The 57671-nt window shown below is 71.3% G+C and carries 52 protein-coding genes, 1 CRISPR repeat array and 1 riboswitch (2 of these 54 cut by a window edge); of the genes, 36 read left to right on the top strand and 16 right to left on the bottom strand.

Annotated features, from left to right (window positions below):
• A CRISPR array of direct repeats spans nt 1-233; the repeat unit is 36 nt; unit sequence GTTTCAATCCGGCGCGGTTTTCCTGTGCTCGGGGAC (it extends 95 nt beyond the left edge of the window).
• A 425-nt stretch (nt 234-658) separates the two neighbouring features.
• A complete protein-coding gene (locus ACN27J_RS11400) occupies nt 659-1225 on the top strand; it encodes a GNAT family N-acetyltransferase (protein WP_421365824.1) in 567 nt (188 codons plus the stop codon).
• Here the strand turns inward: ACN27J_RS11400 and ACN27J_RS11395 are convergent.
• The gene (locus tag ACN27J_RS11395; RefSeq protein WP_421365821.1) at nt 1208-2845 is read right to left on the bottom strand and encodes a helix-turn-helix transcriptional regulator; all 1638 of its coding nucleotides are present in this window, start codon (nt 2843-2845) and stop codon (nt 1208-1210) included. The genes ACN27J_RS11400 and ACN27J_RS11395 overlap by 18 nt on opposite strands.
• A 334-nt stretch (nt 2846-3179) precedes the next feature.
• Here ACN27J_RS11395 and ACN27J_RS11390 point away from each other — a divergent pair, with 334 nt between their 5' ends.
• Nucleotides 3180-3566 (top strand): hypothetical protein, encoded by a 387-nt coding sequence (locus ACN27J_RS11390; RefSeq protein ID WP_421365818.1) that lies wholly within the window; start codon nt 3180-3182, stop codon nt 3564-3566.
• Nucleotides 3566-3841, top strand: coding sequence for a hypothetical protein (locus ACN27J_RS11385; protein WP_421365815.1), 276 nt, complete (start codon nt 3566-3568; stop codon nt 3839-3841). Before ACN27J_RS11390 ends, ACN27J_RS11385 begins: the two co-directional genes overlap by 1 nt.
• Before the next feature lie 304 nt (nt 3842-4145).
• Here ACN27J_RS11385 and ACN27J_RS11380 read toward each other — a convergent pair whose 3' ends face one another.
• The 5 genes from ACN27J_RS11380 to ACN27J_RS11360 form a co-directional block, all read right to left on the bottom strand.
• On the bottom strand, nt 4146-4655 hold the full coding sequence (locus ACN27J_RS11380; RefSeq protein WP_421365813.1) for a hypothetical protein: 510 nt from the start codon (nt 4653-4655) through the stop codon (nt 4146-4148).
• 23 nt (nt 4656-4678) lie between these two features.
• Nucleotides 4679-6394: a PHP domain-containing protein gene (locus ACN27J_RS11375; RefSeq protein ID WP_421365810.1), complete on the bottom strand. Its 1716-nt coding sequence runs from the start codon at nt 6392-6394 to the stop codon at nt 4679-4681.
• Nucleotides 6395-6571: 177 nt separating this feature from the next.
• Entirely contained in the window at nt 6572-7369 is a 798-nt protein-coding gene (locus ACN27J_RS11370; RefSeq protein ID WP_421372201.1) for an energy-coupling factor transporter transmembrane component T family protein, read from the bottom strand.
• 44 nt (nt 7370-7413) lie between these two features.
• Nucleotides 7414-8835 (bottom strand): ABC transporter ATP-binding protein, encoded by a 1422-nt coding sequence (locus tag ACN27J_RS11365; protein WP_421365807.1) that lies wholly within the window; start codon nt 8833-8835, stop codon nt 7414-7416.
• Nucleotides 8836-8887: 52 nt separating this feature from the next.
• A complete protein-coding gene (locus ACN27J_RS11360) occupies nt 8888-9487 on the bottom strand; it encodes an ECF transporter S component (RefSeq protein WP_421365804.1) in 600 nt (199 codons plus the stop codon).
• A riboswitch (TPP riboswitch) is annotated at nt 9484-9589 on the bottom strand. It overlaps the preceding gene by 4 nt.
• A gap of 211 nt (nt 9590-9800) precedes the next feature.
• Here ACN27J_RS11360 and ACN27J_RS11355 point away from each other — a divergent pair.
• From ACN27J_RS11355 to ACN27J_RS11345, 3 genes are all read left to right on the top strand, one after another.
• A complete protein-coding gene (locus ACN27J_RS11355) occupies nt 9801-10817 on the top strand; it encodes a permease (RefSeq protein WP_421372200.1) in 1017 nt (338 codons plus the stop codon).
• On the top strand, nt 10814-11593 hold the full coding sequence (locus tag ACN27J_RS11350) for a TIGR03943 family putative permease subunit (RefSeq protein WP_421365801.1): 780 nt from the start codon (nt 10814-10816) through the stop codon (nt 11591-11593). The genes ACN27J_RS11355 and ACN27J_RS11350 overlap by 4 nt, the downstream gene beginning before the upstream one ends.
• Before the next feature lie 79 nt (nt 11594-11672).
• Nucleotides 11673-12203: a DUF6328 family protein gene (locus ACN27J_RS11345; protein WP_421365798.1), complete on the top strand. Its 531-nt coding sequence runs from the start codon at nt 11673-11675 to the stop codon at nt 12201-12203.
• On the opposite strand, the gene ACN27J_RS11340 is transcribed toward ACN27J_RS11345, so the two are convergent.
• The 7 genes from ACN27J_RS11340 to ACN27J_RS11310 all read right to left on the bottom strand — a co-directional run bounded on the left by ACN27J_RS11340 (nt 12186) and on the right by ACN27J_RS11310 (nt 16757).
• The gene (locus tag ACN27J_RS11340) at nt 12186-12791 is read right to left on the bottom strand and encodes a hypothetical protein (protein ID WP_421365795.1); all 606 of its coding nucleotides are present in this window, start codon (nt 12789-12791) and stop codon (nt 12186-12188) included. The genes ACN27J_RS11345 and ACN27J_RS11340 overlap by 18 nt on opposite strands.
• A 43-nt stretch (nt 12792-12834) precedes the next feature.
• A complete protein-coding gene (locus ACN27J_RS11335) occupies nt 12835-13275 on the bottom strand; it encodes a Fur family transcriptional regulator (RefSeq protein ID WP_278170627.1) in 441 nt (146 codons plus the stop codon).
• 46 nt (nt 13276-13321) lie between these two features.
• Entirely contained in the window at nt 13322-13615 is a 294-nt protein-coding gene (locus ACN27J_RS11330) for an ArsR/SmtB family transcription factor (protein WP_370461550.1), read from the bottom strand.
• A gap of 107 nt (nt 13616-13722) precedes the next feature.
• Nucleotides 13723-14640 carry a metal ABC transporter permease gene (locus ACN27J_RS11325; RefSeq protein ID WP_421365792.1) on the bottom strand — a complete coding sequence of 306 codons (918 nt, stop codon included), beginning with the start codon at nt 14638-14640 and terminating at the stop codon, nt 13723-13725.
• The gene (locus tag ACN27J_RS11320; protein WP_421365790.1) at nt 14637-15398 is read right to left on the bottom strand and encodes a metal ABC transporter ATP-binding protein; all 762 of its coding nucleotides are present in this window, start codon (nt 15396-15398) and stop codon (nt 14637-14639) included. Before ACN27J_RS11320 ends, ACN27J_RS11325 begins: the two co-directional genes overlap by 4 nt.
• Nucleotides 15395-16411 carry a metal ABC transporter substrate-binding protein gene (locus ACN27J_RS11315; protein ID WP_421365788.1) on the bottom strand — a complete coding sequence of 339 codons (1017 nt, stop codon included), beginning with the start codon at nt 16409-16411 and terminating at the stop codon, nt 15395-15397. The genes ACN27J_RS11320 and ACN27J_RS11315 overlap by 4 nt, the downstream gene beginning before the upstream one ends.
• An 88-nt stretch (nt 16412-16499) precedes the next feature.
• Nucleotides 16500-16757, bottom strand: a complete 258-nt coding sequence (locus tag ACN27J_RS11310; RefSeq protein WP_421365786.1) for a DUF6703 family protein — start codon at nt 16755-16757, stop codon at nt 16500-16502.
• A gap of 31 nt (nt 16758-16788) precedes the next feature.
• On the opposite strand from ACN27J_RS11310, the gene ACN27J_RS11305 reads away from it, so the two are divergent.
• The 5 genes from ACN27J_RS11305 to ppdK all read left to right on the top strand — a co-directional run bounded on the left by ACN27J_RS11305 (nt 16789) and on the right by ppdK (nt 23546).
• Nucleotides 16789-17130, top strand: a complete 342-nt coding sequence (locus ACN27J_RS11305) for an antibiotic biosynthesis monooxygenase family protein (RefSeq protein ID WP_123602944.1) — start codon at nt 16789-16791, stop codon at nt 17128-17130.
• A 220-nt stretch (nt 17131-17350) separates the two neighbouring features.
• Complete coding sequence (locus tag ACN27J_RS11300) at nt 17351-17842, top strand: hypothetical protein (protein ID WP_421372199.1); 492 nt, start codon at nt 17351-17353, stop codon at nt 17840-17842.
• Nucleotides 17843-17912: 70 nt separating this feature from the next.
• Nucleotides 17913-19292 (top strand): glycine--tRNA ligase, encoded by a 1380-nt coding sequence (locus ACN27J_RS11295; protein ID WP_421365785.1) that lies wholly within the window; start codon nt 17913-17915, stop codon nt 19290-19292.
• A 123-nt stretch (nt 19293-19415) separates the two neighbouring features.
• Complete coding sequence (gene dusB, locus ACN27J_RS11290) at nt 19416-20567, top strand: tRNA dihydrouridine synthase DusB (protein ID WP_421372197.1); 1152 nt, start codon at nt 19416-19418, stop codon at nt 20565-20567.
• Between the two features lie 243 nt (nt 20568-20810).
• A complete protein-coding gene (gene ppdK, locus ACN27J_RS11285; protein WP_421365783.1) occupies nt 20811-23546 on the top strand; it encodes a pyruvate, phosphate dikinase in 2736 nt (911 codons plus the stop codon).
• Nucleotides 23547-23630: 84 nt separating this feature from the next.
• Here ppdK and ACN27J_RS11280 read toward each other — a convergent pair whose 3' ends face one another.
• Entirely contained in the window at nt 23631-24119 is a 489-nt protein-coding gene (locus ACN27J_RS11280) for a roadblock/LC7 domain-containing protein (RefSeq protein ID WP_278170617.1), read from the bottom strand.
• Between the two features lie 462 nt (nt 24120-24581).
• Here ACN27J_RS11280 and ACN27J_RS11275 point away from each other — a divergent pair, with 462 nt between their 5' ends.
• Both ACN27J_RS11275 and ACN27J_RS11270 read left to right on the top strand, forming a co-directional pair.
• Nucleotides 24582-24932 carry a VOC family protein gene (locus ACN27J_RS11275; protein WP_278170616.1) on the top strand — a complete coding sequence of 117 codons (351 nt, stop codon included), beginning with the start codon at nt 24582-24584 and terminating at the stop codon, nt 24930-24932.
• A 619-nt stretch (nt 24933-25551) separates the two neighbouring features.
• Nucleotides 25552-26847 (top strand): deoxyguanosinetriphosphate triphosphohydrolase, encoded by a 1296-nt coding sequence (locus tag ACN27J_RS11270; protein WP_421365781.1) that lies wholly within the window; start codon nt 25552-25554, stop codon nt 26845-26847.
• 20 nt (nt 26848-26867) lie between these two features.
• Here the strand turns inward: ACN27J_RS11270 and ACN27J_RS11265 are convergent, their stop codons facing one another.
• On the bottom strand, nt 26868-27161 hold the full coding sequence (locus ACN27J_RS11265) for a hypothetical protein (protein ID WP_421365780.1): 294 nt from the start codon (nt 27159-27161) through the stop codon (nt 26868-26870).
• A gap of 308 nt (nt 27162-27469) precedes the next feature.
• Between ACN27J_RS11265 and dnaG the strand changes: the two genes are divergently transcribed.
• Complete coding sequence (gene dnaG, locus ACN27J_RS11260; RefSeq protein WP_421365778.1) at nt 27470-29371, top strand: DNA primase; 1902 nt, start codon at nt 27470-27472, stop codon at nt 29369-29371.
• A 2-nt stretch (nt 29372-29373) separates the two neighbouring features.
• A complete protein-coding gene (locus ACN27J_RS11255; protein WP_421365777.1) occupies nt 29374-29898 on the top strand; it encodes a hypothetical protein in 525 nt (174 codons plus the stop codon).
• A 57-nt stretch (nt 29899-29955) separates the two neighbouring features.
• Here ACN27J_RS11255 and ACN27J_RS11250 read toward each other — a convergent pair whose 3' ends face one another.
• Complete coding sequence (locus tag ACN27J_RS11250; RefSeq protein WP_421365775.1) at nt 29956-31146, bottom strand: ROK family transcriptional regulator; 1191 nt, start codon at nt 31144-31146, stop codon at nt 29956-29958.
• Nucleotides 31147-31414: 268 nt separating this feature from the next.
• Here ACN27J_RS11250 and ACN27J_RS11245 point away from each other — a divergent pair, with 268 nt between their 5' ends.
• From ACN27J_RS11245 to ACN27J_RS11145, 21 genes are all read left to right on the top strand, one after another.
• Nucleotides 31415-32353, top strand: coding sequence for an ABC transporter ATP-binding protein (locus ACN27J_RS11245; RefSeq protein WP_421365773.1), 939 nt, complete (start codon nt 31415-31417; stop codon nt 32351-32353).
• 12 nt (nt 32354-32365) lie between these two features.
• A complete protein-coding gene (locus tag ACN27J_RS11240) occupies nt 32366-33013 on the top strand; it encodes a GNAT family N-acetyltransferase (RefSeq protein WP_421365771.1) in 648 nt (215 codons plus the stop codon).
• Between the two features lie 89 nt (nt 33014-33102).
• Nucleotides 33103-34242 carry an Acg family FMN-binding oxidoreductase gene (locus ACN27J_RS11235; RefSeq protein WP_421365770.1) on the top strand — a complete coding sequence of 380 codons (1140 nt, stop codon included), beginning with the start codon at nt 33103-33105 and terminating at the stop codon, nt 34240-34242.
• Between the two features lie 127 nt (nt 34243-34369).
• Nucleotides 34370-35206, top strand: a complete 837-nt coding sequence (locus ACN27J_RS11230) for an ABC transporter permease (RefSeq protein ID WP_421365767.1) — start codon at nt 34370-34372, stop codon at nt 35204-35206.
• An 11-nt stretch (nt 35207-35217) separates the two neighbouring features.
• Entirely contained in the window at nt 35218-36030 is an 813-nt protein-coding gene (locus ACN27J_RS11225; protein ID WP_421365765.1) for an ABC transporter permease, read from the top strand.
• 420 nt (nt 36031-36450) lie between these two features.
• Nucleotides 36451-37566: a sugar phosphate isomerase/epimerase family protein gene (locus ACN27J_RS11220; RefSeq protein ID WP_421365764.1), complete on the top strand. Its 1116-nt coding sequence runs from the start codon at nt 36451-36453 to the stop codon at nt 37564-37566.
• A gap of 343 nt (nt 37567-37909) precedes the next feature.
• Nucleotides 37910-39088, top strand: a complete 1179-nt coding sequence (locus ACN27J_RS11215; RefSeq protein WP_123602931.1) for an ROK family protein — start codon at nt 37910-37912, stop codon at nt 39086-39088.
• 74 nt (nt 39089-39162) lie between these two features.
• Entirely contained in the window at nt 39163-40671 is a 1509-nt protein-coding gene (locus ACN27J_RS11210; RefSeq protein WP_421372196.1) for a sugar ABC transporter ATP-binding protein, read from the top strand.
• A gap of 55 nt (nt 40672-40726) precedes the next feature.
• Nucleotides 40727-41806, top strand: a complete 1080-nt coding sequence (locus ACN27J_RS11205; protein WP_123602930.1) for an ABC transporter permease — start codon at nt 40727-40729, stop codon at nt 41804-41806.
• A 109-nt stretch (nt 41807-41915) separates the two neighbouring features.
• Nucleotides 41916-43007, top strand: a complete 1092-nt coding sequence (locus tag ACN27J_RS11200; RefSeq protein WP_421365761.1) for a substrate-binding domain-containing protein — start codon at nt 41916-41918, stop codon at nt 43005-43007.
• A gap of 53 nt (nt 43008-43060) precedes the next feature.
• Entirely contained in the window at nt 43061-44248 is a 1188-nt protein-coding gene (locus tag ACN27J_RS11195; RefSeq protein ID WP_421372194.1) for a Gfo/Idh/MocA family protein, read from the top strand.
• Nucleotides 44249-44543: 295 nt separating this feature from the next.
• On the top strand, nt 44544-47795 hold the full coding sequence (locus ACN27J_RS11190; RefSeq protein WP_421365759.1) for a ThuA domain-containing protein: 3252 nt from the start codon (nt 44544-44546) through the stop codon (nt 47793-47795).
• A 353-nt stretch (nt 47796-48148) separates the two neighbouring features.
• Nucleotides 48149-49321, top strand: a complete 1173-nt coding sequence (locus ACN27J_RS11185; RefSeq protein WP_421365757.1) for an inositol-3-phosphate synthase — start codon at nt 48149-48151, stop codon at nt 49319-49321.
• A complete protein-coding gene (locus ACN27J_RS11180; protein ID WP_421365755.1) occupies nt 49318-50292 on the top strand; it encodes an SCO3242 family prenyltransferase in 975 nt (324 codons plus the stop codon). The genes ACN27J_RS11185 and ACN27J_RS11180 overlap by 4 nt, the downstream gene beginning before the upstream one ends.
• Nucleotides 50289-51272, top strand: a complete 984-nt coding sequence (locus ACN27J_RS11175; protein ID WP_421365754.1) for a sugar phosphate isomerase/epimerase family protein — start codon at nt 50289-50291, stop codon at nt 51270-51272. The genes ACN27J_RS11180 and ACN27J_RS11175 overlap by 4 nt, the downstream gene beginning before the upstream one ends.
• Nucleotides 51269-51955: an EboA domain-containing protein gene (locus ACN27J_RS11170; RefSeq protein WP_421365752.1), complete on the top strand. Its 687-nt coding sequence runs from the start codon at nt 51269-51271 to the stop codon at nt 51953-51955. The genes ACN27J_RS11175 and ACN27J_RS11170 overlap by 4 nt, the downstream gene beginning before the upstream one ends.
• Entirely contained in the window at nt 51956-52807 is an 852-nt protein-coding gene (locus ACN27J_RS11165; protein WP_421365749.1) for a TatD family hydrolase, read from the top strand.
• Nucleotides 52807-53991 (top strand): metabolite traffic protein EboE, encoded by a 1185-nt coding sequence (gene eboE / locus ACN27J_RS11160; protein WP_421365747.1) that lies wholly within the window; start codon nt 52807-52809, stop codon nt 53989-53991. The genes ACN27J_RS11165 and eboE overlap by 1 nt, the downstream gene beginning before the upstream one ends.
• Nucleotides 53988-55409: an alkaline phosphatase family protein gene (locus ACN27J_RS11155; RefSeq protein ID WP_421365744.1), complete on the top strand. Its 1422-nt coding sequence runs from the start codon at nt 53988-53990 to the stop codon at nt 55407-55409. The genes eboE and ACN27J_RS11155 overlap by 4 nt, the downstream gene beginning before the upstream one ends.
• Before the next feature lie 92 nt (nt 55410-55501).
• Entirely contained in the window at nt 55502-56545 is a 1044-nt protein-coding gene (locus ACN27J_RS11150; protein WP_421372192.1) for a polyprenyl synthetase family protein, read from the top strand.
• A 25-nt stretch (nt 56546-56570) separates the two neighbouring features.
• On the top strand, nt 56571-57671 hold the 5' portion of the coding sequence (locus ACN27J_RS11145) for a glycosyltransferase family 4 protein (protein WP_421365742.1). Its footprint extends 153 nt past the window's final position; 1101 of the gene's 1254 nt are visible here — the first part of the coding sequence; the start codon lies at nt 56571-56573; the stop codon falls past the right edge of the window.

Here is a 57671-nt window from a genome sequence, read left to right as displayed (position 1 = left end):
TTCCTGTGCTCGGGGACACTGCTGCTGAACGCTGGCTGCGGCGATGCCGTTGCCCGTTTCAATCCGGCGCGGTTTTCCTGTGCTCGGGGACCATGACCACCGGCACCACCGAGGTCAAGTTCAAGTTTCAATCCGGCGCGGTTTTCCTGTGCTCGGGGACCATAGAGCGTAGGGTGTGCTTCGGCTTCTTTCTTCAGGTTTCAATCCGGCGCGGTTTTCCTGTGCTCGGGGACCGTGTCCGAAATGTCGGGCGGTCTGACCTGGGCAAACAGGGGGTCCGGAGGGCAACCTCCTGTTGATCATGATCTTGGTGGAGGCTTAGATGATCTCCGTGGGGCTGGTTTACGCAGCTCGGGGGCGGTTTGGGATCTTTCCGCCAACCTCCCCCGGATCCCGGGCGTGTCGGAGGTTGTCGCAATCGACATTTCGCCACATCTCTGGCACCTAATCTTGCGTACATCGATGCGTCGTCTGTCCTTGATGGAAGGCTTAGGTCTGGCGCGGCCGTGTCACCTCCGTGTCGTAGTCGCCAACTGGCCGATGTGGATATCGTCGCTTACTTCGGTCGGTTTCGGCAAGGGAAACAGTGACTGCTGGGGCTCATTTTCCCCGTGGCGCGGGGAAGGACGGTGGTCTGCTCGTCCGTACGGTGGTTGGTGTGACTGAGGTTTCGTACGTCCGTCTTGATGCCGCCGCTGCCGCCGCGATGCTGGACCAGTTGGCCGATGCGTACGCTGACGCCTACGGCCAGGTCCCCGGCGAGGACACCGGCGTCAAGTCGGATGCCTTCCGTGATCGGGCCACGGCCGCGCTGGGTGCCCGTAACTACGAGCTGGTGACGGCCCGGGTCGGCGACGAGCTGGTGGGTTTCGTCTTCGGGTACAGCCTGCGGCAGGAGCGGGACTGGTTCGGCGGGCTCGATCCGGCGCCGGAGCCGGGTTTCACCGACGAGCGTGGCGGTGAGCGCACCGTGGTCCTGGCCGAGATCGAGGTTCGCAGGGCGTGGCAGGGCAGGGGCATCGGGCGCGGCCTGCACGACACGTTCCTCGGCGGCCGACGCGAAGAACGGGCGACACTGTCGGCCAACCCGGCCGCGACCGCCACCCACGCACTCTACGAGCGGTGGGGGTGGCGGCGGGTCGGCACGAAGCCCGGACCGCCGGGTGCCTACTACCGGGAGTACGCCGTCTTCGTACGCCCGCTGCGGTCAGCCGAACGGAGTTGACCGGTAGCTGCGTACCGCATGGTCGAGCTCTTTGACGTGGCGGGTGCGTTTCCACGGGTCGAGCCCACGGCGCAGCTTCTGCACCTGCTGGGTGATCCGCTTGCTGGAGTTGACCGAGGTCAGCTCGACCGCCTCGGTGGCGGTCCGGCAGGCCTGGTCGATGTCGCGCTGCTGGGCGAACGCCTCGGCGCGGTACAGCAGCCCGAACGCGCGGTTGTGCAGGTTGCCCGGGTCGATCAGGCTCAACGTCTTGTCGGTGGCGGAGAGCACCCGGTCTGCGTCGTGGAAGCCCAACGCCTGCTGTGCGGTGGTGCTCCAGTAGAACGACTCGTCGTAGAAGTACCACCACGACTGCCGGGGGCCGTCGTCGGCCTGCGCTTCCTGTAGGGCGGCGTACTCGCGGTCGAGATTCGCCTGCGACCGGTCGGCCTGGCTGTCGGCGGTGAGCGCCCGCACCGCTACATCGGCGGCGTAGGCTCGGGCGTACGGGCTGCCGCTCTGCTCGGCCCAGGCGGCAGCGGCGGCGGCGTGGTCGATGCCGATCCGGGGTTTGCCCTGCCAGGTCGCCAGGTGGCTCATCGTGCACAGGATGTAGGTGACCAGCTCCACGGCGCGTGCTTCGTGGGCGGCGGCGCGGGCGTCGTCGTAGAGCCGCTGCGCGGAGCCGTAGTCGCCCATGTTGAAGCACAACCAGCCGGCCAGCTGGGTCAGCTCGGCGTAGGCTGCGATCGCCCGGTCCCGGTGCGGCCCGGCGGTGGCGGCCTTGGCCTGCTGCTCGGCGGTGAGTCGGTAGGCCAAAGCGCTGGGCAGGGTGGCACCCGCGCCGAGGACGTCGCCCTGCTTCCGCAGGTAGGGCATCATCTGCTCGCAGTGCGCCAGGGTCGCCGGGTCGAACGTGCCCGGTCCGGCGGACGGTGGTGCCGCGTTGGCCGGCTCGGCCGCGCCGGCCAACGCGGTCAGCGGCGCGGTGGTGGCGACCGCGAGCGCGGCGGTCAGTTTGCCCAGCATGGCCCGGCGGGTCTGCGGGTCCGGTATCCGTTGCATCCACATGACGATGACCTGCGCCAACTCTCCGAAGTCGACCTCCTCGGGCAGGCGGTGCGGGCCGGTGAGGTCCGCTCGTGGCGGGGCACCCGCCTCGGCACCGGGTCGCCGGTCGAGCAGGTCGCGAAGCAGGATCTCCGCTTCTCTCGGCATCATGGTCTCACCGGTGAGGGCGACGGAAGTACCCCGTGCGACGGTGAAAGTTGTTCGGGTTGCGGCGTCGAGGTGGCGGAAGCTGGGCAGGTCGGCCAGCAGGTCGGCGACGGCGCACTCGTAGATCTCGGCCAGGCGGACCAGGTTGTCCTGCGAGGGTGTGTAGCCGCCCTTGCCGGGCCAGATCTCCCAGTACGAGAAGCTTTTGTGGGTTTTGGGTTCGTCGGGCCAGCGCCGGTTCCACTCCTCGGCTGCCTGCGCCTGGCTCCAGCCCCGGGCGGCGCGGAGCGCGACCCGGGGGTTGAGCCGAAACCGCTGCCGGAAGACCTCGGCCACCTCGACCCACGTCTTTCCCTCCGACCGCAACTCGGCCGCGAGGCGAGCCTGCTGCCGTCGAAGACTTTCCGATCTTGATTCAGTCATGCCGTCACCTGCCCATGATCAGAAAAGATCCGCAGACTATTTGGATAGACCATACGCGACTGCTCCGATTTTGTGAACTTCCCCGCGACGCGGGGAATGGGTGATGCGGAATCTCCGGATGTCGGCGGGTAGTGGCGTGCGTGTGACGTAGACGACCGTGGATGTAGTGAGTTCACGCGAGCGGCAATAGAACTGCGTTGAGGTCCAACAAATGTATCCGCCGACATGTCTCCACGGAGGAAAGCGCATGGCCGGAAACAACCCGCCGAGCAGCAGGTACTGTACGTCGCCGTACCTCGGCGGTAATGAAGGTCCGACGCCGGATCGGCCGCCGTTGGCGCGCCGAACGCCGGGGCAGACGGACATCGGGCGGGACCCACGGTTCCGGCTGCTGGCCGCGCGTGGGGTGGCGCCGGCGCCGAATGCCGAGCCGGCCGCCGTCGACGCCGAGCAGGCGGTGCTGGACGAGGTGGCGGCGGCGATGCGGAACCGGCCGGACGTCAACGTGTTGGACCGTGCGCGGGAGACGGTCACCGAGCACATGCCGAGCCGGTTGGCCGAGTGCCGGGTGTGTGACGTGGCAGCGTTCTGCCCGCCGTTCACCACCGCGTTGGCCGTGCTGGACCGCTGGGACCACAGTCGGGCGCGTCGGGTGCGGGCGGTGTTGCAGTACGCCGGACTCTGGCCGGACGGGTACGTCCACGACGGGCGGGACGACTGATGGCCGACGGTGAACTCCTGCGGGTCGGTGACACCCTGCATCTCGGCAAGGCCGACTGGGTGTTCGGTGACCGGTCGATGACGGTCCGGGTCTCCGACATCCGCTACGGCCTCGACGACGACGATTCCCCGGTGGTCGGCATCCTCGCCACGATCACGTCGGCCGGGCGGGACGGGCGGATGGCCGCGATCGGCGTCTACAAGAGTGCCCTGACTCGCTCCGGCGTGGTGCAGCGCCGGCAGCCACTCAACGGCGTCGACCATCCCCACTCGTAGAGAAGCCAAAAAGGACCATGGACATCTGTGCGTTGACGAGCGCGGCGTTACTCGGTTTCCTCGCCGGGCTGTTCTCATTCCGAGTGAAGAGTCGCTGGTGCCCTCGGTGCGGCGAGCTGACCACCACCCCACCGTCTGCGAGGTGAGGCTGACGCACCTCAAAACGCGAAATGACGTGCGTCAGCCTCACCTCGCGGCTGCGGCAGCGGAAGGCCGTCGAGCGTTGAACGCCTCCGGCGCTGGCCACAGGATGTGACCAGCGCCGGAGGCTGGATAGGTGAGGCTGAACAGGTGAGGCGTACGGTCAGTGCTTGTCGGCGCAGCAGGGGGTCGGGTCGGGCAACTCGAACGGCCCGATCCGGCCCGGCCCGACCGCAGTGGTGATCAACGTCAGCACCCCGTTGATCCACTGCGGCCGGACGAAGTCCCGGGTCACCAGCGGAGTGTCCTCATCCGGCTGCGCGCCACCGAGCATGATGACCTGCTCGATCGCGCTGAACTCGAGCAGCTCCGCGACGGTGAGTGTGCCGACCAGACGGTCGACCCCGGGGTAGCGGACCGCCCGCCCGGACCGGCCGGCCCGGTGCTCGGCGGCGGCGAGCTCCGCCGCCGGGACCAGATCGGCCGGGGTGGCAGGCAGGTCGGGCAGCCCGTCGGGGGCGGCCAGACTGATCGCCACGTGCGGCCTCGGCGTCCGCACCAGATGGGTGCAGGCGACGAGGTCGGGCAGGTCGGCCACGCCGACGACGTCGTGCAGCCAGTGTTCGGCGGCAGCGTCGTCGGCATGCCCCAGACTGATTCCGATGACTGTCACGGCGGTGGCGGTGGCGGTGGCGGTCAGGATGGCAGGACCCAGATCGGGTTGCCGTAGAACCACAGGTCGAGCCAGGGGTCGGCGTCGCCGAGCACGTCCATCGCCGGGCCGTGCGGGTCGACCGCCGCACCCATCAGACCGGGCGCGCTGCGGTTGCCGTCGGTGCCGCGCACCCGGACGTACATCGGTCGGTCCACCCGGCCCAGCGGGTAGCTGAACGACACCCGCTTGCGGCCCGGCTGCACCTCGAACGAGGCGGCCACCCGGGTGGTCGGGGCGGTGAAGGTGTCCTGGTCGGTGACCGGTCCGGTGACGTCGCCGACGATCAGGTCCACCCGGGCCAGCTTCGGCACGAACTGCGCCCAGTTCGGCACGGTCGCCAGATCGATGTCCAGGGTCACCACGACCGACGTACCACTCTTGATCTTCAGCGTGCCGCCGAGCGTGGCACCGGCACCCGGCCGCTGGTCGTTGAGCCGGCGGACCCGCATGTCCAAGCCCCGGATCAGACCGCCGTGGTCCACCCAGACCCGGCCGGCCCGGATGGCGTCCATCACCGCGCGGTAGCCGAACGCCTGCGCGCCGACGTGGGTACGGCTGTACTGGCCCGGCCAGAAGTCACCGGCGGTGGTGATCAGCGGCCCGTACACCGGGTCGTTGTACTTGCCGTTGGCGTTGAAGTCGCTGTCCGGCCCGCGCATCGACGTACCCAGGTAGTTGATGTGCGAGTCGGAGTTGGCGCTGATCCACCACGGCTTGCCCTCGGCGAGCAGGCTGTCCCACAGCCCGCCCACGGTGGAGGTCATCCAGTCGAACCCGCCCCAGGTGCGGTAGCTCTCCAGCGGGTAGCCGGGGAACGACGCCGCCGACGGGCTGCCCTCGTAGTAGCCGCGGCCGCGACCCGGGCCGTTCGGCGCCGGCAGGCTGGACGCCTGGTGACCCGGGGCGCCCTCCATGCCGACCGCCACGGTCGGGTCGGCGTCACGCCAGGCCCGCACCTCGTGCGGCGAGTCGACGCCCCGCCGGGACGGGTGGTTGGCCAGGAACAGCGCACCACCGATACGGCGCCGGCGGACCTCGTCACCGAGGAACTTGATGCCGGCGATGGCGAGCGCCTCGTTCTCCGGGCTCGGGCTGCTGGTGCCGTTCACCGAACCGTCGTAGTCGGTCTCGAACTGCTTGAGTACGGCGACCTCGTTCGGCCCCGGCTGGACGAAGACCGTGCCGTGCTCGGCGGACGGGATGTTCCACTCCAGGCCCTGGTAGATCAGCAGGTCCTTGATTTCCTTGCGGGTTTCGACGATGTCCGGGTTGACCTTCTCCACCCCGATGCGGGAGTGGGTGGCGTTGCCGTGGTCGGTGATGACGATCCAGTCCAGACCGTACGCGCGGGCGTGCTTGGCCTGGTCGACCACCCGGTACATGGCGTCCGAGCTGTACTGGGTGTGGATGTGGTGGTCGCCGGCCAGCCAGACGAACTCGCCGTCGTTGGCCTGGCCACCGCCGGTGCCGCCGCCGCTGTGGTCGTTGGCCGGTGCGGCGTGCGCGGCGTGCCCGCCGGCCAGCACCGACGACGCGGCCGCGCCGGCACCGAGCAGCCCGGCGTTACGCAGGAAGGTACGCCGGGACGCCTCGGTCGGCGACAGTTCGGCGTCCGGCACCGACAGGTCGAGTGGTGCCGGTACGTCCGCACCGGTCGCCGCGTGGTCGTGGTGGTGATGATGGTGGTGGTGTCCCATCCCTGTTCCGCCTCCCAGATCAACTTTGTCGCGGTCAATCTCGTGGAGGTGGGGAAACAGCAGGCGACGTGCCGCCGTCGTCACGGCGCACGTGCCGTGAAGGTGTAGCCATGTGTGCATCTGTGGCACCTGGCGTGACCTGCTGATCTCTGTGCCGGGGGAGTGGCCGGGCCGGGCTCAGCCGATCACCGGGCGGAAGACCCCGGCGGCGAAACTGATCGCCAGCGACCCTCCGGCGACGACCGCGGCACCGGCGACCAGAGCGGCGTCGGCCGCTCCGAACCGTTGCCGCCGGGCGCTGGTCCGGGGGATGCCGGCGTCGAATCCCCGGGCGTCCATCGCGGTGGCCAGCCGGGTGCCCCGGCGGATCGCCAGGACCAGCAGCCCGAAGGCGGTCGCCGCGAACAACCGGAGCCGGCGCACCGGGTTGCGGCCCGCGTCGATGCCCCGCGCCCGGCGGGCCATCGCCAGCAGCTGCCACTCGGTGGCCAGCATCGGCACCAGCCGGAACGCGGCGAGCGCCCCGATCGCGAACCGGGGCGGAGCCTTGACGTTCTGCACCAGGGCGTCGGCAAGGTCGGTCGGGTCGGTGGTGGCGAAGACCAGCACCCCGGGCAGCGCCACGGCCAGCAGGCGCAACGCCAGCCCGAGCGCGGTGACCAGTACGCCGCTGGTGACCAGCACCGGCCCGGCGGCGAGCAGCACCGGGCCGGTCCGTTCGGCGGCGAACAACGTCAGGGTGACCAGCACACCGGCGGCGCTCAGCAGCAGCGGCGCCATCCGGCGCAGCAGGGCACGGTAGCCCAGCCCGAACAGCGGGACCACGGCGAGCTCGACGGCGATCGCGACGGCCGGCGCCAGCGGGTCCAGGGTGGCCAGCAGCAGCACCGAGAAGACCAGCGCGGCAGCGAGCTTCGCCACCGGGTTGCGGCGGGCCAGCGGCGCCGCCCCGGCACCGTCCGCTTCGCCGATCACCGGGCCAGCCGCCGGTCGGCTCACCGGGTCAGCCGTCGGTCGGCTCACAGGGTCAGCCGCCGGTCGGCGAGCGCGGCGACGAGGTCGACGTCGTGGGTCACCGTCACGATCCCGTGCCCGGCGTCGCGCAGCTCACCGAGCAGCGCGACCAGTTCGAGCCAGGTACGCCGGTCCTGGCCGAAGGTCGGCTCGTCGAGCACCAGCAGGCGGGGCGCGGTGGCCAGGGCGGTCGCCACACTCAGCCGCCGCGCCTCACCACCGGAGAGGGTGTACGGGTTGGCAGCCGCCAACCGGTCCAGCCGCAGCCGGTGCAGCAACTCGTCGACCACCGTGGCGACGGCCGACTCCGCCAGCCCGCACCGGCGCGGGCCGAGAGCCAGCTCGTCGGCCACCGTGGTCGCGACGAACTGGTGCTCCGGGTTCTGGAACACGTTGCCGATCCGGCGGACCAGCTCCGGTGCCCGCCACCGGTGCGGGGCCGGCCCCACCTGGCCGCCGGTCAACGCGGCAGTGGCCCGGACCGTTCCGTCGCTGGCCGCGACCAGCCCGCCGAGCAGCAGGGCCAGCGTGGTCTTGCCGGCGCCGTTGGGCCCCAGCACGGCCAGTGCCTCGCCGCCGCGTACCGGCACCTCGTCGGCGAGCGGGGCCAGTCGGGGCGCCAGCCCGACCCGGCCGGCGATCAGCAGCGGCTCGCCGGCCGGGGCGACAGGCCCGTTGCGCTGCGGCAGCGGCTGGTCCGGCACCCAGACACCATCGGCGGCCAGTTGACCGCCGTACCGGTCGAAGATCTCGTCCGGCTTGCCGTCGGCCCGCACCCCGCCACCGGCGGACAGCACCACCACCCGGTCGACCAGCGGCAGCGCCTGCGCCACCCGGTGCTCGACGATCACCAGCGTGGTGTCCCGGTCTCCGTCGAGCGCCCCGGCGACGGCGTCGCGGACCAGGTCGGCACCGGCCGGGTCCAGGTTGGCGGTCGGCTCGTCCAGCAGCAACAGACCCGGCCGCAGGGCGAGCGCCCCGGCCAGGGCCAGCCGCTGCTGCTCGCCGCCGGACAGCGCGGCCGTCGGACGGTCCCGGCCGTACCGGAAGCCGACCCGGGCCAGCGCGGCGTCCACCCGGGGCCAGATCTGGTCGGCCGGCACGCCCCGATTCTCCAGCCCGAACGCCACGTCGTCGCCGCTGCGCGCCATCACCAGCTGGCTCTGCGGGTCCTGGAAGACGATGCCGACCCGCTCGCGGGCCTTGCGCGGGTCGAGCCCGTCGACGGTGACGGTGCCGGCCTGCTCGCCCGAGTCGGCCGGCAGCAACCCGGCGATCGCCGCCAGCAGCGTGCTCTTGCCGGCCCCCGACGGCCCGAGCAGCAGGACCCGCTCGCCGGCGTCGACGCTCAGGTCGACGTCGCGGACCGCCCAGGCCCGGCGGCCGGCATGCCGCCAGCCGAACCCGCGCAGCTCCAGCCGGCTCACGACCCAGCCGGCCCTAGCTCGATCGCCACGGCCCCGGCCGGCCCCGGCCGGTTCACACCGCGGTGCGGTCGCGGCCGGCGGGGAACCGGTCGAGCACCCCGGTGCGGGCCAGGGCCCGGGTCAGCGCCACGCTGCCGGCACCGGCCAGCACGATCGCGCTGACCACGGTGACGATGAAGATCGGAATCCGGAAACTGACCAGGTCGTACGGCGCGTAGTAGCGGATCTGGTCGAAGATCGCCGCGCCGAGCCCGGCGGCGGCCCCGGCGGTCAGCGCCACCGGCAGCCGGAACGAGCGGTACGCCACCGCCAGGAAGACCAGCTCGGCACCGACCCCCTGGGCCAGCCCTTGCACGACCACCACGGCACCCCACTGGCTGCCCAACGCCGCCGAGACGACCGCTGCGACCAGCTCGCAGAACAGCGCGGCCCCCGGCTTGCGGATCACCAGCGCGCCGAGCACGGCCGGCACCAGCCACACCCCGTACAGCACCGCCTGGGCGGGCGGGAAGAAGGTGAACGCGGCCTCGGTGGCGGTCCAGATCAACCCCCACAGCCAGAAGACCACCCCGAACGCGACCGCGATCACCGAGGCGACCACGATGTCGACGGTCCGCCAGCTACGGTCGGCGGGCAAAGATTGCTGCGTCATACGTCGCTCCAACTCCCTGCGCTGGCATTACCCAGATCAGGTTCGAGGGTCTGCGGGACTTCCCGCACTCTCAGCGCTGCGTGCGCTCCCCTGTGGGACATAGGTTGTGCCACCGACGCTAGCACCGGTGGCACCGCGCCGACAGTGGGCGCGTCCCGGTGTGGTGGCGGGCACCCCTGCGCGGGTTATCGTGAACTGCCCGCCTTCACACCAGCGAGGGGACCAGCCCGCCGTGACCGCTGCCGATCGCACCGCGACGCGTCGGACGCGCCCAGGCGACGACATCGACTGGGCCGCACCGGCCGACGACGACCTGTCCGGGTCCGGCGGCGCCGCCGGACCGCCCGGTGGCCCACGTCCACCCCGACGCCGGCTGTTCGGTGACCGGATCGGCTCGGTGGAGGTGCTCGCCTTCCTGCTGATCGGGCTGGTGATCTTCCGCGAGCCGTTGGCCAACCTGATCTCCGACCCCCGGCTGCAGACCTGGACCACGGTCTTCGTGTCGGTGATGGTCCAGGCGATGCCGTTCCTGGTCTTCGGGGTGGTGCTCTCCGCGGTGATCGCGGTCTTCGTGCCCCGGTCGTTCTGGGCCAAGGCGCTGCCGAAACACCCGGCGCTGGCGGTGCCGGTGGCCAGCGCCGCCGGGGTGGTGCTGCCCGGCTGCGAGTGCGGTTCGGTGCCGATCGCCGGGTCGCTGATCCGTCGGGGCGTGGCGCCGGCCGCCGCGCTGGCCTTCCTGCTGGCCGCCCCGGCGATCAACCCGATCGTGCTGGTCGCGACTGCGGTCGCCTTCCCGAACAATCCCGAGATGGTCGTCGGTCGAGGTGTCGCCAGCCTGCTCGTCGCGGTCGTGATGGGCTGGCTGTGGCTGCGGCTGGGCCGTACCGACTGGATCCGCCTGCCGCACCGGCCCGACCTGGACGACCTGTCCCGGGCGCGGGCGTTCTGGGCGGCGGTGCGGCACGACATCATGCACGCCGGTGGGTTCCTGGTGATCGGGGCGATGGCCGCTGCCAGCATCAACGTGCTGGTGCCGGAGCGCTGGCTGCAGACTCTCGCCGACAACCCGGTGCTGTCCATCCTGGCGCTCGCCGTACTCGCCGTGCTGCTGTCGATCTGCTCCGAGGCGGATGCCTTCGTCGCGGCCTCGCTGTCGCAGTTCTCGCTGACTTCCCGGCTGGTCTTCCTGGTCGTCGGCCCGATGGTCGACCTGAAACTTGTCTCGATGCAGGCCGGGACGTTCGGGCGCAGATTCGCGTACCGGTTCGCTCCGGCGACATTCCTGATCGCCGTCGTGGTGGCGGTCGCGGTGGGGACGGTGCTGTTGTGAACAAACAGGCTCAAGGCGTGGTGCTGTTGCTGCTCGGCGGCGCGGTGGTCCGGGCCAGCGTCACCGACATGTACCTGCGGTACGTCAAGGAAGCGTTGCAGCCGTTCCTGATCGTCGCCGGCCTGCTGCTGATCGCCGCGGCGGTCATGACGCTCTGGCACGACCTGCGGCGCCGGTCGTCACCGGCCCCTGCCGTCGGCGTACATGCCGGGCACGGCCACGCCGTCGACGACGGACCCGGCGACGCCGCCGACGACGGGCACGGCCACGCCCATCACGAGCCGAGGGTGGGCTGGCTGCTGATCCTGCCGGTGCTCGGGCTGCTGCTGGTCGCCCCGCCGGCGCTGGGTTCGTACGCCGTCGCGCAGGCCGGCACCGCGTTGAGCAGCGAGCAGGCATCGTCGGACTATCCGCCGCTGCCGGACGGCGATCCAGCCGAAATCAGCGTGCTCGACTACGCCTCCCGGGCGATCTTCGACGAGGGCCGGTCGCTGGACGGGCGCGACGTACGGCTCACCGGTTTTGTCACCGACGGCCCGGACGGTGAGCCGATGCTCGCCCGGATCGTGCTCTCCTGCTGCGCCGCCGACGGCCGGCCGATCAAGGTCGGAATGGACGGCAGCGCCCCGACCGGGCTGCCGGCGGACACCTGGATCGAGGTGGTCGGCCGGTACAGCGACCGGATCGGCACCGACCCGGTGAACGGGGCCAGCATCCCCTACCTGGCGGTCGAGTCGTGGCAGCAGATCGACGCCCCCCGGCAGCAGTACGAGTAGAGGTTTCCCGCAGCGGGGTCCGGGGCACATTGCTGACCGCCGTTTGAGCGTGGGCGGTTCGGCAGGAGGACGAGCGGACGTGGACCGGGAGACTGAAAAGGAACGCTGGCAGCGCAACTTTTCCGATCTGCTGCAGGAGCTGAGAGTCGCCCAGACCGGGGTGCAGATCCTCTTCGCGTTCCTGCTGACCCTGCCGTTCAGCAGCGGGTTCCCCGACACGAACGGGTTTCAACGGGACGTGTACGTGGTGGCGCTGCTGGCGGCGGCGGCCGCCGCCGCGTTGATCATCTCGCCGGTGGCGTTTCACCGGGTGCTCTTCCGACGTGGCCGCAAGCCGGAGCTGGTCCGGTTCGCCCACCGGATGGCCAGCGGCGGCCTCAGCCTGATGCTGGTCGCCATGGTCAGCTCGGTGCTGCTGGTCACCGACTTCATCCTGCCCCGACCGGTCGCGTTCGTGCTCAGCGGCCTCACCGGGGTGTGGTTCCTGATCTTCTGGGCCGCCCTGCCCTTCGTGCACCGTGGCTGGCTGGACGGCGACGAGGAGGACGATGAGGACGAGGACGGCGACGGTGGTGCCGGGCGCGGCGGCCGGTCAGCGTCGGCCACGTAGGCCCAACGCCCGCAGCTCCAGTTCCGCCAACGCGTCGGTGACCGCCGGGTCGCCCCGCCGCCACCCGGCGGCGACGTCCGGGCCCAGCGCGGCGATGGTGCCGAGCGGGCGGGTGGTCAGCGCCCGCAACGCCAGCAGATCCGACCCGGCCGGTACGCCGCGCAGTCGGGCCGCCGCGCTCGCCCGCCGGATCCAGCGCACCCGCAACGGCAGCCAGCCGAACAGCACCAGACCCAGCGGGAAGACCAGCATCGTGCCGGCCAGCACCAGGGCCAGCTCACCGACCAGGTCCTGCTGTTCCTGCCCGGCGGCGGCGACCGAACGGGCCGCCCCGGCGGCCTGCTCGAACGGCCCGGTCAGCTCGTCGCCGACCAGCGGCACCCGGCCGACCCGGCCGCCGACGTCGGCGAGGTTGTCGGCCAGCCCGGTGCCGGCGTTCTCCAGCGTCCGGCCAGCGCCGGCAAGCTCACCGATCCGGTCATGCAGCGAGCTGGCGGCACGGATCCACAGGTAGACCCAGACGACGACGATCAGGTCGGTGGCGAGTTGCCGGGCGGCGCGCGGAAAGCGGTCGGCGTAGATCTGCATGCGCACAGCGTGCCGTACGAGGGCCGGGGCCGCGCGTGCGCAGTCACGTCGTCGGGGTACGCCGGGCGGCGCATTTCGGGCAGGTCCCGAAGATCTCCATCGTGTGGCTGACCCCGACGTACCCGTGCTGCGCCGCGATCCGTTCCGCCCAGCTCTCCACCGCCGGCCCGGCCACCTCGACCGCACTGCCGCACGAGCGGCAGACCAGATGGTGGTGGTGGCCCTGGCTGCACCGCCGGTACAGGTGCTCGCCGCCGGGCGGGCGCATCACGTCGACCTCGCCGGAGTCGGCCAGCCCTTGCAATGTCCGGTAGACCGTGGTCAGACCGACCCGGTCGCCCCGCTGGCGCAGCATGGCGTGCAGCTCCTGGGCGCTGTGGAAGCCGGCGAGCTCGTCGAGGATGGCGCTGACCGCGCTGCGTTGCCGGGTGTTGCGCACCGTCGAGGGTTCCGCGGTGCCGGGCGTGGTGTCTCCAGTCCTCATCAGGGCCTCCGGGACGGGTTCTGCCCGGGCCGGAGCCGGCGGCTGCTCACCGGACCTCCCGGGCATGACTGACAGCGTCCGCGACGATGTGCGCGACGTGTTCGTCGACCAGCGCGTAGGCGATCTCCCGGCCACGTCGGGAGCCGTGCACCACCCCCGCGCCCCGCAGCACCCGCAGATGCTGGGACACCAGTGGCTGCGGCGCGCCGAGCTTCTGCACGAGTTCGTGGACACACCGCTCGCCCTGGGCGAGCTCGGTCACGATCGCCACCCGCAGCGGGGCCGAGAGCGCGCGCAGCAACTCGCTGGCGCTCTCGTACCCGTCGTAGCCGTTGGCCATCGTCACCCCGCAACGGTAACCAATACCAGAGCCGGATCGGCAGGCAGGCGGCTCAGCGGTGCTCGTCGCCGGGTCTGTACCACGTCAGACGGGACGATCCGGGACACCTAGGCAGGACGTTCCGGGACCATCTCGGCGGGACGGTCCAGGACCACCTCGGGTGGCTCGACCTCGCGGGGCTGCCGGCGGTGGACGGCCAGCGTGCCGGCCCGGCGGCGCAGCAGCCGCCACGTCCCGGCACCGACGGCGGTGGCCGCGAAGGCGGCGATGGCCAGGATCACGATGGTCGCGCCCATCGCGGTGTCGGCGGTACCGGCCAGCCACACCCCGCCGCCGGCGGAGGCCGTACCGATGATCATCGCCACCGCCATGGTGCTGCGGAATCCCCGGGTGATCTGCTGCGCGGTCGCCACCGGGACCACCATCAGCGCGCTGACCAGCAGCAGGCCGACCGCCCGCATGGCGATGGTGACGGTCACCGCGGTGGTCACCGCGATCAGCAGGTTGAGGGTGCGCACCGGCAGGCCGGAGACCCGGGCGTACTCCTCGTCGTGACAGATGGCGAACAGGGCCGGCCGCAGCAGCAGCATCGCGGTCAGCACGACTGCGGCCAGCACCACGATCACCCACAGGTCCTCGACGGAGGCGGTGGTGAGCGAGCCGAAGAGGTACGCCATCAGGTTGGCGTTGCTGCGGTCGCCGGCCAGCCCGACCAGCATCACCCCGCCGGCGATGCCGCCGTAGAAGAGCAGGGCCAGCGCCATGTCGCCGGAGGTACGCCCGCGTTCGCGCAGCAGTTCGATGGCGACCGCGCCGACTGCGGCGGCGATCACGGCGGTGAGCACCGGGGAGCGGTCCAGCAGCAGACCGACGCCGACGCCGGTCAGCGCCACGTGGCCGACGCCGTCGCCGATCAGCGACATCCGACGCTGCACCAGATAGATGCCGAGGGCCGGGGCAGCCAGACCGATGACCAGGGCCCCGATCAGGGCCCGGATCATGAACTCGTACTGGAAGATACTCATGCGCTCCACATCCGGGACGGCTCCACCGCAGCGTGCGGATGGACGTGGTCGTGTCCCGGGTCCGCGTGGTGGCCGGCCGGCGCGGGCACCGGGCCGTCGTGCACCACCTCGCCGTGGTGCAGCACCACGGCCCGGTCGATCAGCGGCTGCAGCGGACCGAGCTCGTGGGCGACGAGGAGCACCGTACCGTTGCCGGCCACGAACGCGCCGAGCGCCCGGGCGAACGCCTCCTGGCTGGCCGCGTCGACCCCGGCGGTGGGTTCGTCGAGCACCAGCAGCTCGGGTTCGCCGGCCAGCGCCCGGGCGATCAGCGTCCGTTGCTGCTGGCCGCCGGAGAGCGTGGCCACCGGATCCCGGGCCCGGTCGGCGAGGCCGACGGCGGTCAGCGCCGCGGCGACAGCGGTGCGGTCGGCGGCGCCGGGTGGCCGCAGTACGCCGCGACGGGCCAGTCGACCGGAGGCGACCACCTCGCCGACGGTGGCCGGTACGCCGCTGCCGGCACCGAGCCGTTGCGGGACGTAGCCGATCCGGTGCCACTGCCGGAACCGCCCGGCCGGCACCCCGAACAGGTGTACCGAGCCGCCGCGCAGCGGCACCAGCCCGAGTGCCGCGCGGATCAGGGTCGACTTGCCGGAACCGTTGGCGCCCAGCAGCGCGACGACCTCACCGCTGGTCACGGTGAGGTCGACGGAGCGCAGTACGGTGCGGTTGTCGTAGCCGACCGCTCCGCGCGATACCTGGACGACGCTGGTGGTCACGAACATCCCAGGGCGTCGGTCAGATTGTTCAGATTGTTGTGCATCACCGAAAAATAGTCCCCATCGGCGTCCGGCTGCAGTCCCTCGATCGGATCGAGCACCGCGGTCTCGGCGCCGGTCTCGTCGGCGATGGTCTCGGCGACGCTCGGGCTGACCAGGGTCTCGAAGAAGATCGTCGTCGCCTGGTGCTCCCGGGCCTCCTCGATCACCTCGGCGAGGCGCTGCGGGGTCGGCTCGTCCTCCGGGCTCAACCCGGTGATTGCGATCTGGTCGAGCTGGTAGCGGACGGTCAGGTAGCCGAAGGCGGCGTGGCTGGTGATGATCTCCCGGCGCTCGCAGTCGGCCAGCCGCTCGGTGTACTCGGCGTCCAGGGCCGCCAACTCGGTGCGCAGCGCGGCGGCACGCTCGGTGTAGTCGGCGGCGTGGTCCGGGTCGACGGCGGCGAGTCGTTCGGCCAGCGCGTCACCGACGGTGGCGAACCGGGTGGGGTCCAGCCACAGGTGCGGGTCCTTCGCGCCGGTCTCCTCGGCGTGGTCGTCCGCCTCGTCGGCGTGGTCCGCCTCGTCCTCGGCGTGGCCGTCTTCGTCGGCGTGCTCGTCGGCGCCGTCGTGGTCGTGGCTGTGACCGCCGTCGGTGGCGTTCAGCAGCGGCTCGACCTCCACCACGTCGAAGGCATGGTCGCCGGCCTCCTGCTCCACCGCGGCGTCGACGGCGGGCTGGAAGTTACTCAGGTAGACGACCAGGTCGGCGTCGCTGACCTCGCCGATCTGCCGTGGGCTGAGCTCCAGGTCGTGCGGCTCCGCGCCGGGGGGCGCGAGACCGGTCACCGTGACGGCGTCGCCGCCGATCCGTTCGGCCAGGAACTGCAAAGGGTAGAAGGCGGCGACCACGCCGACCGTTGCGTCGTCGGCGGACCCGTCGCCGCCGTCCTGGGCGCAGGCGGCGGTGCCGCCCAGGGCCAGCAGGGCACCTGCGGTGGTGGCGACGGTACGGCGGAAGAGGTGGCTGTGCATGGGGCAACTGTCCGTGGTGACGATAATGATTGTCAAAAACGCATGGTTGCATGATTCGGTGCCGCCCGCGGCGAGCGGGCTGAAGCGGCTAGAACATCTTGGCGAGGGCGACCGCCACCAGCAGGGTGAGCGCCACCAGGCGAAACATGCGCCCGGCGGCCGGCACCGCCGGCCAGCTGCCACGTAGCAACCAGACCAGCCCGGCGGCCAGCACCAGCAGCGCCGCCGCGCCGACGACCCCAGGCGCGAAGAGCCCGACCAGGACGAGCACCAGGGCGGCGAGGAACGCCCCGGTCGGGCTGATCCGCCCCGAGCGGACCGGCGGCGACGGTTGCGTAGGCTGCATCCGACCGACTCTAGTCAGGAGGGGACTCGACGTGCTGGTGGTCAACCGGTTCGCCGTGCCGGAGGCGGACACGCCCGGCTTCGTCGATCGTGCCCGGGCCGCGTTGCGGGCCCTGGCCGGCCGCCCGGGGTACCGGCGCGGCGCACTGACCCGGGCGCTGGAGGACCCGCTCCGCTGGTGTCTGGTCACCGAGTGGGAGTCGGTGGGCACCTACCGGCGGGCGCTCGGCTCCTTCGAGGTGAAGGTGGACGCGACGCCGCTGCTCGCCGAATCGCTTGACGAGCCGTCCGCGTACGAGGAACTGGTCACCGCCGGGCCCGGAGAAGAACCCGCAGCCCACAGCAGTGACCGGGCGGCGGAGCCGGGACGGTGAGCCGGCGGGCACTACCCTTTGCCCCATGACCGATCCCGGACCGGCGCAACCGCGCCCGCCGTCCGCCGTGCCCGACGAGGCGTCCCCGTGGCAGGCACCCTCGCCGTGGGCTCCGCCGGATCGCCAGCCGCCGGACCGCCAGCCGCCGCCGCAGCCTGCTGCGACCGGACAGCCTGAGGCCGCACCGGACGCCACGCCGGCTGCCGGCCCGGTGACTCCGGTGCCCGGCCCGACCTACCCGGTGCCGGCTGGTCCAGGAGTCGCGCCGCCGTTCGCCGCTCCGCCGGCCGAGGGCCGTACCGCGCGGGTCTGGATCGGGCTGGGCGTCGCGGCGCTCGCGCTGCTGCTGTGTTGCGGTGGTGGCACCGTCGCGCTGGTCGGGCTGATCGTCACCGGCGCCGAAGCGATCGACGAACAGGCCCGGATCGCGGTCGGCGACTACTTCGAAGCGGTGAGCCAGCAGGACTTCGGCGCTGCGTACGACATGCTCTGCGCCGAGGCGCAGCGCCGTGAATCGGCCAGCGAATTCGCCCGGCGGCTCGCCACGGAGCCGGAGATCACCGGCTACGAGGTCGGTCAGGTCTCGGTCACCAGCCGGATCGTCGTACCGGTGGAGGTCGACTACGCCCGGGGCGGCGAGGACACCCTGCGGGTGTCGCTCAACCAGGACACCGGCACCGGTGAGCTAGAGGTCTGCGGCGTCGAGGGGTAGCCTCCGAACATCTGCCAGAACAGCCCGTCCGCACATCCCCGCCGGCCGCCAGCCGGTGTAGGAGCAGCGCATGCCAGCCGACCGCATCGACGCCGTGGCCAGTCTCGCCCACCGGCGTGGTTTCGCGTTCCCGTCTGGTGAGGTCTACGGTGGCCAGCCAATCGCCTGGGACTACGGGCCACTCGGCGTGGAGCTCAAGGAGCATGTCCGCCGGCAGTGGTGGCGCACGGTGGTGCAGCACCGCGACGACGTCGTCGGCCTCGACGCGGCGGTCATCCAGGCGAGGCCGGTGTTCACCGCGTCCGGCCTGCTCGACACCTACACCCAGACCCGGGTCCGGTGCCGGGCCTGCGACCTCACCCAACCGCTGGACCGGATCGTCGAGGCGTTCACTGTACGCCGGGAACAGCCGGCTGCCGCACTCGCCGAGCTCGCCTGTCCGAGCTGCGGCAGCCGGGGCAGCCTCACCGACCCGCAGCAGGTCAGCGGGCTGCTCGAGGTTTCGCCGGACCGTCCGGGGCCACCACCGGACCGGTACTACCTGCGGCCGGAGGCGGCACCGGGCACCTTCGTGAACTTCGCCAACGTGATGATCGCCGCCCGCAAGAAGCCGCCGTTCGGCATCGCCCAGGTCGGCCGGGTCTTCCGCAACGTCGTCGGCCCCGGCGAGTTCCTGCTGCGCAGTCACGAGCGGGAGCGGATGGAGCTGGAGTACTTCGTCGAGCCCGGGACCGACGACGACTGGCTGGAGTACTGGGCGCAGCAGCGGTGGGACTGGTACGTCGACCTGGGTCTCGCGCCACAGCAGTTGCGCCGTACCGAGGTGCCCCTCGCCGGCCTGCCGCAGCACGCCAAGCGGATCGTCGAGATCGAATTCCGGCTCGGTGGTGCCTATCAGGAATTCGTGGTGCTGGAAGGGATCACGAACCGCGCCGACTACGATCTGACCGCGCACGCCAAGCACTCCGGCGCCGACCTTTCCTATTTCGACCAGGACCGGGGCGAGCGGTGGGTGCCGTACGCGATCGAGCCGGCGGCGGACCTCACCGCGACGGTCTTCGCCCTGCTGCTGGCGGCGTACGACGAGGACGAGGCGCCCAACACCAAGGGCGGCGTCGACAAGCGGACCGTGCTCCGTCTCGACCCGCGGATCGCCCCGGTCAAGGTGGCGGTGCTGCCGCTGTCGCGCAACGCCGACCTCTCGCCGAAGGCGCGTGACCTGGGTGCCGCGCTGCGCCGCCGGTGGATGGTCGAGTTCGACGATTCCCAGGCCATCGGTCGCCGCTACCGGCGGCAGGACGAGATCGGTACGCCGTACTGCGTCACGGTCGACTTCGAGACGCTGACCGACGACGCGGTGACCGTGCGGGACCGGGACACCATGGCGCAGCAGCGGGTGTCGCTGGACCAGGTCGAGCGGTACCTGCTGGAGCGGTTGCCGACCGGCTGACCACCGGACCCGACCCGGGGCCGGCCGGCTGACCCCCAACCCGGGGCCGGGGCCGGGTGGGCCCGTGGAATCCTGGACGGCGTGTCTGTCACCCTGCCCCGACCGGCCGGCGGTGTCGCGCCGGTGCTGCCGCCGCTGCCGCTCGGCCGTCACCAGGTGTGGCCACCGGTGGTCCTGGCGCCGATGGCCGGGATCACCAACGTCGCCTTTCGCCGGTTGTGCCGCGAGCAGGGCGGTGGGCTGTACGTCTGCGAAATGATCACCACGCAGGCGTTGGTCGAGCGCAACCCGAAGACGTTGCGGATGATCGCGTTCGCGCCGTCCGAACGGCCCCGGAGCCTGCAGCTGTACGGGGTCGATCCGCAGGTCACCGCAGCCGCCGTGCGGATCGTGGTGGAACGTGACCTGGCCGATCACATCGACCTGAACTTCGGCTGCCCGGTGCCCAAGGTCACCCGCAAGGGCGGTGGTGCGGCGTTGCCGTGGCGGCACCGGCTGTTCAGCCGGATCGTCGCCGGCGCGGTCCGGGCGGCCGCGCCCGCCGGGGTGCCGGTGACGGTGAAGATGCGCAAGGGCATCGACGACGATCACCTGACGTACCTGGACGCCGGGCTGGCCGCCCAGGAGGCGGGGGTCGCGGCGGTGGCGCTGCACGCCCGTACCGCCGCCCAGCGGTACTCGGGCACCGCCGACTGGGACGCGATCGGCCGGCTCAAGCAGGCGCTGAGCGTGCCGGTGCTCGGCAACGGTGACATCTGGGAGGCCGACGACGCGGTGCGGATGGTGGCGCACACCGCCGCCGACGGGGTCGTCGTCGGCCGGGGCTGTCTGGGCCGGCCGTGGCTGTTCGCCGACCTGTCGGCGGCGTTCGAGGGCGGGTCCGGGCGGACGTTGCCGACCCTGGGCGCGGTCGCCGCCACCATGCGCCGGCACGCCGAGCTGCTGGTCGACTGGTTCGGCACCGGACGGGACGGGCGAGCCGACGCCGAGCGGGACGGCTGCACCGACTTCCGTAAGCACGTGGCCTGGTATCTGAAGGGCTTCCCGGTCGGCGGTGAGCTGCGCCGGGCCCTCGCCATGGTGTCCAGCCTGGTGGAGCTCGACGCGCTGCTGTCCAAGCTCGACCCGGCCGAGCCGTTCCCCCGGCACACGTTGGGCCAGCCGCGGGGCCGGACGAACTCGCCGGGCAAGGTCTTCCTGCCGTACGGGTGGCTGGCCAGCCGGGACGACGATTCCGTCCCGGCGGGGGCGGAGATCGCCGATTCCGGCGGCTGAAATCCGCGCTGACGGATCCCGTACTTTACACCGCTCGGCCGGCGTGATCCAGCACACCGGTGAATGCGCAGAACTGCGCACGGAAGCGCTCCCAGAACGGGTATCCGATCGCCACCCGTGTCGTTTCCTGTGCGGCTGGTCACCCACTACTGTCGGCTGGCCTCCCTGGTCGCTTAACCTGCGCGAACCAATGGCCATTGGTGAACCATCGTTCAGCGCCGAACGGCACATGGGAGGCCAACAATGGCGGAATCCGGCGGACCGGGCGACCCGTCCCGGCAGACAGCCCATCACCACAGGTACGTCTACGACTTCACCGAGGGGAACCGCTCCCAGCGGGATCTGCTCGGCGGCAAGGGGGCGAACCTGGCCGAGATGACCAATCTCGGCCTGCCGGTCCCACCCGGCTTCACCATCACCACCGAGGCGTGCCGGGCCTACCTGACGACCGGCGCGGTACCGCCGGACCTGCCCGACCAGATCGCCGCCGCCCTGGCCCGGCTGGAGCGCCAGCGCGGCAAACGGCTCGGTGACCCGGCCGACCCGCTGCTGGTCTCGGTCCGCTCCGGGGCCCGGTTCTCCATGCCGGGAATGATGGAGACGGTGCTCAACGTGGGCCTCAACGACGAGTGCGTGGCGGGGCTCGCCGCCCAGGCCGGCGGTGACGAACGGTTCGCCTGGGACTCCTACCGTCGGCTGGTCCAGATGTTCGGCCGGACGGTCTGCGGGGTGCCGGGGGAGGAGTTCGACCAGGCGCTGGAGGCGGCCAAGCGGGCGGCCGGGTCCGACGATGATCTCGCGCTGGACGCCGCCGCGCTGCGCGGACTGGTCCGGGCGTACCAGAAGATCTTTTTCGCGCACACCGGCCGGGACTTCCCGCAGGACCCCCGCGAGCAGCTCGACCTGGCGATCCGGGCGGTCTTCGACTCGTGGAACGCCGAACGGGCGGTCATCTACCGGCGTCAGGAGCGGATTCCCGCCGAACTCGGCACCGCGGTCAACGTGGTCGCGATGGTCTTCGGTAACCTGGGGCCGGACTCCGGCACCGGCGTCGCCTTCACCCGCGACCCGGCCAGCGGTGACCAGGGGGTCTACGGCGACTACCTGGCCAACGCGCAGGGCGAGGACGTGGTCGCCGGGATCCGCAACACGCTGCCGCTGCAGGAGCTGGCCCGGCTCGACCCCCGCTCGTACGACGAGCTGCTGGCCATCATGGCCCGACTGGAGAACCACTACCGGGACCTGTGTGACATCGAGTTCACCATCGAACGCGGCAAGCTGTGGATGCTGCAGACCCGGGTCGGCAAGCGGACCGCCGCCGCCGCGTTCGTCATCGCCAGCCAGTTGGTCGACGAGGGGATCATCGATCTGGACGAGGCGCTGCACCGGGTCAGCGGGGCACAGCTGGCGCAGCTGTTGTTCCCCTGTTTCGACCTGTCCGGCGCGCCGCCGACGATCGCCACCGGGGTGGGTGCCTCGCCGGGTGCGGCGGTCGGCAGGGTCGTCTTCGACTCGGCGCGGGCGGTCGAGCTGGCCAGGCAGGGGGAGCAGGTGATCCTGGTCCGGCGGGAGACCAACCCCGATGACCTGCCCGGCATGATCGCCGCGCAGGGCATCCTGACCAGCCGGGGCGGCAAGACCAGCCACGCCGCCGTGGTGGCCCGGGGGATGGGCAAGACCTGCTTGTGCGGGGCCGACGCCCTCGACATCGATGCTGGGGCCGGGCGGTTCATGGTCGGCGATCTCTCCGTCTCCGAAGGTGACGTGGTGTCGATCGACGGCACCAGTGGCTGCCTGTACCTCGGTGCGGTGCCGGTGCGCCCGTCCGAGGTGGTGCAGTACTTCGAAGGCACCGTCGATCCGGCGAGCACCACCGACCCGCTGGTGCTCGCCGTACACCGGATTCTGTCCCACGCCGACGACCGGCGGCGGCTGGCGGTGCGCACCAACGCCGACACCGGCGCAGACGCCGCGCGGGCCCGGCGGTTCGGCGCCGAGGGGATCGGGCTGTGCCGCACCGAGCACATGTTCCTCGGCGACCGCCGGGAACTGGTGGAGCGGTTGATCCTGGCCCGTGACGAGGCGGAGCGTGCGGCTGCGCTGGCCGAACTGCTGCCCCTGCAGCGGGCCGACTTCCGGGAGATCTTCCAGGAGATGGACGGCCTGCCGGTCACCGTACGGCTGATCGACCCGCCGCTGCACGAGTTCCTGCCGTCGCTTGAGGAGCTGGCCGTCTCGGTCGCCCTGGCGCAGGCCCGGGGTCAGGACGCCGGCCGCGACACGGCGCTGCTCGCCGCAGTGCGCCGGATGCACGAGCAGAATCCGATGCTCGGCCTGCGTGGCGTGCGGCTCGGCCTGGTCATCCCGGGGTTGTTCGCGATGCAGGTGCGGGCGATCACCGAGGCTGCCGTCGAGTTGGCCGCCGCCGGGCGCGATCCGCGCCCGGAGATCATGGTCCCGCTGGTCGGTGCGGTCCAGGAACTGGAGACGGTACGCGCGGAAGCCGACCGGATCATCGCCGAGGTGCTCGGCGACCGGTCAGTCGAGATCCTGATCGGCACCATGATCGAGGTGCCCCGGGCCGCGTTGACCGCCGGTCAGCTCGCCGGATCGGCGCAGTTCTTCTCCTTCGGCACCAACGACCTGACCCAGATGGGCTGGGGATTCTCCCGTGACGACGTGGAGGGCGCGTTCTTCTGGCGTTACCTGGAGCTTGGCATCTTCGGCATCTCGCCGTTCGAGTCGATCGACCGGGACGGGGTGGGCCGGTTGGTGCGGATCGCCGTCGAGGAGGGCCGTGCCGCCCGGCCCGGTCTGAAGATCGGGGTCTGCGGCGAGCACGGCGGTGACCCCGACTCGGTGCACTTCTTCCACGAGGCGGGCCTGGACTACGTGTCCTGCTCGCCGTTCCGGGTGCCGGTGGCCCGGCTGGAGGCCGGCCGGGCGACGGTCGAGTCGACCGGCTCGGACAGTCGCTGACCGGCCGCTGGCGAAGAGCGGCCGGGCACCCTGGGGGGCGGAGGGTGCCCGGCCGCCGCCTCGGTTCCCGCCGGCCGGCGTTGGTCAGAACCGGCGGCGAGGTAGCGCCGGGTTGTACGGCAGGGTCGCCATCGGGGTGCGGACCGCCAGCGGCGCGTGGTTGTCCAGCAGGCCCGGCACCGGTGCCGCGACGTTGCCGGCCGGTCTGCTCCGCAGCAGTTCGCCGATCGACCGGGCGGCCCGACGGCCATGCGCGTGCAGCAGGCCCGGATCGGTGCCCGGTCCGGCGAGTACGGCGAGCAGCGCCCGGTCGCCCACCGGGTAGAGGGCGACCTGGCCACGGTTGCCGTGGATGACGGTCTCCCGCAGGTCACCGTGGCCGGCGGTCATCGCGAACCGCCGCCCCAGGCCGACGCTGGCGGCGGCCAGTGCGGCGATGCTCTCCGCCTCGGCGTTGGCGAGGTCGTGGGTGATCAGCAGGCCGTCCACCCCGGTCAGTACGGAGCCGGTCACGTCGGGCACCCGGTGGCGTAGCCCGTTCAGCTCGGCAACGATAGCGGTGTCAGTGTCCACCGGCGGTCTCCTTCACTCGATCGTCCGGTTGGCTGGTCGCCGACCTCGTTCCGACCGACCCGCCGCAGGCGTACGGGCGGGTGGTGGCCGGGTGGGGAGGGCGACTGCGGTCGGCGCGGCGTCGGCGACGTTGCGCGTCGCGCGACGGTGGGGCGCAGGGTTCCGCCACCGGGCCGGGTGGGGTGCCGGCGGGCCTCGGTCGGTCGATGATCGACACCAGCGGATTGTCCAATCGTCCGGTCGAGGCGGCAGTGACGATGTGCTCCTGGCACGTTACCGCAGGCGATGTTTCTTTGTGGACCCGTAACCATCGGCAATCGGACAGCAACTGATAACTGATCGGCTATTGCGAACGATCATCAAACTGACTTCGGGTGTTTGGCCCGTCACCCTGCCGGGTCGGTGGTGGCCGCCGTACGGTAGGCCTGGAACCGGGTTCCGTACGACCTCAGGAGGTGGCCGGTGGCAAGTCAGTGGGAAAACCTGGTGGTCGACGCCCACGACCCGGCCCGGCTGGCCAGATGGTGGGCGCAGGCGCTCGGCTACCAGATCGTGCACGAGGCGCCAGACGAGGTGGAGATCCGGCGTTCGCCGGACCAACTGCCCGGTCTGATCTTCGTCCCGGTGCCGGAGAGCAAGCAGTTGAAGAACCGGCTGCACATCGACCTGCGTCCGACGGATCAGGCAGCGGAGGTCGAGCGGCTGGTCGACATGGGCGCCCGCCGGGTCGACATCGACCAGGGCGACGTCACCTGGATGGTGCTGGCGGATCCGGAGGGCAACGAGTTCTGCGTGCTCAGCGGACGTGGCTGAGTGGCCCGCTCGACCGCGGCCTGCAGCAGCAGTAGGAACGTCCGGCCGTCCGGCCCGTCGCCGAATCCCAGCCAGCAGGACTCGGGCCGGCCATGGGTCTGCCAGCGGGCGGTGACCAGGATGCCGTCCGTGGCCGGCAGGGCCAGCGCCAGCGTGGCCAGTCGGGCCGACCGGGCGTAGCCGTGCGGCGGATCGTCCCCGGCCGTGACCAGGTGCCGCCCGAGCAGGATGTCGACCCGATGATGACGGCGCGGTGGTCGCGCAGATCCGGTCGGGCCGGTCGAACTGGTCAGACAGCAGGCGCTGGCACCGGCCAGCTCTCCCATGAGCTGGCCGGCGCAGTGCTCCTCGACGGCGTACCGCATCGGTTCGGCGACATCGCAGATGTGTACGAGCCGGCTGGTACGGGTCCACCCCTGGTCAGCCACGCCCCGATTGTGGGCTGGTCGGTGTGGTCCCGCAGGACCGACGTCAACATCACGACACAAACTGGAAACCACCCCGAAATCGTCACCCGATCGGGTGACGGCACCGCCGCACGAGGGGTCCGGTTCGCCGCCCCGCTGGGCTGGTCGGGCTGCCGGTTCGCCGCCCCGCCAGGGCGGTTAGGCTGCTGAAGGTGAGTGCCTCTCCGGACGGCCCGGCGGTTGGTCGTGCCGCCGACGCGCACCGTCTGGTGCCGGAGCCGGCCAAGGACACCGGCTACGGGCGCAGCCCGTACGAGCGGGACCGGGCCCGGGTGCTGCACTCGGCCGGGTTCCGGCGGCTGGCGGCCAAGACCCAGGTGCATCTGGCGGATCCGAGCGGCGCGGACGGCGTACCCCGGACCCGGCTGACCCATTCTCTGGAGGTCGCGCAGATCGCCCGTGAGATGGGTGCCCGGCTCGGCTGTGACCCGGACGTGGTGGACGTCGCGGGCCTGGCCCACGACCTCGGACACCCGCCCTTCGGACACAACGGTGAGCGGGCACTGGACGAGGTCGCCGCCGGCTACGGCGGCTTCGAAGGCAACGCGCAGACGCTGCGGGTGCTCACCCGCCTGGAAGCCAAGGTGATCGGTCCGTCCGGCGATTCCGTCGGGCTCAACCTCACCCGGGCCTCGCTCGACGCTACCTGCAAGTACCCCTGGCCATGCGGGCCCGGTGAGCGCAAGTTCGGGGTGTACGCCGACGACCAGCCGGTGTTCGCCTGGCTGCGCGACGGCGCTCCCGACGGCCGGCGGCGCTGCCTGGAAGCGCAGGTGATGGACTGGGCCGACGACGTCGCGTACTCGGTGCACGACCTGGAGGACGGTATCCATGGCGGCTACATCGACCTCGGTCGGCTGATCGCGGACCCCGACGAACAGGCCGCGCTGGCGGCCGACGTCGCTGCGGTGTACTCCACCGAGTCCGCCGACGACCTGGCCGGCATCCTGGCCGAACTGCTGGCCCGACCGGCGTTGCGGCTGCTGGTCGGCTACGACGGCAGCCACCCGGCGCAGGCGGCGCTGAAGGGCACGACAAGCATGCTCACCGGGGCGTTCGTCGCCGCCGCGGTGTCCGCTACCCGGGAGCGCTCCGGCGGGCTGCCGGTGCGGCGGTACGCGGCCGATCTGGTGGTGCCCCGGGTGGTGCGCGCCCGCTGCGCGCTGTTGAAGGGGCTGACGTTGCGCTACGTGATGCGTCGGCCGGGTGCTGCCGCCGGCTACCTGCGGCAGCGGGAGATTCTCGCCGAACTCGTCGAGGCGTTGACCGCGTACGCCCCGGCCGGTCTGGACCCGGTCTTTCTCCCATTGTGGTCGGACGCGTCGGATGACCGGGCCCGGGCCCGGGTGATCATCGACCAGGTCGCGTCACTCACCGATCTGGCGGCGATCTCCTGGCACCGGCGGCTGACCCGGCCGGCGGGGCGGCCGGGTCCGACCCGCGTCTGATCCGGTTCACGGCCGGTGGCTCACTCGGCCGGCGGGCGGACCGCGACCAGGTCTGCGGCGAGCAGCGCCGACCACCAGGTCTCGACGTTCGACAGCGATCCGGAGATGATCCGTGGCTGGTCGCCCTCGGTGAGCAGGGTCAGGGCCGAGCCGTCCGGCCAGGCCAGCACCCAGCCGGCGATGTGCGGGAGCTCGTCCTCCGGTGCCAGCTCGGCGTCCTGGCTGCGGTAGAGGGCACACAGTCGGGGCGCTTCGTCGAGGGCGATCACGTCCAGGTGGTCGGTGGCGCTGGTCTCGGGCAGCAGCTGGGGCATGGGGGTGCCTCCTCCTTCGGGCTGGGGATCCGGCAATTTCGGGCTGGGGATCCGGCAATGTAGACAAGACACAGTGAATCGTGAAGAAAGAGAAACAAGCCAGCGAACGGTTCACTAGGTACGACACAGACAGTATTGCCGTGGTCACAGGGAAGGACAAGGTCTGTTCTTCGGCGAGGCGTGGAAAGTGCGTATTGACAGGAGCCTGCCTGGTCAGGGCGGGGTTCGGGAGGTTCGCCGCAGCCGGTGAGGTGCCGGGACCCGGCTGCCGGCACCCGCACCGTCGGTGATGGTGGCGGCAGGGCAGGATGTACCTCGAAGGGGGGCGGCAGAGCATGGCTGGTCGGATCCGGGACGAGGACATCTCGCTGGTGCGGGAGCGTACGTCGATCGCCGACATCATCTCGGAGAGCGTCACGCTCAAGTCGGCCGGTGGTGGCAACCTCAAAGGGCTCTGTCCCTTCCACGACGAGAAGACGCCGTCGTTCACCGTGGCACCCGGCCGGAACGTGTACTTCTGTCACGGTTGTGGCAAGGGCGGGGACGCGATCACCTTCCTGATGGAGGCCGAGCACCTCACCTTCGTCGAGTCGGTGGAGCGGCTCGCCGCCCGCGCCGGGATCCAGCTGCGCTACATCGAGGCCGGTCCCGCGCCGGTACGCCAGCAGACCGGTCAGCGGCAACGGCTGACCGCGGCACACGCCGCCGCAGTCGAGTTCTACGTCGACCGGCTGACCGACCCGGCGGCCCGGCCGGCCCGCGAGTTCCTCGCCCGCCGGGGCTTCGACCGGGCGACCGCCGAGCGGTACGCGTGCGGCTTCGCCCCGGACGCGTGGGACGAGCTGACCCGGCACCTGCGCCAGCGGGGCTACACCGCCCAGGAGTTGATCACCGCGGGGCTGGCCCGCCAGGCCCGGTCCGGCTCGTTGATCGACCGCTTCCGGCGCCGCCTGTTGTGGCCGATCCGGGAGCTCAGCGGCGACGTCATCGGCTTCGGTGCGCGCAAGCTCTTCGACGACGACGACGGACCCAAGTACCTGAACACCCCGGAGACCCCGATCTACAAGAAGTCCCACGTGCTGTACGGGATCGACCAGGCGAAGCGGGAGATCGCCCGGCAGGGCCGGGCGGTGATCGTGGAGGGCTACACCGACGTGATGGCCTGCCACCTGGCCGGGGTGCCGACCGCCGTCGCCACCTGCGGCACCGCGTTCGGCGCGGACCACATCGGCGTACTGCGCCGGCTGCTGATGGACACCGAGGCGGTCGCTGGGGAGATCATCTTCACCTTCGACGGGGACGCGGCCGGGCAGAAGGCGGCGCTGCGCGCGTTCGAGGAGGATCAGCGTTTCGTCGGGCGTACCTTCATCGCGGTCAGCCCGGACAACATGGATCCGTGCGATCTGCGGCTGGCAAAGGGCGACCTCGCGGTGCGCGACCTGGTCGCGCGCCGGGAACCGCTGGTCGACTTCGCGCTGCGGCAGGTACTGAGCCGGTTCGACCTGGACACCGTCGATGGCCGGGTGGAGGCGATGCGGCGGGCCGCGCCGCTGGTGGCGAAGCTCAAGGACCGGGACAAACGCCCAGAGTACGTGCGCAAGCTCGCCGGCGACCTCGGAATGGAGATCGAACCGGTGCAGCGGGCGGTGCTCGCGGCGGCGGCCGGGCCGCAGCGGACCGCTGGCGGCCGGGCGGCGGTGCCCGAGCCGGCGGCGCCAAAGCCGCGCAACGAGCCGGACGATCCTCAGACGCTGGTCGAACGGGAGGCGTTGAAGCTCGGGCTCCAGGTGCCGGTGCTCGCCGGTCCGATGTTCGACAACCTCGGCGCGGAGGTCTACCAGCATCCGGTACACGCCGTGCTGCGGGACGCGATGGCGCAGGCCGGTGGGGCCGCGGCCGCCACCACCGGAGCGGTGTGGATCGAGCGGGTCCGGGACAACTGCGCCGACCTCGCGGCCCGGGCGTTGGTCGCCGAGCTGGCGGTCGAACCGCTGCACGTCGACCGGGACGCGGACCCGTACTACGTCTCGGTGACCCTGGCCCGCCTGCAGTGGGGAGCGGTCACCACCCGGATCCGGGAGCTGAAGTCGAAGGTGCAGCGGATCAATCCGGTGACCAACCAGGACGAGTATCTGACCCTGGCCGGAGAGCTGTTCTCCCTGGAACAGCATGCGCGTGCGTTGCGCGAACAAGCCGTGGGAGGGTTGTGACGGTGTGGAGTCTGTTTCGGCGTAGCGCGCGGCTGCCGGCCGACCAGCGGCCGCCGCTGGACCGTGACGAGCGGGTGCTGGCCTGGAGTGGGACCGCGACCGGCACGCTGGTCGTCACCAACCGGGGCCTGTGGTTGCCGGGCCGGGACACCCGGCTCGGCTGGCACCGGGTGCACAAGGCGGTCTGGTCGGGCGAGACGCTGGTCGTCACGCCGGCCGAGACGGTGTCGGAGCACGACGGCTACACCGTGGTCGCCGACGGACCGGCAATCTCGTTCGACCTCTCGGACCCGGGAGACGTCCCGGACCAGGTCCGGACCAGGGTGACCCGGTCGGTCGGCTACAGCATGCACCACCAGCTGGACGGTGGCGGGGCCCGGGTGGTGGGCCGGCGGGTGTCCGGCATCGACGGCCTGAGCTGGACGGTGCGCTACGACGTCGGCGTCGACACCGACGCGGCCTGGCTGCCGGAGCGTACCGCCGAATTGGTGGCCGCGGCCCGGGCGTCGGTCGAGCAACAGCCGTGACCAGCCGCCGTGGTGGAGCCGTCCGGTAGCGGATGCGCCCGGGCCGGGTAGGTCGGCTCAGCTGGCGGTGAAGACGTGGTCGCTGATCATCCGGGTAGCGCCGATCAGACCGGTCTGGTCACCCAGCTCGGACAGGACGATCGGCATGTCGCCGGTGGCCAGCGGCAGTGAGCTGCGGTAGACGACGCCGCGGATCTCGGCCAGTAACGCGTGCCCCATCCCGGCGAGCCCGCCGCCGATCACCACCATTCCCGGGTTGAAGAAGCTCACCAGCCGGGCCAGCACCTGGCCGACGCGTCGTCCACCGTCGCGGACCATGCCGACCGCGACCGGGTCGCCAGCGGCGGCCGCCCGGGTGACGTCCAGCGCGGTGAGCGTGCCGATCCGGGCGAGTTGCTCGGCGAGCTGGTCGGAACGCCCGGCCCGGGCGGCGGCGACCGCGTCGCGGGTCAGCGCCGCACCGCCGAAGTACGCCTCCAGGCAGCCGACGTTGCCGCAGAGGCACTGCGGCCCGTTCTCGTCGACGGCGGTGTGGCCGATGTCGCCGGCGCAACCGTTCGCTCCCCGGTAGACGTCTCCGTCGACCACTATCCCGGCGCCGATTCCGGCGCCGATCTTGACGAACAGGAAGTCGTCGAACGAACGGGCGATGCCGGCGTGTTTCTCACCGAGCGCCATGATGTTGACGTCGTTGTCGACCAGCACCGGGCAGCCGAGTTCGGTGCTGAACATCTCCCGTACCGGGAAGCGGTGCCAACCCGGCATGAACGGTGGCGAGACCGGCACGCCTTCGTGGAAACTGACCGGACCGGGCACCCCGATGCCGGCGCCGGTGAACCGCGTGGTCCCCGAGTCGGCGGCCAGTTTGGTGACCAGTTCGAGGGCCTGCGCGATCACCGTCGTCGGCCCCTGGCGCAGTTCGGTGCGCTCGGTCATCCGGGCCACGACCTGCAGTTCGCCGTCGGTGAGCGCCACGTCCAGGGTGCTCGCGCCGATGTCGATGCTGAGGAAGCGGGTGGCGGCGGCGATCCGGACGATCGACGACGGACGACCGCCGCGGGACGCGGCCGGACCGGCGGTCTCCACCAGACCCCGGTCGATCATCCGGTCGAGCTCGGTGGCCACCTTCGACCTGGAGAGGCCGACCGCTTCGCCGAGTTCGGCGCGCGAGCACGGGCCGTCGCGGAGCAGGCGCAGGATCTGCGCCTGGTGCGTGTTCTCCGGCCACACTCCCAACACGTTGGTCATTGTCCTTTACCTGGGTCCGGCACGTGGCGTCGTCCGACGTGGAGGGCCGGTGGACACGCGGGCGAAGCGGACCGGCGTGGGCAGGGACCGGGCGAGGTGACGAACTCGTCCGCCGACTCGGGAGTAGCGAGTCAGGATGGCAAACTTAGTGCATTGAAGTTGAAACTTCAAGATGTTCGTACTGTACTTTGTCCTCGATCTGACGAAAGACGCCTGCTCGCGAAACTCGCTGGCGTCCCTGTCGGGGCCGCGCGGTAGCGTCGTGGCCGTGACTGAACGGGGTAGCGGGCCACTCATCCACGCACGCGGTCTGGTCAAGCGGTTCGGGGCGTTCACCGCGGTCGCCGGGATCGACGTCGACGTCGCGCCCGGCGAGGCGTTCGGCTTCCTGGGGCCGAACGGCGCCGGCAAGAGCTCCACCATGCGGATGGTGGGCTGCGTCTCCCCGCCCAGCGGCGGCACCCTGCGCATCCTCGGAATGGATCCGCAGCGGGACGGTCCGGCGATCCGGGCCCGGCTCGGCGTCTGCCCGCAGCTGGACAACCTCGACCAGGAGCTGACGGTACGGGAGAACCTGGTCAGCTACGCCCGCTACTTCCAGATCCCGCGACCGGTCGCCCGGCGACGCGCCGACGAACTGCTCGACTTCGTGCAGTTGCGCGACCGGGCGGGCAGCAAGGTCGAGCCGCTGTCCGGCGGCATGAAACGCCGACTCACCATCGCCCGTGCCCTGGTCAACGAGCCGGACATCGTGCTGCTCGACGAGCCGACCACCGGGCTGGACCCACAGGCCCGGCACCTGGTGTGGGAGCGACTGTTCCGGCTCAAGCAACGGGGCGTCACGCTGGTGCTGACCACGCACTACATGGACGAGGCCGAGCAGCTCTGCGACCGACTGGTGGTGATGGACGGCGGTCGGATCGTCGCCGAGGGCTCGCCGCGGGACCTGATCACCCGCTACTCCACCCGTGAGGTGGTCGAACTCCGGTTCCCGACCGACGACCAGGAGAGCTTCGCCGGCAAACTGGGCGGAATCGCCGAACGGACCGAGGTGCTGCCGGACCGGATCCTGCTCTACACCGGCGACGGCGACGGGGCGCTCAACGAGGTGCACCGCCGTGGGCTGGCGCCGACCAGCGCGCTGATTCGGCGCAGCGGTCTGGAGGACGTCTTCCTGCATCTCACCGGCCGGACCCTGATCGACTAGAATCGGCCGGGCATGATCGCGCAGACCGACCGGCTGTCACTACGCCGCTTCACCATCGACGACCTGCCACTGCTCGTCGAGCTGGACAGTGACCCCGAGGTGATGCGGTACCTCACCGGGGGCCGACCGACCCCGGCCGAGACCGTACGCCGCGAGGTCCTGCCCGCGATCCTGCGTGACTATCTGCGCTTTCCGGGCTTCGGCAAGTGGGCCGCCATCGAGCGCTCCAGCGGTGCCTTCATCGGCTGGTTCGCGCTGAAGCCGGCCGCCGCCGGTCCGGCTGTCACCGGTCCCGCCGACGGTGTGGTCAACGGCCGGGGTGGTCGGCTGGCGATCACCGAGGTAGAGCTTGGGTACCGACTGCGGCGCGCCTCCTGGGGCCGGGGGTACGCCTCGGAGGGTGCCCGAGCGCTGCTGCGGATGGCGTTCGACCACCCGACCGTCGACCGGGTCTTCGCCGAGACGATGGCGGTCAACGTCGCTTCGCGGCGGGTGATGGAGGCGGCCGGGTTGCGCCTGGCCCGCTGCTTCCACCTGCAGTGGGACGATCCGATCGAGGGCGTCGAGCACGGCGAGGTCGAGTACGAGGTGCGCCGGGTCGACTGGTCGGTGCGGGCCGTCGCCCCGGCACCGGCGATCGAGCGCAACCGCCCGCACTGACGGCGGTCTTCGACCAGGCCCGTTGGACCCTGCCCGGACGGGCGGGAAGCCTCTGGGCCGGCCGGGCATCAGCGGATCAGGCTGGGGTTGTGACCGAGGAACGCGTACCAGCACCGGCGCCCGACACCGCCGCCGTGCCCGGCGGGGCTGGCTCCTCGTACGATCCCGTCGCCTGCGTACGGGCTGCCGTCGCCGCGCCGTCACTGCACAACAGCCAGCCGTGGCGGTTCCGGATCCGGCCCGGTGGCCGGACCGGCCCCGGCGAGGGCGGCACCCAACCGGCGACGGACGGCACCGACGGCACCCCGGCGCCGGCCATCGAGGTCCTCGCCGACCGGCACCGCCAGCTGGACGTCATCGATCCCGCAGGTCGGGAACTGCTGATCAGTGTCGGGGCGGCCCTGTTCAACCTGCGGCTGGCCGTGCGGCAGCAGGGCTGGCTGCCCGAGGTCCATCCGTTTCCCGACCCGGTCGAACCGGACCTGGTGGCCCGGGTCGTCCCCGGTCGCGCCGCCGCACCGTACCCACAGCTCACGGCGCTGGCCGATGCCGTTGCCCGGCGGCACACCAACCGCTGGCCGTTCGCTCCGGCGGTCGTACCGGCCGACGTGATCGAGGGTCTGATCGTCGCCGCACGTCGAGAGGGGGCAGAGCTCGCCGTCGCCGGTGCCGTCGCCCGAGGGGCGATTCTCACCCTCGCCCGCAGCGCCGAACAGCGGCAGCGGGCCGACGGCGCCTACCGCGCGGAACTGGCCCGATGGACGATACCCGGGCACGGCCGGCGGGAGGGGATTCCCCGCTCGGCGATCGGTCCGTGGGACGCCCTGGAGACCCTGCCGATCCGTGACTTCGGCCTGGTGGCGCCGCGCCTGACCCGGTCGACCGAACGCTTCGAGCCGTACCCCACCATTCTCGTGCTGTCCACCACGGGCGACACCGAGCGGCAGTGGCTGGCCGCCGGGCAGGCGCTGCAACGGGTGCTGTTGCTGGCCACCGTCGAGAACCTGGCGACCACCCCGATCAGTCAGCCGCTGGAGATACCCGGGATCCGGCAACTGCTGGCCAACCAGCGGCGGGGGACCGTGGCACAGATGGTCGTCCGGGTCGGCTACGGTCAGCCCGCCCCGGCCACGCCGCGACGCCCGCTGGCCGAGGTGCTCTGCGCCGTAGCCCGGGCGGCGGACCCGGGAGACGGAAATCCCGGTGAGGATGTCCCGCCGTCGCCGTAGAGTACGCCGGGCCGGCGAATCCCGGGCGGTCGTCCCGGGCGGTCGTTCCGGGGCGTCGTTTCCACGATGTCGTACCCGGGCGGTACAACATCGGCCGGGGACCGGGTACGGGGAAGGGCGACGACGGATGTCCGGGACAGACACTGACGCGACGCCGACGGCCACGACAACCTCGCGATCGACCGGGTCGCTGGCCCGGAGCTGGTTCGGGCCGGCGTCGAGCGTCCTGGAAGCCAACCTGACCGCCTACCGCCGGACCTGGCGGTCGTCGGTCTTCTCGTCGTTCCTGCTGCCGCTGTTGACGGTGCTCAGCTTCGGTGTGGGGGTGGGAGCATACGTCGACCAGGGGGTCGGTGGGTTCAGCTATCTCGACTGGATCGTCCCCGGTCTGATCGCTTCCACCGCGTTGCAGGTGGCTATCGGGGAGTCCTCCTGGCCGGTGCTGGGCGGGTTCACCTGGCAACGGACCTACTACTCACAGATAGCCGCTCCGCTACGGATCGCCGACATCGTCGGTGGGCTGCTCGCCTTCGTCCTGCTGCGGGTGCTGGCCAGTGCCGTCGCCTTTCTCGCGGTGGCCGCAGCGTTCGGTGCGCTGCATTCGGGTTGGGCGGTGCTGACCCTGCCGGTGGCCGTGCTGCTGGCAGCGGCCGTCGCCCTGCCGGTGGCCGCCTTCGCGGCCACCATCCGCAGCGACAGCTACATGGTCATCGTGTTCCGGTTCGCGGTCATCCCGATGACCCTGTTCGCCGGAGTGTTCTTTCCGGTGGAGTCGCTGCCGGTGACAGTGCGCTGGCTGGCGTACCTGTCGCCGCTCTGGCACGGGGTCGACCTGTGCCGGGCGGCCTCGCTCGGCACCACGCCCGCCTGGTCCGTCCCCGGGCATCTCGGCTACCTGAGCCTCTGGGTGGCGGCCGGGTGGTGGCTGGCCGTCACCCGGTTCCGCAAGCGTCTGATCCACTAGAGGAGGCAACAGTGGTGACCCTCGTCCTGCCGCAGATGCTCGGGGCCGGCGCGGCCGTGCGGCGGGCCGGGTCGGTGATGGAGCGCAACGCGGCCGCCCTGAAGTCCGCGTACTGGGTGGTGATGATCTCCGGGGTGGTCGAGCCGTTGCTCTACCTGTTCTCGATCGGTGTCGGCGTGGGCCGGCTGATCGGGGACATCACCCTGCCTGGCAGCGGGGCCGTCATCGGGTACGCCGCGTTCGTCGCGCCGGCGATGCTCGCCGCTTCGGCGATGACCGGCGCGTTGTCGGAGACGACGTTCAACTTCTTCGCCAAGATGAAGTTCGTCAAGCTCTACGACGGGATCCTGGCCACCCCGGTCCGCCCGACCGAGCTGGCCTTCGGCGAGCTCGGCTGGGCGATGGCGCGGGGCAGTATCTATTCGGCGACCTTCCTGCTGGTGATGGTCGTGATGGGGCTGACGACGGTCCCCCGGGCGCTGCTGGCGTTCCCGGCCGCGATCCTGGTCGGGTTCGCCTTCGGCGGGCTCGGCATGGCGCTGTCCACCTACATGCGCAGCTGGCAGGACTTCGACCTGATGGGCTCGGCCCAGTTCGCGGTCTTCCTGTTCTCCGGGACGTTCGTGCCGGCCGAGGCGTACCCGTCGGTGCTGCGCTGGCTGGTCGAGCTGACCCCGCTTTACCGGTCGGTCCATCTGATCCGGGCGATCGCCGTGGACACTGTCGGGTGGATGCAGTTGGTCGACGTCGGCTATCTCGTCGCGGTGACGGTGCTCGGGCTGACCGTCGCCGGGCGTCGGGTCGGTCGGCTGCTCTGCAACTGACGTCCTAGGAGTACCCTTCTGCGACAGCCATCGATCTACCTGGGTCTTGTGGTAGAGACTTCTGGCTGGTAGAAGACAAAGCCATCGGTAGTTCACCTGAAAGTTTGGTTCGTCGGGGTCTTTCTTTCCCCTGGTCTCTGGGGTTAATGTCTGCCCCAGACGTAACACCAGCGACACAGCGTCGTAAACGCCGGTCGCGACCAGGGCCACCAGGCCCGAGCTGTCTCCCGCCAGGGGCGTGGCGGAGACAGCCGCGGTTCGGGTCGGTGCCGCCACCGCGGCACCGACCCGAACCCCCACCCACCCGAACCCCCTCCGCCCCCGGGGTCGTGCGTTTCGGCGGCGTGCGACTCCGTACACCCCGACCCTCCTCACTCGTCATCGGCGGCTCTGCGAGCCGCTGCAGAAAGGTGGACAAGAATGGACGAGGTGCTACGCCGCAACGGTCAGCTCACTCCGCCCAACCCCGCGCTCACCCGCCGCAACATCCTCGCCGCGTCGGCCGGCGCCGCCGCCGTACTCGGCGCGGCCGGGCTGCCGGTGCTGCAGACCAGCCGTCCGGCCCGGGCCGGCGGCGGCTGGTCCGTGGACCCGCTGATCCCCGAGCAGAACCGGGGCATCATCCTCTACTCGGTCCGCGACCGGATCGGTGCGGCCCCGGACGACAGCGGCGTGCCGTACGGCTTCGAGCGGGTCCTGGCCCGCCTCGCCGAGATGGGTTACAAGGAGATCGAGTTCGCCGGCTACAACCAGCACCCCGACATCCTCGGCCGGCAGATCACGCCGACCGAGATCCGCAAGATCCTGGACGACAACGGGCTGGTCGCCAACGGCTGCCACGTGTCGATCCGGCCGGACACCTTCCAGGAGCAGCTGGACATCGCCGAAGAGCTCGGCATGAAGAACATCGGCACCGGCAGCGACCCGACCCGCAGCGACTATCAGTCGGACTGGGACGCGGCTGCTGACCTGTGGAACGAGCTCGGCCGTCAGGCCCGGGACCGCAAGATGCGGCTCTACACGCACAACCACGACGCGGCGTACAACTTCCTGCTCGACGCCGGTCCGCTGGACGACCAGGGGCGGCCGACCCGGTCGTCCGGCGTCCGCAAGCTCGAGTACTTCATGGCCAAGACCGATGCGAAGTACGTCTACTTCGAGATGGACATCTACTGGGGTTACGTCGCCCGGCACAAGCACCACACCTTCGTCAACTCGGCCGGTCAGGAGCGGACCCGGGTGTTCGACCCGCTGCTGACCGTGGCCCGTCGGCCCCGGCGGTTCCCGCTGTTCCATGCCAAGGACGGCGACAAGAACCCCGAGCTGAGCAACGGCTACGAGATGACGCCGATGGGCGACGGCGACATCAACTTCCAGCAGTTCTTCCAGACCATCGGGCACTACGACTTCCACCACGCCAACTGGGAGCAGGACACCGCTCCCGGTGGCTCAGCGAACCCGGGCCAGTCGCTGGAGTTCGCCGAGCGCAGCTACCAGCACATGTCGGAGCTGACCGTCTACACCCAGAGCGAGTGATCCGCCGGGTCGCCGGCGACCAGCGCGGCGACCTGTGATCAACCGCGGGTACGTCCGGGGTGTCGACCGCCGCTACGACGGCGGTCGACACCCCGGACCCGCATGCCCGGTCCTGCCCCTGTCGTGGAGCGCAGGACTGTCGATCCCTCGTGCCCCGGAGCCGGACTCGTCGTGCCAGGTCAGCCCGGGTGTGAGAGAGCTTCAGCAAACTTCTGTCACGATCAGAAAAAGTTTTGCTTCAGCAGACCAAAACTCTGGACACGAGCCTGAGAAAGCTCCTAGTGTTTCGGGCACGACACGCCGAGGTCGCCTCGGCGTTAACTAACTGTCGGAGGTGGACCCCATGCGTACGGCGGATCCTCTGCACCTCCAGCTGCTGCGACTGCTGCGGGACAACGGACCGGTCTCCCGGGCCGAGCTCGCCGACCAGCTGGAGATTCCCCGCCCTCGCCTGCTGTCCGAGTTGGAGCGGCTGGTCGCCTCCGGCTTCGTGACCGAGGCAGGGATGGCCGCCTCACGGGGCGGCCGCCGCTCGACCCTGGTGGAGCTCAACCCGGATCTGCGGTTCGCCGCGATCGACCTGGGCGCCAGCTCGGTCGACGTGGAGATCACCAACGGCCGGCTGGAGCCGGTGGCCGCGTACACCGAGCCGGCCGACATCCGGCAGGGGCCGAAGGTCATCCTGCACCGGATCAACGAGCTGCTCGCCAAGGCCCGGGTCGAAGGGGTGCACGAGCGCCTCGACGGTATCGGCATCGGGGTGCCCGGGCCGGTCAGCTACCGCGACGGGGTGCCGGTCTCCCCGCCCATCATGCCGGGCTGGGACCGGTTCCCGGTCCGTGAGCTGCTCGCCCGGGAGCACGGCTGCCCGGCGGTGGTGGACAACGACGTGAACATCATGGCCATCGGGGAACGGCACGGCGGCGTGGCCCACTCGGTCGACGACTTCCTGTTCGTCAAGCTCGGCACCGGCGTCGGCTGCGGTATCTACCTCGCGGGCCAGGTCTACCGGGGCATCGACGGCTGCGCGGGCGACATCGGCCACATCCAGGTCGACTCGCACGGCCCGATGTGCTCCTGCGGCAACGCCGGATGTCTGGAGGCGTTGTTCAGCGGCGCGGCGCTGGCCAAGGAGGCGGCCGCCGCCGCCCGGGCCGGCACTTCCCCGGCACTGGCCGAGCGGCTCACCCAGCGGGCCGAGCTCACCGCGCGCGACGTCGCCGAGTGCGCCATGGAAGGCGACGTCACCTGCATCCGACTGATCCGCGACGGCGGCCGGCGGCTCGGCGGCGTCCTCGCCGGTCTGGTCAGCTTCGCCAACCCGTCGATGATCGTGATCGGCGGTGGTCTGGCCCACCTCGGGCACATCCTGCTGGCCGAGATCCGCAGCGTGGTCTACCGGCGGTCACTGCCGCTGGCCACCGGCAACCTGCCGGTGGTGCTGTCCGAGCTGGGTTCGCGGGCCGGCGTGACCGGCGCCTCCGTACTGGCCAGCGACGTCGCCTTCGAGCAGGCGTCGTGAGCGCCCCCGAGGCCACCGGCGCCGCGCCGGTCGACGAGCCCGGCACCACCCCGGCCGTGGCGGCCGGCGGCGACGTGGTGCTGCGGCTGACCGACGTCGTGAAGACCTTTCCCGGGGTACGCGCGCTGGACGGGGTGCAGCTCGAGGTACGTGCCGGGGAGGTGCACTGCCTGCTCGGCCAGAACGGGGCCGGCAAGTCGACCCTGATCAAGGTGCTGGCCGGTGTGCACCGCCCCGACTCGGGGCGGGTCGAATGGCAGGGCCGACCGGTCCGGTTCGCCAATCCGCAGGCCGCGATGCGGGCCGGTATCGCCACCATCTACCAGGAACTCGACCTGGTCGACGACCTGTCCGTGGCGGAGAACGCCTTCCTCGGCCACGAGCCGCGGACCGCGGGCTTCGTCCGTCGGGCGGCGATGGCCCGGCGCACCCGGGACATCCTGGGCCGACTCGGCCACGCCGAGATCCGACCCCGCGGGCTGGTCCGGTCGCTTCCGGCGGCCGGCAAGCAGGTGGTCAGCATGGCCCGGGCACTGTCCCACCAGGCCAAGCTGATCATCATGGACGAGCCGAGCGCGGTGCTCGCCCACGACGAGGTCGAGAACCTGTTCCGGATCATCCGGGAGCTCACCGCCCAGGGCATCGCGGTCATCTACATCTCGCACCGGTTGGAGGAGATCCGCGAGATCGGTGACCGGGTCACCGTACTCAAGGACGGCCGGACCACCGCGCAGAACCTGTCGGCGCAGACCACCCCGACCAAGGAGCTGGTCAGCCGGATGACCGGCCGGTCGATCGAGTACGTGTTCCCGCAGCGGGAGCCCAACCCGCACGGCGAGCAGTTGCTGGAGGTGTCCCGGCTCAGCCGCGCGGGGGAGTTCAGCGACGTCTCGCTGACCGTCGCGCGGGGGGAGATCGTCGGCATCGCCGGCCTGGTCGGTGCCGGTCGTTCGGAACTGCTGGAGACGATCTTCGGAGCCCGGACCGCCGACACCGGCAGGGTCACGATGGCCGGCAAGCCGGTACGGGCCGGCAGCGTCGGCGCCGCGGTGCGGGCCGGCATGGGCATGGCGCCGGAGGAACGCAAGAGCCAGGCACTGCTGCTGGGCGAACCGATCTTCCGGAACATCACGTTGGCCACCTTCGGCCGCCTCGCCCGGGTCGGGTTCACCGACGCCGGCCGGGAGGTCAGCGCCGCTGAACGGGTGGCCGGCTCGCTGGAACTGCGTCCCCGGGGCGTGCACCGTCCGGTGCGCCAGCTCTCCGGCGGCAACCAGCAGAAGGTGGTGGTCGGCCGGTGGCTGCTCGGTGACACCCGGCTGCTGCTGCTCGACGAGCCGACCCGGGGTGTCGACGTCGGTGCCCGGGCCGAGCTGTACCAGGTGATCCACGACCTCGCCGCACAGGGCGTGGGCGTCCTGCTGGTCTCCAGCGAGGTGCCCGAGGTACTGGGGCTGGCCGACCGGGTGCTGGTGATGCGCGAAGGACGCGTCGTCCACCAGGCCCCGGCCGGTGAGATCGATGAGGAGACCGTGCTCGACCTCGTCATGTCGGGGTCGGCGAAGGAAAGTGCCGCGGCGTGACCGGGCGACCCGACCAGTTGGCCAGCGGCCAGCCGGTAAACGAAGGAGTAGGACTGTGACCGCGGAAGAGGCCACGGCGACCGTACCCGGTAAGGAGAAGCCGGCAGCGCCGCCGGCGCACGGCGCGGACGAACCACCCCGGCAGAGCTGGTGGCGTTCCGACGCCAGCGAGTACGCCCGACGCAACCTGTGGCTGGTCGGCGTCCTCGTGATTCTGGTCATCATCGGCGCCGCCACCCGGCCCGACCTATACAGCGACCCGACCTGGGTCCGCAACAACATCTTCACCATCCTGCAGCAGGCCTCCGCGATCGGCGTGGTCACCGTCGGCATGACATTCGTGATCATCGCCGGCGGCATCGACCTGTCGGTCGGCGCGATCATGGCGCTGGCCGGGGTATGGGCCACCACGGTGGCGACCCAGAGTTTCGGACCCGGCGGCATGATCTTCACCGCCGTCGTGGTCGGGATGTGCGTCGGACTGGTCAACGGAGTGCTGATCTCGTACGGCCGGCTGGTGCCGTTCATCGCCACCCTGGCGATGATGGTGGCCGCGCGAGGGCTGGCCGCACTCATCTCCGGCAAGCAGACCCAGGTCTCCACCTCGTCGGTGATCAACGGGATGGCCACCCAGCGGATCCTCGGAATCCCGCTGCTGGTGATCATCCTCGCCGCGGTGGTCGCCGCCGGCTGGGTGCTGCTCAACCGCACCACCTTCGGCCGACGCACCGTCGCGATCGGCGGCAACGCCGAAGCGGCCCGGCTCGCCGGCATCAACGTCCGGTGGCACACCCTGCTCATCTACGGCCTGTCCGGGCTGTGCTGCGGCATCGGCGCGATCATGCTGACCGCGCAGGCCAACTCGGCCCAGGCCGCCATGGCCAATCTGTACGAGCTCGACGCGATCGCCGCGGCGATCATCGGCGGCACGCTGCTCACCGGCGGTCGCGGCACCATCATCGGCGCCCTGTTCGGGGTGCTGGTCTTCTCCACCATCACCAACCTGTTCGCCATCAACGGACTCTCCACCGAATCCCAGAACATGATCAAGGGCGGGATCATCGTGGTGGCCGTTCTCATCCAGCAGTTCCGGTTCAACTCCCTCAGCCAGCTCTTCAACCGAAGAACCGCCTGAGGCTCCACCTGACACACCCATCCACCGCCCGGTGGCCGTCGACTCCGACGGTCGCCAGGCACCGCACACCCCGATAACCCCCCCCGCCATTGCGATCCAGGAGGTCGTCATGACCGCTTTCTCCCGTCGGACACTGTTCGGCGCGCGCGGCGCCGCCGCCGGTGACATGTCCCGCCGCCGGCTGCTCGCCGGTGGTGCCGCAGTCGGTGCCGGTGTACTGCTGAGCGCATGCACCAGCAACGAGGCCGCCCCGACCAACACCCAGACTCAGGCCGCCAACCAGGGCAACCCCAACTCTGAGCCCGGTGAGACCGTCACCATCGGCTTCTCCGCCCCGGCGGCCGACCACGGCTGGCTCGCGGCGATCACCAACAACGCCCGGGCCCAGGCCGAGGCGTACTCGGACGTGGAGTTCCTCACGGTCGAGGCCGGTGCCGACGCCGCCGCTCAGCGGGCCGCCCTGGACACGCTGATCTCGCAGAGCCCGGACGTCATCGTCATGCTGCCGCACGACGGGGCCGAGCTCACCGCGAGTGGCCTGCAGGCCATGGAGGCCGGCATCCCGGTGGTCAACCTGGACCGGGCGTTCACCCAGGCGTTGGCCTACCGCACCCAGATCAAGGGCGACAACTACGGCATGGGTGTGTCGGCGGGCAACTACATCGCCGCTCAGATGCAGGAGAAGGGCATCGCCAACCCGGTGATCGCCGAGATCGCTGGGATCGACGCGCTGGAGCTGACCCAGGAACGGTCCGCCGGTTTCAAGGACGCCCTCGAGGTGCACGGCTTCACCGTCGCCAACCGGCGGGCGGCCGAGTTCACCGCCGACTCCGGCCAGCGTGAGGCGGCCAACCTGCTGCAGGCCCTGCCGCAGATCGACGCCATCTGGAACCACGACGACGACCAGGGCATCGGGGTGCTGGCCGCGATCAGCCAGGCCAACCGTTCGGAGTTCATCATGGTCGGCGGCGCCGGTTCGCGGGCGGCGATGGAGGCGATCCAGGCCGACGACAGCGTGCTGAAGGCGACCGTCACCTACAGCCCGTCGATGGCCTCCTCGGCGATCTCGCTCGCCCGCCTGATCGCGCAGGGCCGGGGCATGTCCGATCTGGTCGAGCTGCAGGTGCCCAAGGAGATCATCCTGGCCTCGGAGACCATCACCAAGGAGAACGCGAGCGAGTACCTGCCGCTCGGGTTCTGACCTTTTCGGGGAGGCTTACCTTGTCCGCTGAACACAACGAGCTGCGGGTCGGCATGGTCGGCTACGCGTTCATGGGCGCCGCGCACTCGCAGGCCTGGCGTACCGTGAACCGGGTCTACGACTTGCCGGCGCGGGTCCGGATGACCGCGGTGTGCGGCCGGGACGAGTCGAAGGTGGCCGAGGCCGCCGACCGGCTCGGCTGGGAGTCGCACACCACCGACTGGCGGGCGCTGATCGCTCGGGATGACATCGACGTGGTCGACATCTGTACGCCGGGTGACAGCCACGCCGAGATCGCCATCGCGGCACTCGCCGCCGGCAAGCACGTGCTGTGCGAAAAGCCACTGGCCAACACGGTGGTCGAGGCGCAGCAGATGGCCGACGCGGCCCGGGCCGCCCGGGCCGGCGGCGTCCGGTCGATGTGCGGATTCAACTACCGGCGGGTGCCGGCGGTGACGTTGATGCGTCAACTCGTCGCCGACGGCCGGATCGGAACGATCCGGCACGTGCGGGCGGTGTACCTGCAGGACTGGATCCTCGATCCGGACTTTCCGCTGGTCTGGCGGTTGCAAAAGGACAAGGCGGGTTCCGGGGCGCTGGGTGACATCGGTGCACACATCATCGACGCCACCCAGTTCGTCACGGGCCAACGGATCGCCCGGGTGAGCGGGCTGACCGAGACGTTCGTCAAGCGGCGGCCGCTGCCAGCCGGTTCCAGCGGGCTTTCCGCTTCGGCCGGCGGCGGGTCCGACGACGGCGCCGAACCGGCCACCGGCGAGGTCACCGTCGACGACGCCGCGCTGTTCATGGCCCGGCTCGACGGCGGGGCGGTGGCCAGCTACGAGGCGACCCGCTTCGCCACCGGACGCAAGAACGGGTTGCGGATCGAGATCAACGGCTCGCTCGGGTCGGTCGCGTTCGACTTCGAGCGGATGAACGAGCTGGAGTTCTTCGACGCCACCCGGCCCGCAGCCGAGCAGGGCTTCACCCGCATCATCGTGACCGAACCGGAGCACCCGTACCTGTCCGCCTGGTGGCCGCCCGGCCATGGTATCGGGTACGAGCACTCCTTCACCCACCAGGCCCGTGACTTCGTCGCGGCGCTGGCGGCCGGAGACGACCCGACACCGTCGTTCGACGACGCCCTCCAGGTTCAGCAGGTGCTGGCCGCGGTGGAGCAGTCGGCCGGGCTCGGTGAATGGGTCACCGTGGACTCGGCGAAGACCACGGCACCGGCCTGAGCGACTCGACCTCGTCGAGACGCCTGGAACCGAGACTCCTCGTCCCGTGGGCGAGGGTCGCCCGGCGCGGTTGCGCCCCGCGCCGGGTGATCCGCGGGTACGAGGACGGCTCGTCCGGCGTGACCGGATCGGGATTCCCCGGTCACGCCGGACGGCCAGCAGGGCGTACCAGAAAGACTCTGGCGGACGTGGCACCGCGCCAGGGGTGAGGCACCAACCGTAACTGTCCGTCCACAACGGAATCAGTGCCCTACGGTGAGGCTGCGGCCTCCCCGAACCCCCGGAGGAACGACTGATGAGCAGATCCACCCGGCGATGGCTTGCCGTCGCCGCGGGTGCGGCACTCACCGCACCCATGATCGCCACCGCGCCAGCGGTCGCACACGACGGCCACGACCACGAGAACTATCAGGTGCTGGTGTTCAGCAGCACCGAAGGGGTGGCCCACCCCTCGACCGCCAAGGGCATCAACGCGGTCCGGACCCTCGGCAAGAACAACGGGTTCACCGTCGACGTGTCCCGCAACGGGACGGTGTTCACCGAGGAGAACCTGGCGAACTACGCCGCCGTGGTCTTCCTGAACAACAACGGTGACGTGCTCAACGACGCACAGCAGGAAGCGTTCGAGAACTACGTCAAGGCCGGCAACGGGTACATCGGTGTGCACGCCGCCGTCGACGCCGAACCGGACTGGGCGTTCTACCGTGGCCTGGTCGGCACCACCTCGACCGGTACGACCGCCAGCGGCGCAGGCGTGATCGACGTCGCCGACCGCTACCACCCGTCGACCTCCAGCGTCCCCCGCCAGCTGACCATCGACGAGAACTACCTCAACTTCGCGGAGAACGTCCGCGGCGTCCAGCACGTGCTGGCCACCGTCGACACCGACACGGTCAGCGACAGCAGCATGGGCTACGACCACCCGGTCTCCTGGTGCCAGGACTACCAGGGCGGCCGCTCCTGGTACACCGGTCTCGGCTCCGCCCCGGAGACGTTCACCATCGGCGCGTTCCGCAAGCACCTGCTCGGCGGCATCGAGTGGGCCGCCGGTGTCGCCGAGGGCGACTGTGGTGCGACCGTCGAGTCCAACTACGAGCGGGTGGTCCTCAACGACCAGCCCGGTGAGCCGATGAGCCTCGCCGTGCTGCCCGACGGCCGGGTGCTGCACAACACCCGCAGCGGAGAGGTCCGCCTCTACGACCCGGCCAGCGGCGCCAGCCCGGTCATCACCAACATCGACGTCTACCAGCACGACGAGGACGGACTGCAGTCGGTCACCCTCGACCCGAACTTCGCCGAGAACAAGTGGGTCTACCTCTACTACGCGCCGCCGCTGGACACCCCCGTCGACGACCCGGCCACCCCGGGCGTCAACGAAGGTGACGCGCCGGCCAACAGTGAGGACCCCAGCGTCTGGGAGCCGTTCAAGGGCCACAACCTGCTGTCCCGGGTCAAGTTCGTCGAGGAGCCGACCCCGCACCTGGACCTGTCGACCGAACAGGAGATCCTCACGGTCGACGTGGACCGCGGCGCCTGCTGCCACGTCGCCGGCGAGGTCAAGTTCGACGGCAAGGGCCTGCTCTACCTGGTCACCGGTGACGACACCAACGCCAGCGGCTCGGACGGTTACACCCCGATCAACCGGTCGCTCACCCGCGGCCCGGCGTACGACGCCGCCCGGTCCGCGGCCAACACCAACGACCTGCGCGGCAAGGTTCTGCGGATCCGGGTCAAGGACGACGGCAGCTACGCCATCCCGGCCGGCAACCTGTTCCCCGAGTCGCAGGACTTCGAGGACCAGACCCGCCCGGAGATCTTCCTGATGGGTCTGCGTAACCCGTTCCGGTTCGACGTCGACGAGCGTGGCTGGGTCTACATCGGCGACTACTCGCCCGACTCGCGCAACCCGAGCGCGACCCGGGGGCCGGAGGGCACCGGACGGTGGTTCGCCGCCAAGCGGGCCGGCAACTACGGCTGGCCGTACTGCTACTCGCCGACCCTGCCGTACATCGACTACGACTTCGAGACGCAGACCTCGGGCGAGCCGTTCAACTGCGCGGCGCCGATCAACGACTCGCCACGCAACACCGGTCGCAGCCTGCTGCCGCCGGTCGAGCAGCCGCAGTTCTGGTACACGTTCAACGCCACCACCACCTGCCGGGACAGCTACCTGGTCGACCCGGCCGGCACCTGCGACTTCCAGTGGCCGGTCGTCGGCACCGGCGGCGTCGGCCCGATGGGCGGCCCGATCTACAAGTACGACGAGTCGCTGGAGTCGGACTACAAGCTGCCGCAGTACTTCCACGACTCGGTGTTCTTCGGTGAGTTCAGCCGGGACCGGATGTTCACCATGCGGACCAACGGCAGTGGCAAGCTGCTCGGCGTCGAGCGGTTCCTGTCCACCTTCACCTTCGACAACCCGATGGACATGGAGATCGGCCCGGACGGCACCCTCTACGTGCTGGACTACGGTGACGGCTTCTTCCGGCCCAACCCGGACGCGTCGCTCTACCAGATCCGGTACGTCAAGGGCACCCGTGGACCGGTCGCCGAACTCGACGCGTCGCCCACCTCCGGCCAGGCCCCGCTGACCGTGCAGTTCTCCAGCGAGGGATCGGCCACCCCGGAGCCCGGCGCCAGCATCAGCATCGCCTGGGACTTCGACGGAGACGGCACCACCGACTCCACCGAGGCCAACCCGTCGTACACCTACACCAGCAACGGCGTCTACTACGCCCAGCTGACGGTGACCGACTCCAACGGGGCACAGGCGACGCTGAGCCGGACCATCACGGTCGGCAACACCGCACCGACGGTGGAGGTCACCGCACCGCTGTCCGGTTCCTTCTTCAACTGGGGCGACTCGGTGCCGTACACCGTCACCGTCACCGACCCCGAGGACGGCACCATCGACTGCGACCGGGTGGAGGTCAGCTTCGTGCTCGGCCACGACGAGCACGGCCACCCGCAGACCACCACCACCGGGTGCACCGGTAACCTGCCCACCCCGGCCGACGGGGCCGACCACGCCGGCAGCTACCTGTTCGGCGGGATCAGCGCCAGCTACACCGACCTGGGCGGCGGCGGCCAGCCGGCGCTGACCACGATCGGTCAGGCCACCATCCAGCTCTACCAGCAGCAGGCCGAGTTCGCCCCGATCCAGCAGGGCGTGTCCATCTCCAACACCTCCGACACCGGCGGCGGCCAGCACGTCTCCGGAATCAACAACGGTGAGTACATCGCGTTCGACCCGATCAACCTCGGTGGGATCGACACGGTGACTCTGCGCTACTCCGGTGGCTCCTCGTCGTCCGCGGGCAACCCGCGTGCGGCCGTGGAGCTGCGGGTCGACGCGCCGGACGGACCGCTGGTGGCCAGCACCACGCTGAACGCCACCACCGGCTCCAACGACTGGGCCAGCACCGACGTGGCAGTCGACCACCCGGCCGGCACCCACCAGCTGTACCTGGTCTTCCGGTCAGTCGACGGTGGACCATCGTCCAACCTGTTCAACCTCAACTGGGTGCAGTTCGTTCCGGCGAGCTGACCCGGTCCGTGGGTCGGTGGCCGGCCGGCCACCGACCCACGGACGACGACCGGTGACCGCCGGGGCGGGCGTACCGTCCGCCCCGGCGGGAACCGACCAGCAGGACCGCGGCCGGGGCAGACCGGCCGGGGACAACCGATGCGGGGGAGGCAGGGCCGAACGCCGAACGTCCCTGCCTGCCACAGCCCCGTCCGTCCGGTCGACCGGGCCCGGCGACGGCGTCGTTGACGCCGACCTCGGCGCCGTCGACGGTGGTGCCACCCTGGCGCGCCCGGACGGACGGGGCCTTGACCGGCGAAGCGACAACCGGCAGCAGTACGACCACCGCCAGCGGCGGGCGTTTGGAGGCACGAATGCGTACCGGAGTCTGGCTGATCGGGGCGCGTGGCTCGGTCGCGGTCACCAGCATCGTCGGCGCGCTGGCCGTGCGCGCCGGCCTGGCCGACACCACCGGCTGCGTCACCGAACTACCGGCGCTGCGCGGCCCGGCTCTGCCCGGCTTCGCCGATCTCGTCTTCGGCGGGCACGACACCGCCGCGACGCCGCTGGTGAAGAAGGCCGACGCGTTGGCCAGCGCCGGCGTGGTCCCGGGGCGGCTGGTCGCCGCGCTGCACACCGAGCTGGCCGGCCTGGAACCGCAGATACGTCCGCTGCCGGCCGGGGCCACCCAGGCCGAGACCGCGGCGGCGATCGCCGCGGACCTGGTCGCCTTCCGCCGCCGGCACGACCTGGATCAGGTGGTCGTGGTCAACGTCTCGACCACCGAACCGGCGCCGCCGCCGCACCCGGCGCACGACGACCTCGCCGCGCTCGCCACCGTGCTCACCGAGACGCCCAGCGGCGCACCGGTGCTGCCTCCGAGCGCCCTGGCGGCGTACGCCGCGCTCGGTGCCGGCTGCGGCTACGTCGACTTCACCCCGTCGGTGGGGGCCCGGTTGCCGGCCCTCGACGAACTCGCCCGGCAGCGTCGGGCACCGTACGCCGGGCACGACGGCAAGACCGGGGAGACCCTGGTGAAAGCGGTGCTGGCCCCGATGTTCGCGCTGCGCAACCTGCGGGTGCGCACCTGGTCCGGCAGCAATCTGCTGGGTGGCGGCGACGGGGCCAACCTGGCCGAGCCGGCGGCCAACGCGGCCAAGGCTGCCAGCAAACAGCGGGTGCTCGGCGAGATCCTCGGCTACCAGCCGCAGGGGCACACCCGGATCGAGTACGTCGACGACATCGGCGACTTCAAGACCGCCTGGGATCTGATCACCTTCTCCGGCTTCCTCGGCACCGGTATGCGGATGGAGTTCACCTGGCACGGGTGCGACTCGGCGCTGGCCGCCCCGTTGGTGCTGGACCTGGCCCGGCTGACCGCCGCCGCCGCCCGCGCCGGACGCGCCGGACCCCTGCCGGAGCTGGCGTTCTTCTTCAAGGACCCGATCGGGTCGGGTCCGCACGCCCTCGGCGACCAGTGGCGGACCCTGGTCGACTTCGCCGCGTACCTGCACGGGCAGGTGGGCGAGCCGGGTGGCGTCGCGTGACGCCGCCACGGTTGTCGGACCTGGTCGAGCTGGTCCGGGCCCCTGCGGCGCTGTCCGTGCCGGGTGACGTGGTGGCCGGGGCGGCCGCCGCTGGCGGGCTCGGCCCGCGTACCGCCGGGTTGGCCGGCGCGTCGGTCTGCCTCTACTGGGCCGGGATGGCCGCCAACGACTGGGCCGACCGGGAGCTCGACGCGGTCGAACGGCCGCAGCGGCCCATCCCGTCCGGCCGGGTCACCCCCGGTGCCGCGCTCGCCGTGGCCGCCGGGCTCACCACCGCCGGTCTGGCGCTCACCGCCGTCACCGGCGGCCGTCCGGCGCTCGCCGTCGGGGTGCCGCTGACCGCCGCCGTCTGGGCCTACGATCTGTGGGCCAAGAACACCCCGGCCGGGCCGGCGGTGATGGCCGCCTGCCGAGGGCTCGACGTCCTGCTCGGCGCGGCCGGCACCGGCCGGACCCGGGCCGCGCTGCCCGCCGCGCTGGCCGTCGCCGCGCACACCTACACCGTGACCGAGCTGTCCCGCAGCGAGGTCAGCGGCGCGGACCCCCGGCTGCCCGCCGCCACCCTGGCCGGAACCGCCGCCATCGCCCTGGCCAGCGCCATGCCGGCTGCCGGCCGGGCCGCGTCGGGCCGTACCACCACGCCGACCGGCCGGGCCGTGTCGGGCCGCGCCGCGATGCCGGCCGGCCGGGCCGGCTCCGCCCGCTGGTGGCGGGCCGGGGTCACCGCAGGCCTCGCCGGCTGGTACGCCGCCCGCTACGGCGCCGCCCAGGCCGCGGTCGCCCGCGACCCCCGGCCCGAGCAGGTACGCGCGGCGGTCGGCGCCGGCATCGTCGGTCTGCCAGCCCTGCAGGGTGCGCTCACCGCCCGGGCCGTGTCCACCGGTACCGGCCTGGCCACCGCCGTCGGGCTCGCCGTCTCCGTCGCCGCGCCGCTCGGCCGGCGGCTGGCCCGCAAGGTGTCCCCGACATGAGCACCGACCCGGCCGGCGACCACCCACCGGCGACCCGCGGGCCCGGCCGGGACGCGACCCGCACCGCGCGGCTGGCCGCCGACCCCGCCCAGCCGATGGCAGCGGGGCTGCGGTTCGGGTACGGCACCAACGGTTTCGCCAACCACCGGCTCGCCGACGCGCTGGCCCTGCTCGCCGACCTCGGCTACCAGGGTGTCGCGCTCACTCTCGACCACGACCACCTCGATCCGTACGCCGCCGGTCTGCCCCGCAAGGTGGCCCGGGTCGCCGAACAGCTGCGGGAACTCGGCCTCACGGTCGTCGTCGAGACCGGCGCGCGGTACCTGCTCGACCCGTGGCACAAACACGCCCCGACCCTGCTGCACGACACCGCGTCCCGGCGGATCGACTTCCTGCGCCGGGCGGTCGCGATCGGTGCCGACCTCGGCGCGGAGGCGGTCTCGTTCTGGTCCGGGGTGCGTCCGGCCGAGGTCGACGACGCCACCGCCTGGGACCGGCTGGTCGCCGGCTGCGCGACGGTGGTCGCGGCGGCCGACGCCGCCGACGTCACCCTCGGCTTCGAACCCGAGCCCGGAATGCTGGTGGCCGACATTGCCGGTTGGCGGCGGCTGCGCGACGCGCTGGGCCGCCCGGACCGGTTCGGTATCACCCTCGATATCGGACATTGTCGGTGCCTGGAGCCGGCGCCGGTGCCGCAGTGCGTGACCGACGTGGCCGCGCACCTGGTCAACGTCCAGATCGACGACATGCGCCGGGGCGTGCACGAGCATCTCGAGTTCGGCACCGGGGAGATCGACTTCCCGCCGGTACTGGCTGCCCTCGGCGCCGCCGGCTACCAAGGCCTGGTCGCCGTCGAGCTGCCCCGGCATTCGCACGCCGCTCCGGTGATCGCCGCCCGGTCCATCGAGTTCCTCCGGTCCGCCGAACTCCGGGCCCGCACGGCACCGGCCGGCACCACCGCTCAAGGAGGTCAGCCGTGAACCGACTCGCCCAGACCGACGACGGCTTCGACGACGGCTCCGCCGCCGTCGCCGACCGACTCGCCGCCGCGCTGTCCGGCGTACCCGATCCGGACTGGCTCGCGCAGGCGCGGAGCCGGATCGTCACCGACCCGGCCAGCCTGCCGGTGCTGTTCGCCAGCGCGGGCCGCCGCTGCGGCCGGGCCGAGCTGGCCGCCGCCCCGGGCTGGTCGGCCGACGAGGCCGCCCGGGTGCTGCTGCTCGTCGACCTGGCCACCGTCGCGACCGGAGCGGAGCTGGCCGCCGCGGTCGCCGACTGCTACCACCACGGCGACGCCGCGGAGCGTCGGGCGGTGCTCAAGGCGCTGCCGCTGCTGCCGGTCGGCGACCGGGCGGTGCCGCTGCTCGACGACGCGATCCGGACCAACGACACCCGGCTGCTGGCCGCCGCGCTCGGCCGGTACGCCTGCCACCTCGACCAGCCGGCGTGGCGTCAGGCGGTGCTCAAGTGCGTCTTCACCGGCGTACCGCTGGCCGCCGTGCACGACCTCGACGCCCGCGCCGACGCCGAACTGCTGATCATGCTCGCTGGGCTGCACGACGAGCGGGTCGCCGCCGGCCGGACCCTGCCGGACGACGCGCTCGCCCTGCTGCAGCGGCTGCGCTCCGCCGCAGCGGACACCACCACCCGACAGGAGGGGTGAATGCGCATCTTCGATCCGCACATCCACATGACCTCGCGGACCACCGACGACTACCAGGCGATGGCCGACGCCGGGGTCCGCGCCCTGGTCGAACCCGCCTTCTGGCTCGGCCAGCCGCGCACCAACGTCGGCTCGTTCGTCGACTACTTCGACGCGCTGCTCGGCTGGGAGCCGTTCCGGGCCAGCCAGTTCGGCATCCGGCACCACGCCACGATCGCGCTGAACCCGAAGGAGGCCAACGACCCCCGCTGCGCCGGGGTACTCGACGTACTGCCCCGCTACCTGGTCAAGGACGGGGTGGTGGCGGTCGGCGAGATCGGCTACGACTCGATGACGCCGGCCGAGGACGAGGCGTTCGCCACCCAACTGGCGCTGGCCCGCGAGCACGACCTGCCGGCCCTGGTGCACACTCCGCACCGGGACAAGGCCCGGGGCACCGAACGGACCCTGGCGGTGGTCGCCGAGTCCGGCATCGACGCCGGTCGGGTGGTGGTCGACCACCTCAACGAGGTGACGGTCGGGCTGGTCAAGGAGTCCGGCTGCTGGATGGGCTTCTCCATCTACCCGGAGACCAAGATGTCACCGCCGCGGATGGTGGAGATCCTCAAGGATTACGGCCCGGAGCGGATCCTGGTCAACTCGGCCGCCGACTGGGGCCGGTCCGACCCGTTGCTGACCCGTACCACCGGGGAGGCGATGCTGGCCGCCGGATTCAGCGCCGACGACGTCGACCGGGTGCTGTGGCGCAACCCGGTGGAGTTCTACGGCCAGTCCGGCCGGCTGGACCTGAGCGACGTCGCCGCCACCGCACCGACCTTCGAAGGCAGCTCGATCATGCGGGGCGGTGGCTGATGCGTCTGCACGACCGGCGGCGGCGCACCGTCCACCTCAGCTACTGCACCAACGTGCACCCGGCCGAGGACCTCGACGGAGTGCTCGGCCAGCTCGACACGTACGCGGTGCCGGTCCGCGACCGGCTCGCCGCCGACCCGCTCGGCCTGGGTCTGTGGCTGGCCGCGCCGGCCGCCGCCGCGCTCGCCGCCGACCCGGCCGCCCGTCGCCGGCTGCGCACCGCGCTCACCGACCGTGGCCTGGAAGTGGTCACCCTCAACGGGTTCCCGTACGAGGCGTTTCAGGCGCCGGTGGTCAAACACGCTGTGTACCACCCGGACTGGGCCGATCCGCGCCGGCTCGACTACACCCTGGCACTGGCCCGGATCCTCGCCGACCTGCTGCCCGACGACGCCGAGCGCGGATCCGTCTCCACGCTGCCGCTGGCCTGGCGGGAGCCGTGGGACACCGAGCGGGCCGACGCCTGCGCGCGGATGCTGGACCGGCTGGCCGTCGGCCTGGCCGAGGTCGAACGGGACACCGGCCGCACCGTCCGGGTCGGCTTCGAACCTGAACCGGGCTGCGTCGTGGAGACCACCGCCCAGGCCGCCGAACAGCTGGCCCGGGTGGACACCGACCGGCTCGGCGTCTGCGTCGACCTGGCCCATCTCGCCTGTGCCTGGGAGGAGCCGGTCGCCGCGGTCGGTCGGCTGCGGTCCGCCGGGCTACCGGTGGTCAAGGTCCAGGTGTCGGCCGCGTTGGAGGTCACCGACCCGGTGCGGGACCGGTCCGCGATCGCCGGGTACGTCGAACCTCGGTTCCTGCACCAGACCCGGTCCGGGGTTGCCGGGGCGACCGACGATCTCGACGCCGCGCTCGACGCCGGGCTGCCCGGCCCGTGGCGGGTGCACTACCACGTGCCGCTGCACGCCGCGCCGGTCGCGCCGCTGACCTCGACGATGCCGCAGCTGCGGGCCGGTCTGGCCGCAGTCGTCGACGGCACCGACTGCGACCACTTCGACGTGGAGACCTACACCTGGGGGGTGCTGCCGGAAGGGCAACGTCCCACCGGGCCCGACCAGCTCGCCGCCGGGATCGCAGCCGAGCTGGCCCAGGCCCGCGACGAACTGGTCGGGCTCGGCATGAGCGCCCGTACCCGTACCACCGCCACCCGTACCGCCGCCGGATCGGAGGCCGCCGCATGAACCCGTTGCTGGTGCTCGACGTGGTCGGCCTGACCCCCCGGCTGCTGCGCCACATGCCCCGGCTGGCGGCGGTGGCCGAGACCGGCTTCCAGGCCGAGCTCGGCACCGTGCTGCCGGCGGTCACCTGCTCGGTGCAGTCCACCTTCCTGACCGGCGAGCCGCCGTCCGGCCACGGCATCGTCGGTAACGGCTGGTACTTCCGCGACCTCGGCGAGGTGTTCCTCTGGCGGCAGCACAACGCCCTGGTCGGCGGGGAGAAACTGTGGCAGGCCGCGCGCCGGGTCCGCCCCGACTACACGGTGGCGAACATCTGCTGGTGGTACGCGATGGGTGCGGACGTCAACTGGACGGTCACCCCCCGGCCGATCTACCACGCTGACGGGCGCAAGGACCCGGACTGCTACACCGATCCGCCGCAGCTGCACGACGAGCTGACCGGTCGGCTCGGCACGTTCCCGCTGTTCAACTACTGGGGGCCGGGTGCCGGGCTGGTGTCGTCGGAGTGGATCGCGAAGGCGACCCGGCAGATCATGGCCGACCATTCGCCGGATCTGACCCTGGCGTACCTGCCGCATCTCGACTACGACCTGCAACGCTACGGTGGCGCCGGCCCGCACGCGCAGCGGGCGGCGGCCGAACTCGACGCGGTGCTGGCTCCGCTGCTGGACGCGGCGGCGGCGCGCGGCGCGACCGTCGTTGCGCTGTCCGAGTACGGCATCACCGACGTGTCGCAGCCGGTGCACGTCAACCGGCTGCTGCGCGCCGAAGGGCTGCTGCGGGTCTACACCCAGGCTGGGATGGAGTACCTCGACCCGTGGACGTCGCGGGCGTTCGCCGTCGCCGACCATCAGGTCGCCCACGTGTACGTCCGGGATCCGGCCGACGTCGCGACGGTGGCCAAGCTCTGTGCCGGCCTGCCCGGGGTGGCGCAGGTCCTCGACGCCGACGGGAAGGCGGCCGCCGGCCTGGACCATCCGCGCTCCGGTGAGCTGGTGCTGGTGGCCGAACCGCAGGCCTGGTTCACCTACTACTACTGGCGCGACGACACCGCTGCGCCGGACTTCGCCCGGTTGGTGGAAATTCACCGGAAGCCCGGATACGACCCGGCGGAGCTGTTGTTCGACCCGGCCAACCCGGGTGCCGCCAAGGCACGCGCGGCGATCGCCCTGGCCCGCAAGAAGATCGGCCTGCGGTACACGATGAACGTGGTCGGGCTGGACGCCGGTGCCCGGGCGGTACGCGGATCGCACGGCCGGCTGCCGGACGACCCCGCCGACGGTCCGGTGCTGCTCTGCTCGGACCCGGCATCGGCCCGGGACCGGTTCGCCGCCACCGAGGTCAAGTCGCTGCTGCTGGAATTGGCCGGGCTCGACGCCGATGCACCGGCACCGGCACCGTCGCCCGAGGTGTCTCGGTGACCGTGGCGCCGGCCCGCCCCGGCGACAGCCCGGATTCGGACGCCCCAGCGGGTGCCGGTTCGGGTCCGGACGCCCCGGCCGGTGCCGATGCCGTGGGCTGGTCGCTGCGGGAACGGTGCGACGCTGAACTGACGGCGTTCCTCGACCGGCAGGATCCGCACTGGCCGGACGGGGCACCGCGCGGGGTGTACGACACGCTGCGCCGGTTCGTCCTGGTCGGCGGTAAGCGGCTGCGTCCGGTCTTCTGCTACTGGGGGTGGCGCGGTGCCGGGGGAGCGGACTGCCGGGAGATCGTCGCGGCCGCCGCCGCGCTGGAGATCTTCCACGCGTTCGCGCTGATCCACGACGACATCATGGACGGAAGCGACCGTCGCCGGGGCGAGCCGTCGGTGCACCGGATCTTCGCCGACCTGCACACCCGTTCGTCCTGGCGGGGCGACTCCGGCCGGTACGGGCGCAACGCGGCGCTGCTCTGTGGAGATCTCTGCGCCGCCTGGGCGGACCAGATGTTCCACGAGTGCGGGCTCGACGCCGAGCAGATCCGGCGCGGCTACGCGGTCTTCGCCGGGATGCGTACCGAGGTGATCGCCGGGCAGTACCTGGACCTGGTGTCCGGCGTCGGCGATGGTTCGGTGGCCAGTGCGCTGACGGTAATCCGGATGAAAGCCGCCAGATACACGGTTACCCGACCATTGCAGATCGGTGCCGCCCTTGCCGGGGCCGGGCCCGAACTGCTGGACGCGTACGCTGCCTTCGGTGATCCACTGGGCGACGCGTTCCAGCTCCGGGACGACGTGCTCGGAGTGTTCGGCGACCCGGCGGTCACCGGCAAGTCGGTGCTCGACGATCTGCGAGAGGGCAAGTCGACGGTGATGATGGCGCAGGCCCGCAACCTGGCGGACCGCAGCCAGGCCGCCCGGTTGCGAGAGTTGTTCGGCAATCCGGAGCTGGACCCGACCGGGGCCGACGAACTGCGCAGCATCATCGTCGACACGGGAGCTCTCGAGGCGATCGAGCAGATGATCCGGATTCGTACCCAGGAAGCGGTGACCATTCTCGTCGATGCGTCGTTGACCCTCGAGACGCGCACGGAATTGACCGCCCTGGCTGAATCGGTGGCCGAGCGGCAGAGCTGACCCGCAGGACCCCCAAGGAGGCATCGTGGCCGTACCCCATCAGGTGACCGGTGGTTCGCACCCTGTCGACCAGCATGGTGTCGAACCGGGAACGGAGCACCGGCGGCTGCGGATAGCCATGATCGGCCAGAAGGGGATGCCGGCGACGTACGGCGGGATCGAACGCCACGTCGAGGAGCTGGCCAGCCGGCTGGCCGCTCGGGGACACGATGTAACCGTTTACTGCCGGCCCAGCTACGGGTCGGTGCCGATGGACCGGTACCGCGGCGTACGGCTGCGCCAGGTGCGGACCGTGGCCAGCAAACACCTCGACGCCATCGTGCACTCCACCACCTCGACCCTGGCCGCCATGCGTGACCGGCCGGACATCGTCCATTACCACGGTCTCGGCCCCGGCCTGGTCGCGCCGCTGCCTCGCTACCTGGCCCGCAGCAAGGTGGTGCTCACCGTGCACGGCCTCGACCAGCAGCGGGCCAAGTGGAGCCGGCTCGCCCAGACGGTGCTCGGCACCGCCCACTGGCTCAGCGGGTACGTGCCCGACGCCCGGGTCGCCGTCTCTCGCGGCCTGGCCAACCACTACCAGACCAGGTTCGGCAGTTCGGCCAGCTACATCCCGAACGGAGTCGGCATCCCACGCCAGGTCCCGGCCCGACAGATCGGCCCCCGCTTCGGCCTCACCCCCGGCCGGTACCTGCTGATGGTCGGCCGTCTCGTGCCGGAGAAATCGGCGGATCTGCTGGTCCGCGCATTCCGCCAGGTCGACACCGACCTGCGGTTGGCCATCGTCGGCGGATCGTCGTTCAGCGACGACTTCGTGGCCCGGGTACGCGCCGAGGCCGTCGACGACCCTCGGGTGGTCTTCACCGGCTTCGCGTACGGCGATCTGCTGGCCGAGCTCTACTCGCACGCCGCCGGTTTCGTCCAGCCGTCCCGGCTGGAAGGGCTGCCGCTGACCCTGCTGGAAGCGGCTTCCTACGGACTGCCGGTGGTGGCCAGTGACATCACCCCGCACGTCGAGGTGCTCGCCACCGACGGCCCTGGTCACCGGATCTTCCGTGATGGTGACGCCGACGATCTGGTCCGCGCGCTGCGCCAGGTGGCCGCCGATCCGGACGCGGAGCGCACT

This window comes from Solwaraspora sp. WMMB762 (genome assembly GCF_049179115.1).
In the GTDB taxonomy this organism is placed as follows: Bacteria; Actinomycetota; Actinomycetes; order Mycobacteriales; family Micromonosporaceae; genus Micromonospora_E.
This window is presented reverse-complemented; position numbering and strand designations above follow the sequence as displayed.

Coding starts and splice junctions, on each gene's coding strand:
- ACN27J_RS11395 (WP_421365821.1), bottom strand. CDS start 2,845: ATGACTGAATCAAGATCGGAAAGTCTTCGACGGCAGCAGGCTCGCCTC.
- ACN27J_RS11385 (WP_421365815.1), top strand. CDS start 3,566: ATGGCCGACGGTGAACTCCTGCGGGTCGGTGACACCCTGCATCTCGGC.
- ACN27J_RS11375 (WP_421365810.1), bottom strand. CDS start 6,394: ATGGGACACCACCACCATCATCACCACCACGACCACGCGGCGACCGGT.
- ACN27J_RS11360 (WP_421365804.1), bottom strand. CDS start 9,487: ATGACGCAGCAATCTTTGCCCGCCGACCGTAGCTGGCGGACCGTCGAC.
- ACN27J_RS11340 (WP_421365795.1), bottom strand. CDS start 12,791: ATGCAGATCTACGCCGACCGCTTTCCGCGCGCCGCCCGGCAACTCGCC.
- ACN27J_RS11335 (WP_278170627.1), bottom strand. CDS start 13,275: ATGAGGACTGGAGACACCACGCCCGGCACCGCGGAACCCTCGACGGTG.
- ACN27J_RS11330 (WP_370461550.1), bottom strand. CDS start 13,615: ATGGCCAACGGCTACGACGGGTACGAGAGCGCCAGCGAGTTGCTGCGC.
- ACN27J_RS11325 (WP_421365792.1), bottom strand. CDS start 14,640: ATGAGTATCTTCCAGTACGAGTTCATGATCCGGGCCCTGATCGGGGCC.
- ACN27J_RS11315 (WP_421365788.1), bottom strand. CDS start 16,411: ATGCACAGCCACCTCTTCCGCCGTACCGTCGCCACCACCGCAGGTGCC.
- ACN27J_RS11310 (WP_421365786.1), bottom strand. CDS start 16,757: ATGCAGCCTACGCAACCGTCGCCGCCGGTCCGCTCGGGGCGGATCAGC.
- ACN27J_RS11295 (WP_421365785.1), top strand. CDS start 17,913: ATGCCAGCCGACCGCATCGACGCCGTGGCCAGTCTCGCCCACCGGCGT.
- ppdK (WP_421365783.1), top strand. CDS start 20,811: ATGGCGGAATCCGGCGGACCGGGCGACCCGTCCCGGCAGACAGCCCAT.
- ACN27J_RS11265 (WP_421365780.1), bottom strand. CDS start 27,161: ATGCCCCAGCTGCTGCCCGAGACCAGCGCCACCGACCACCTGGACGTG.
- dnaG (WP_421365778.1), top strand. CDS start 27,470: ATGTACCTCGAAGGGGGGCGGCAGAGCATGGCTGGTCGGATCCGGGAC.
- ACN27J_RS11250 (WP_421365775.1), bottom strand. CDS start 31,146: ATGACCAACGTGTTGGGAGTGTGGCCGGAGAACACGCACCAGGCGCAG.
- ACN27J_RS11240 (WP_421365771.1), top strand. CDS start 32,366: ATGATCGCGCAGACCGACCGGCTGTCACTACGCCGCTTCACCATCGAC.
- ACN27J_RS11230 (WP_421365767.1), top strand. CDS start 34,370: ATGTCCGGGACAGACACTGACGCGACGCCGACGGCCACGACAACCTCG.
- ACN27J_RS11220 (WP_421365764.1), top strand. CDS start 36,451: ATGGACGAGGTGCTACGCCGCAACGGTCAGCTCACTCCGCCCAACCCC.
- ACN27J_RS11215 (WP_123602931.1), top strand. CDS start 37,910: ATGCGTACGGCGGATCCTCTGCACCTCCAGCTGCTGCGACTGCTGCGG.
- ACN27J_RS11200 (WP_421365761.1), top strand. CDS start 41,916: ATGACCGCTTTCTCCCGTCGGACACTGTTCGGCGCGCGCGGCGCCGCC.
- ACN27J_RS11195 (WP_421372194.1), top strand. CDS start 43,061: ATGGTCGGCTACGCGTTCATGGGCGCCGCGCACTCGCAGGCCTGGCGT.
- ACN27J_RS11190 (WP_421365759.1), top strand. CDS start 44,544: ATGAGCAGATCCACCCGGCGATGGCTTGCCGTCGCCGCGGGTGCGGCA.
- ACN27J_RS11185 (WP_421365757.1), top strand. CDS start 48,149: ATGCGTACCGGAGTCTGGCTGATCGGGGCGCGTGGCTCGGTCGCGGTC.
- ACN27J_RS11175 (WP_421365754.1), top strand. CDS start 50,289: ATGAGCACCGACCCGGCCGGCGACCACCCACCGGCGACCCGCGGGCCC.
- ACN27J_RS11165 (WP_421365749.1), top strand. CDS start 51,956: ATGCGCATCTTCGATCCGCACATCCACATGACCTCGCGGACCACCGAC.
- eboE (WP_421365747.1), top strand. CDS start 52,807: ATGCGTCTGCACGACCGGCGGCGGCGCACCGTCCACCTCAGCTACTGC.
- ACN27J_RS11155 (WP_421365744.1), top strand. CDS start 53,988: ATGAACCCGTTGCTGGTGCTCGACGTGGTCGGCCTGACCCCCCGGCTG.